51 protein-coding genes (2 of these 51 cut by a window edge) are annotated in these 57,671 nt (G+C 37.5%); 16 read left to right on the top strand and 35 right to left on the bottom strand.

The features are described from left to right. The 19 genes from dnaB to WG904_RS03560 form a co-directional block, all read right to left on the bottom strand. Positions 1-919, bottom strand: partial view of a replicative DNA helicase gene (gene dnaB, locus WG904_RS03470; RefSeq protein ID WP_339577892.1) — the 5' portion only. The gene continues 458 nt to the left of window position 1, outside the view; the window shows 919 of its 1,377 coding nt (coding positions 1-919); the start codon lies at positions 917-919; its stop codon lies beyond the left edge, outside the window. Then, positions 909-1,649 (bottom strand): LvrA C-terminal domain-related protein, encoded by a 741-nt coding sequence (locus tag WG904_RS03475; protein ID WP_339577893.1) that lies wholly within the window; start codon positions 1,647-1,649, stop codon positions 909-911. The genes dnaB and WG904_RS03475 overlap by 11 nt, the downstream gene beginning before the upstream one ends. A 225-nt stretch (positions 1,650-1,874) precedes the next feature. Next, positions 1,875-2,204 (bottom strand): hypothetical protein, encoded by a 330-nt coding sequence (locus WG904_RS03480; RefSeq protein WP_339577894.1) that lies wholly within the window; start codon positions 2,202-2,204, stop codon positions 1,875-1,877. A 55-nt stretch (positions 2,205-2,259) separates the two neighbouring features. After that, positions 2,260-3,105, bottom strand: coding sequence for a hypothetical protein (locus WG904_RS03485; protein ID WP_339577895.1), 846 nt, complete (start codon positions 3,103-3,105; stop codon positions 2,260-2,262). 9 nt (positions 3,106-3,114) lie between these two features. Beyond that, complete coding sequence (locus tag WG904_RS03490) at positions 3,115-4,377, bottom strand: tyrosine-type recombinase/integrase (RefSeq protein ID WP_339577896.1); 1,263 nt, start codon at positions 4,375-4,377, stop codon at positions 3,115-3,117. 227 nt (positions 4,378-4,604) lie between these two features. After that, complete coding sequence (gene sov / locus WG904_RS03495; RefSeq protein WP_339577897.1) at positions 4,605-11,768, bottom strand: T9SS outer membrane translocon Sov/SprA; 7,164 nt, start codon at positions 11,766-11,768, stop codon at positions 4,605-4,607. Between the two features lie 11 nt (positions 11,769-11,779). Next, the gene (gene ruvA, locus WG904_RS03500) at positions 11,780-12,364 is read right to left on the bottom strand and encodes a Holliday junction branch migration protein RuvA (RefSeq protein ID WP_339577898.1); all 585 of its coding nucleotides are present in this window, start codon (positions 12,362-12,364) and stop codon (positions 11,780-11,782) included. A 5-nt stretch (positions 12,365-12,369) separates the two neighbouring features. Further along, positions 12,370-14,688 (bottom strand): NADP-dependent malic enzyme, encoded by a 2,319-nt coding sequence (locus WG904_RS03505; RefSeq protein WP_339577899.1) that lies wholly within the window; start codon positions 14,686-14,688, stop codon positions 12,370-12,372. Positions 14,689-14,842: 154 nt separating this feature from the next. Next, positions 14,843-16,228, bottom strand: coding sequence for a lytic transglycosylase domain-containing protein (locus WG904_RS03510; RefSeq protein WP_339577900.1), 1,386 nt, complete (start codon positions 16,226-16,228; stop codon positions 14,843-14,845). Between the two features lie 43 nt (positions 16,229-16,271). Further along, positions 16,272-17,696 carry an Asp-tRNA(Asn)/Glu-tRNA(Gln) amidotransferase subunit GatA gene (gene gatA, locus WG904_RS03515; RefSeq protein WP_339577901.1) on the bottom strand — a complete coding sequence of 475 codons (1,425 nt, stop codon included), beginning with the start codon at positions 17,694-17,696 and terminating at the stop codon, positions 16,272-16,274. 30 nt (positions 17,697-17,726) lie between these two features. Beyond that, on the bottom strand, positions 17,727-17,927 hold the full coding sequence (locus WG904_RS03520; RefSeq protein ID WP_339577902.1) for a Sec-independent protein translocase subunit TatA/TatB: 201 nt from the start codon (positions 17,925-17,927) through the stop codon (positions 17,727-17,729). A gap of 20 nt (positions 17,928-17,947) precedes the next feature. Beyond that, a complete protein-coding gene (locus tag WG904_RS03525) occupies positions 17,948-18,316 on the bottom strand; it encodes a Sec-independent protein translocase subunit TatA/TatB (RefSeq protein ID WP_339577903.1) in 369 nt (122 codons plus the stop codon). 197 nt (positions 18,317-18,513) lie between these two features. Further along, positions 18,514-19,791, bottom strand: a complete 1,278-nt coding sequence (locus WG904_RS03530) for a murein hydrolase activator EnvC family protein (RefSeq protein ID WP_339577904.1) — start codon at positions 19,789-19,791, stop codon at positions 18,514-18,516. Positions 19,792-19,810: 19 nt separating this feature from the next. Continuing rightward, on the bottom strand, positions 19,811-20,605 hold the full coding sequence (gene lolB1, locus WG904_RS03535) for a lipoprotein insertase outer membrane protein LolB1 (protein ID WP_339577905.1): 795 nt from the start codon (positions 20,603-20,605) through the stop codon (positions 19,811-19,813). Further along, positions 20,583-22,292 (bottom strand): tetratricopeptide repeat protein, encoded by a 1,710-nt coding sequence (locus tag WG904_RS03540; protein WP_339577906.1) that lies wholly within the window; start codon positions 22,290-22,292, stop codon positions 20,583-20,585. The genes lolB1 and WG904_RS03540 overlap by 23 nt, the downstream gene beginning before the upstream one ends. A 10-nt stretch (positions 22,293-22,302) precedes the next feature. Beyond that, positions 22,303-23,787, bottom strand: coding sequence for a lipopolysaccharide biosynthesis protein (locus WG904_RS03545; protein ID WP_339577907.1), 1,485 nt, complete (start codon positions 23,785-23,787; stop codon positions 22,303-22,305). Positions 23,788-23,866: 79 nt separating this feature from the next. Next, positions 23,867-24,139: an acylphosphatase gene (locus WG904_RS03550; protein WP_339577908.1), complete on the bottom strand. Its 273-nt coding sequence runs from the start codon at positions 24,137-24,139 to the stop codon at positions 23,867-23,869. A gap of 318 nt (positions 24,140-24,457) precedes the next feature. After that, on the bottom strand, positions 24,458-25,408 hold the full coding sequence (locus WG904_RS03555) for an NAD(P)H-dependent flavin oxidoreductase (protein ID WP_339577909.1): 951 nt from the start codon (positions 25,406-25,408) through the stop codon (positions 24,458-24,460). Positions 25,409-25,413: 5 nt separating this feature from the next. Then, positions 25,414-26,574, bottom strand: coding sequence for an amidohydrolase family protein (locus WG904_RS03560; protein WP_339577910.1), 1,161 nt, complete (start codon positions 26,572-26,574; stop codon positions 25,414-25,416). A gap of 163 nt (positions 26,575-26,737) precedes the next feature. Between WG904_RS03560 and WG904_RS03565 the strand changes: the two genes are divergently transcribed. The 4 genes from WG904_RS03565 to rlmN all read left to right on the top strand — a co-directional run bounded on the left by WG904_RS03565 (position 26,738) and on the right by rlmN (position 30,335). After that, positions 26,738-27,427 carry a helix-turn-helix transcriptional regulator gene (locus WG904_RS03565; RefSeq protein ID WP_339577911.1) on the top strand — a complete coding sequence of 230 codons (690 nt, stop codon included), beginning with the start codon at positions 26,738-26,740 and terminating at the stop codon, positions 27,425-27,427. Positions 27,428-27,486: 59 nt separating this feature from the next. Then, positions 27,487-27,984 (top strand): DinB family protein, encoded by a 498-nt coding sequence (locus tag WG904_RS03570; protein WP_339577912.1) that lies wholly within the window; start codon positions 27,487-27,489, stop codon positions 27,982-27,984. 113 nt (positions 27,985-28,097) lie between these two features. After that, positions 28,098-29,090 (top strand): 23S rRNA pseudouridine(2604) synthase RluF, encoded by a 993-nt coding sequence (rluF, locus tag WG904_RS03575; protein WP_339577913.1) that lies wholly within the window; start codon positions 28,098-28,100, stop codon positions 29,088-29,090. A gap of 201 nt (positions 29,091-29,291) precedes the next feature. After that, complete coding sequence (rlmN, locus tag WG904_RS03580; protein ID WP_339577914.1) at positions 29,292-30,335, top strand: dual-specificity RNA methyltransferase RlmN; 1,044 nt, start codon at positions 29,292-29,294, stop codon at positions 30,333-30,335. Positions 30,336-30,343: 8 nt separating this feature from the next. On the opposite strand, the gene WG904_RS03585 is transcribed toward rlmN, so the two are convergent. The 4 genes from WG904_RS03585 to WG904_RS03600 form a co-directional block, all read right to left on the bottom strand. After that, positions 30,344-30,877, bottom strand: coding sequence for an NADPH-dependent FMN reductase (locus WG904_RS03585; protein WP_339577915.1), 534 nt, complete (start codon positions 30,875-30,877; stop codon positions 30,344-30,346). A gap of 3 nt (positions 30,878-30,880) precedes the next feature. Next, positions 30,881-31,783: an alpha/beta hydrolase gene (locus tag WG904_RS03590; protein WP_339577916.1), complete on the bottom strand. Its 903-nt coding sequence runs from the start codon at positions 31,781-31,783 to the stop codon at positions 30,881-30,883. A gap of 12 nt (positions 31,784-31,795) precedes the next feature. Then, a protein-coding gene (gene prfB / locus WG904_RS03595; RefSeq protein WP_339577917.1) for a peptide chain release factor 2 occupies positions 31,796-32,870 on the bottom strand; the annotation gives its coding sequence in 2 pieces (ribosomal slippage) (positions 31,796-32,809 and positions 32,811-32,870; 1,074 coding nt in all). A 180-nt stretch (positions 32,871-33,050) separates the two neighbouring features. Next, positions 33,051-34,355, bottom strand: coding sequence for an amidohydrolase (locus tag WG904_RS03600; RefSeq protein WP_339577918.1), 1,305 nt, complete (start codon positions 34,353-34,355; stop codon positions 33,051-33,053). Between the two features lie 74 nt (positions 34,356-34,429). On the opposite strand from WG904_RS03600, the gene pgi reads away from it, so the two are divergent. From pgi to WG904_RS03635, 7 genes are all read left to right on the top strand, one after another. Further along, complete coding sequence (gene pgi, locus WG904_RS03605; RefSeq protein WP_339577919.1) at positions 34,430-36,076, top strand: glucose-6-phosphate isomerase; 1,647 nt, start codon at positions 34,430-34,432, stop codon at positions 36,074-36,076. Positions 36,077-36,213: 137 nt separating this feature from the next. Continuing rightward, on the top strand, positions 36,214-36,765 hold the full coding sequence (locus WG904_RS03610) for an RNA polymerase sigma factor (RefSeq protein WP_339577920.1): 552 nt from the start codon (positions 36,214-36,216) through the stop codon (positions 36,763-36,765). A gap of 2 nt (positions 36,766-36,767) precedes the next feature. Next, entirely contained in the window at positions 36,768-37,916 is a 1,149-nt protein-coding gene (locus tag WG904_RS03615) for an outer membrane beta-barrel protein (RefSeq protein ID WP_339577921.1), read from the top strand. Continuing rightward, entirely contained in the window at positions 37,894-38,454 is a 561-nt protein-coding gene (locus tag WG904_RS03620; protein WP_339577922.1) for a YceI family protein, read from the top strand. The genes WG904_RS03615 and WG904_RS03620 overlap by 23 nt, the downstream gene beginning before the upstream one ends. A gap of 6 nt (positions 38,455-38,460) precedes the next feature. After that, on the top strand, positions 38,461-39,399 hold the full coding sequence (locus WG904_RS03625; RefSeq protein ID WP_339577923.1) for a DUF5777 family beta-barrel protein: 939 nt from the start codon (positions 38,461-38,463) through the stop codon (positions 39,397-39,399). Positions 39,400-39,409: 10 nt separating this feature from the next. After that, the gene (locus WG904_RS03630) at positions 39,410-39,871 is read left to right on the top strand and encodes a QcrA and Rieske domain-containing protein (RefSeq protein ID WP_339577924.1); all 462 of its coding nucleotides are present in this window, start codon (positions 39,410-39,412) and stop codon (positions 39,869-39,871) included. A 48-nt stretch (positions 39,872-39,919) separates the two neighbouring features. Next, entirely contained in the window at positions 39,920-40,447 is a 528-nt protein-coding gene (locus WG904_RS03635; protein WP_339577925.1) for a DUF4251 domain-containing protein, read from the top strand. A gap of 32 nt (positions 40,448-40,479) precedes the next feature. On the opposite strand, the gene WG904_RS03640 is transcribed toward WG904_RS03635, so the two are convergent. The 10 genes from WG904_RS03640 to WG904_RS03685 form a co-directional block, all read right to left on the bottom strand. Beyond that, positions 40,480-41,562 (bottom strand): glutaminyl-peptide cyclotransferase, encoded by a 1,083-nt coding sequence (locus WG904_RS03640; protein ID WP_339577926.1) that lies wholly within the window; start codon positions 41,560-41,562, stop codon positions 40,480-40,482. Continuing rightward, positions 41,546-41,902: a YraN family protein gene (locus tag WG904_RS03645; RefSeq protein ID WP_339577927.1), complete on the bottom strand. Its 357-nt coding sequence runs from the start codon at positions 41,900-41,902 to the stop codon at positions 41,546-41,548. Before WG904_RS03645 ends, WG904_RS03640 begins: the two co-directional genes overlap by 17 nt. Positions 41,903-41,939: 37 nt before the next feature. Next, the gene (dnaG, locus tag WG904_RS03650) at positions 41,940-43,874 is read right to left on the bottom strand and encodes a DNA primase (protein WP_339577928.1); all 1,935 of its coding nucleotides are present in this window, start codon (positions 43,872-43,874) and stop codon (positions 41,940-41,942) included. 223 nt (positions 43,875-44,097) lie between these two features. Continuing rightward, entirely contained in the window at positions 44,098-44,763 is a 666-nt protein-coding gene (locus tag WG904_RS03655; RefSeq protein WP_339577929.1) for an SGNH/GDSL hydrolase family protein, read from the bottom strand. Positions 44,764-44,774: 11 nt separating this feature from the next. Then, on the bottom strand, positions 44,775-46,343 hold the full coding sequence (locus WG904_RS03660) for a serine hydrolase (RefSeq protein WP_339577930.1): 1,569 nt from the start codon (positions 46,341-46,343) through the stop codon (positions 44,775-44,777). Between the two features lie 46 nt (positions 46,344-46,389). Then, a complete protein-coding gene (locus WG904_RS03665) occupies positions 46,390-47,337 on the bottom strand; it encodes a hypothetical protein (protein ID WP_339577931.1) in 948 nt (315 codons plus the stop codon). 79 nt (positions 47,338-47,416) lie between these two features. Continuing rightward, on the bottom strand, positions 47,417-48,598 hold the full coding sequence (locus WG904_RS03670) for a M20 metallopeptidase family protein (protein ID WP_339577932.1): 1,182 nt from the start codon (positions 48,596-48,598) through the stop codon (positions 47,417-47,419). 52 nt (positions 48,599-48,650) lie between these two features. Further along, the gene (locus WG904_RS03675) at positions 48,651-49,049 is read right to left on the bottom strand and encodes an SPOR domain-containing protein (RefSeq protein WP_339577933.1); all 399 of its coding nucleotides are present in this window, start codon (positions 49,047-49,049) and stop codon (positions 48,651-48,653) included. Positions 49,050-49,169: 120 nt separating this feature from the next. Beyond that, positions 49,170-52,475 carry a preprotein translocase subunit SecA gene (gene secA / locus WG904_RS03680; protein ID WP_339577934.1) on the bottom strand — a complete coding sequence of 1,102 codons (3,306 nt, stop codon included), beginning with the start codon at positions 52,473-52,475 and terminating at the stop codon, positions 49,170-49,172. 140 nt (positions 52,476-52,615) lie between these two features. After that, entirely contained in the window at positions 52,616-52,918 is a 303-nt protein-coding gene (locus WG904_RS03685; RefSeq protein ID WP_339577935.1) for a hypothetical protein, read from the bottom strand. A 302-nt stretch (positions 52,919-53,220) separates the two neighbouring features. On the opposite strand from WG904_RS03685, the gene WG904_RS03690 reads away from it, so the two are divergent. From WG904_RS03690 to WG904_RS03700, 3 genes are read left to right on the top strand one after another with little or no spacing between them, the layout of a single operon-like run. Continuing rightward, on the top strand, positions 53,221-53,775 hold the full coding sequence (locus tag WG904_RS03690; protein ID WP_339577936.1) for an NUDIX domain-containing protein: 555 nt from the start codon (positions 53,221-53,223) through the stop codon (positions 53,773-53,775). Position 53,776: 1 nt separating this feature from the next. Next, complete coding sequence (locus WG904_RS03695) at positions 53,777-54,520, top strand: lysophospholipid acyltransferase family protein (protein WP_339577937.1); 744 nt, start codon at positions 53,777-53,779, stop codon at positions 54,518-54,520. Beyond that, complete coding sequence (locus WG904_RS03700) at positions 54,517-55,392, top strand: TraB/GumN family protein (RefSeq protein ID WP_339577938.1); 876 nt, start codon at positions 54,517-54,519, stop codon at positions 55,390-55,392. Before WG904_RS03695 ends, WG904_RS03700 begins: the two co-directional genes overlap by 4 nt. A gap of 24 nt (positions 55,393-55,416) precedes the next feature. Here WG904_RS03700 and WG904_RS03705 read toward each other — a convergent pair whose 3' ends face one another. Both WG904_RS03705 and WG904_RS03710 read right to left on the bottom strand, forming a co-directional pair. Further along, positions 55,417-56,163 carry a LytR/AlgR family response regulator transcription factor gene (locus WG904_RS03705; RefSeq protein WP_339577939.1) on the bottom strand — a complete coding sequence of 249 codons (747 nt, stop codon included), beginning with the start codon at positions 56,161-56,163 and terminating at the stop codon, positions 55,417-55,419. After that, entirely contained in the window at positions 56,160-57,197 is a 1,038-nt protein-coding gene (locus WG904_RS03710) for a sensor histidine kinase (RefSeq protein WP_339577940.1), read from the bottom strand. The genes WG904_RS03705 and WG904_RS03710 overlap by 4 nt, the downstream gene beginning before the upstream one ends. 253 nt (positions 57,198-57,450) lie before the next feature. Here WG904_RS03710 and WG904_RS03715 point away from each other — a divergent pair, with 253 nt between their 5' ends. After that, the gene (locus WG904_RS03715; RefSeq protein WP_339577941.1) at positions 57,451-57,627 is read left to right on the top strand and encodes a hypothetical protein; all 177 of its coding nucleotides are present in this window, start codon (positions 57,451-57,453) and stop codon (positions 57,625-57,627) included. A gap of 1 nt (position 57,628) precedes the next feature. Further along, positions 57,629-57,671, top strand: partial view of an ABC transporter ATP-binding protein gene (locus WG904_RS03720; RefSeq protein WP_339577942.1) — the beginning only. It continues 863 nt past the right edge of the window; only the first 43 of its 906 coding nucleotides appear in the window; the start codon lies at positions 57,629-57,631; its stop codon lies beyond the right edge, outside the window.

The following is a 57,671-nucleotide window of genomic DNA, read 5'->3' on the forward strand; positions in this document are numbered from 1 at the left end:
TTGTAAGAGATCCACTATCGTCAATATATATTGAAGAGTTAATTAAATCGTGGGTTGTAATAATTCTCTTTTTATCGAAATCAGTCAATTGCCGATTGGTAATTTTATTTAAATAAATTTCCGTTTCAGCGGCCACCATTCTGTCAACTAACTGCTCCTTACTCATTTCAAGGGAAAATATCAGAGTGGGCTTATCGCATTCGAGGGCTGCGTTTCTAGCTAGGTTTAAAGCAAAAGCTGTTTTCCCCATTCCTGGGCGAGCCGCTAGAATTATTAAGTTCGTATTTTGCCACCCACCAGTAATTTTGTCAATGCAATTAAATCCAGAGCTTAACCCAGATAAGCCCAATTCAGTTGGCAAGTCATAAACCTTAACCCTTTGCGAAATTATATCCCCTATAATTGAGGCTGTCTTTCCCATGGCTGAATTACCGTTCAGCAACAACTGCGACCCTAAGTAGTCATAAAGGTCAAATATGTCGGTCGTGTCGTCATAGGCGTTGGTGATCCCTTCACTACAAATCTTAATCAATTCTCTTTGTAGAAATTTTTGCTGCAATACAAAGCAATGATATTCTATATTCGCTGCGGATGCTACACGATTCGTTAAGTTCGTAATGTAAAAAGGGCCACCTACCAATTCTAAAGTTCCCAACTGGCGCATTTCGGCCGTTACCGTCATGATATCAATAGGATGTGACCTATTGTACAATCGTTGGATAGCTTCAAATATTTTTTTGTTGGATTCTTGATAAAAAGCATCGGGCTTTAAAAGACTAGCAATATTAACCATGGCATCCTTTTCAAGCATCAATGCTCCGAGAATTGCTTCTTCAAAATCGATTGCTTGAGGGGGTATCTTTCCCATTGTATTTAAATTAGTTCTTTTTGCTGTGAGGGTTTTGGTTTCATTTTCCATGTTGTACTGCTCCTATTGGTTTAGCTCCGGCTGTGTAGCCGGAATGTTGAGTTGAATTGTTAGGCTTTCTTTGTTCATCCTCCCATCGAGCTTCCTTGAAGTATTTACTTGGGTTCGGATGATTATAGGTGTCAAATGGCTTATAGGCAATGAAATGCGGTAAGGTTTCCATTATTTTAGTCCGTTCCTTGTCAGTTAAGGATTTCCACTTTTTTTCGGATTCCTTTCTCCCAACTCTCACTGGATATAATTTCCAAAAAACTTCAAACTCAATATTTAGTGATTTCTTTTCATTTACTTTACTTTCCTTTATAGTATTACGGTCGAATTCAAAACGTAATTCGTTCGTATCTAAATTTGGTACGTTCGTATCATTCTCTTTTTTTTCGCCCCACCTACTATTGACTGAGGCCTTGGCTTTCTCAGATTTTTCTTTTCGAATTGATAATCTTTTGAGGACGCTATCAGACCAGAAACTAATACCATCAGTACCGAATAGGTCGAAATCTTTAATTAATGAATCGATTAATTTTGAATCAGTTCTTAAGGTAAAAGAATAGGAGTCAATTTCAGACAGAATCAAATATCCATCCTGTTCATAAAGCATTTCTACCAAATCCCAAAATACCCCTTTGCCTTGCTGGCCATGCCGCATTAAAACTTTTTGCATTTTAGGATCATTTCTGGCACTATAGTCGTGTGAGAAATAAAATGTGTTATTCTTCCCCATCTTAAATCCATCTATTAGCATGAGTAGACGAATGGACTAGCCAGCGTAAATGGGAGATATCTACGCCAAACTGTTGGGCCAATTCTGTTAATCGACTATCAGTCAAATAACTGAGGGAAACCTTTTTTAATGATTTAAGTATCTGATAATCACAATAAGGTTTCTTTTTTGTATCTTTACTCTCGCTGGCAAGCAAATTAAAAGATTTAAAAGAAGGAGTGGTCATTATTTGATTGCTCCTTTCATTTTTAAATCTCCAGCCAACCAGTTCTCTAGATATTCTCTTTCAAAGTAATTTCGACTACCTTTTTTAATAGCTTTTAAATTTCCTAATGAGATTTGAACTCTTAGAGCATTTGGAGTTTTACTGGTAATTGCTGCGGCGCCGTTAATGTCAACGTATTTTGGCAATTCTGATTTATTTACTTGCGGACTGGCAAGCATAGATTTTAGGCCTTCTATTTCGGCTAAAATTTTACCAATAAATATTGGCATTGTCTCAAAACTTACTGCATTTGGAGCGGCTGTTTTGGGATTAATAGTTTGTGTTTCCATGTGCTATAAATAATTATAACACGATGATAAATAGGGATTTTTGTGGGGATTTTCCCTATTGTTCCCCGATTAATCCCTTTGTTATTAAATATCTTTTAGTTTTCGGCCAATCGATTGAAAGCTTTTCTACTGCTTCGATCCATCGCTTTGACACAGATTGAATGAATTCCTTCTTATCTGTTAAATTAGACATTTGTTTAACTGCTCTATAAAATGTATCAGGAGCTTCAAAACCTTTTTTTTTTCCAACTTCCAAGATAGCCTTTTTGTCAAAGCTCCCCTCTACTATATTGATTGGTATCCTTTCATTATTAGCATACAAGTCAAAAATGTAAGCTAAAGCACGTTCATTCGCGTTATATTTCTTGATTGGTAATTTTGGTAGAACTGGAATCGAACGTTGCAATTCCACTACAAAAGCCTTCAAAACTTCAATTAAGGCTGGTAAGCTCTCTAATATTCTGTTTGAAATGTAGCCATCAATGAAGCGTGATAGTTGTTCATGAGAAATATCATTTTTATGTTGACATGTTAACTCTTTAAATATTTCCAAATAATCTGTATCAAAAAATAGCTTTGATCGGTTCAACTCTTTCACAACGCTTTCTGCTTCAGCTAATGCAATTAGATACTTTAAAAATTGTATTGTCGAAGCTTCCGGTGCAAACTGAAATAAGTCAGAGAATTTGTCAGTTAATTGATTTCTCAACACATCATAATCATCATTAAGGTGTCTCGATAAATACTTGAATACCGAAGGTTTTGGATCATTAGTCGAATACCATTCCCAAAATTTACTACTTAAGAAATATGGCGATATAATATTCCGTAAAAGTCGTTCACAATCTTGTTGTAATTCATTCTTAAGATTTCCTCTGTTAATCGCTGCTTTTAAATCCATTATTTGCAATTATGCTTTCTTTAATAAATTCGCCTCGAATGCCTCTTCTTTTTCTTTAGAGAATTGGCTCAAATATTTTTCAGTTGTACTAAGGTCCGAATGTCCTAATCTTTTGCTGATATAAATTGTTGGCGCGCCTGTTTCCATCAAAATAGTAGCATAACTGTGCCTAGCAAAGTAAGTACTGATAGAGCTAGGTAAACCAATCTTTTTAGCAATTTCTTTTAGCGACCTATTTATTAAACCAATCGCCACATCCTTAGCTTTATATTTTTGCTCATCGGTCATGTTATCATTATAGACTTTGAAAATATAATCAGAATTAATAACGTGTACTTTATGGCTATCTATTATTTGTTGGATCTCAGGAGTAATGTTGATCGATAAAGTTTTAAGCTTTCCTTTGCCTTTAGTTTTTTGGCGAATAAAAGTTATTTTACCATTGTTGATGTCCGAATTTCTAAGTTTAAAAATATCGGCCATATTCATACCGCTACACAAATAACTAAACATGAACATTGATTTTGCAAAGTCTTGTACCTTTGTCGTCGGCACATAATTAACCAAAAGCATTATTTCGTCAACCGTTAAAGGACGTTTATTATTTATGGACTGTGGAATTTGGAATAGTTTGGCACCGAAAGGATAAAGGGATTTTTTCAACTCTCCAGTAGCTAATAGGTTGTTTAAAATTTTTTGCACCCTAACTAAGTACATACTGATAGTGGTAACGCTATAGGCTTTCTTCATCACAACACCATTTTTATCTAGTATCTTCTTTTCTGCCCACTCTTGGAACGAAGATAGTTCGTTGGGCGTAACTTGGCTAACTTTAAAAATATCAGATTTGAATTTGAAATTTGCGTACTGTTTAAACATATCGGCCGCATAACCATAAATGTTAGCATTTGAGAATTTACCCGCAGCCTTTAGTGTCTCTGATTGCTGACTCAACAATGTGATTAAATCGGAACGATTGCCTTTCTGCTCAAAATGGTTCTTAAAATCTTCAAAAGTAAAAACTGATAAGTTGTCAATAACCTCTTTGGCTTTATCCTCTATTTCCTGTATTCCTTTTTTGGCCCTCAATAACTCTTCGTTATTATTCATGTTCTTGCCCGCAACAATTTTTTTAGTGTAGGTATCTTCATCAAAGGAGTACTTTGTATTTAGATAGATTGATTTTCTTTCGTGGGTAACACGAATGCGAACTTTAAATGTACCGTCTGATAATTTAAATCTCTTATCTAAGAACTTGCTTGCATTTGCCATACCTAAAGGTACAGACTTGCACACACATTTGCAAACTACTTGCACACATTCATCAATAACTATTAATACTCGCACATACGTACATGACGCAAAAACAGGGTATTTAATAGCGATAAAGAGATTTTGAATGTTTGTTGATTAACCAAATTTCCCTTCTGATGGAAAATTCATACGTATGTATTGTGTTTGTTTTGTGATGCAAATTTACGATTATTTTTTGAAATAACTCAATTCAACGTTACCCTCAAACTAAACCCGAAATTGCTAAACGAGGTATTAAATGATTGCGAAGTATAGGGCTTCGTCATATTCGAATCGTAAAACAGCCTTAAATTAAAACGTTGGTTCAGTACATAATCTACAGTTGGTCGGAGGGTGATATTTTTTTGTCCCGAAGAAACTTCTGCTTCTGCAATATCAGCCCTATAAATCACCGTTTTACCATCCCTTACCGAAACCTCTAAATTAAAGTCCATATTATTATCTAACCGCAATCCGCTAAACCAGCCAAATGGAAACCTGAATTTCGCCGTTCGATAACCTATTTTAAAAGCCAAATTGTTTTCAGAAAGCTGTGCGAGCTGACTATTCGCTAAACTTAAGGCCAGTAATCGAGTTCTGTTTAATTCGATGCTTGCATTCATGTTATTCTTTAATCGGGCATCTACTCCAATTAGTGGCGCAAAACGCTCAGAAATACTTACCTGCGCAAATTGATATTGTGGAAGAAAATTATTATTAACATCTTTACTACTTACATAACCATTGGTTTCTTTATACTTTAACAAGCTGTTAAACCCATTTACACTGTACAACGAGTAGTAGTTATGCTTTACACTAAATGACGAAAAACGATCGGCGATATATGGAAACTTCGTTAACCCCTCGTAGGTAATCTGCCAGTTGGGCAATGGGATTTTAGGCAAGCTCCTTAAGCTCGATGAACTTGCATCTTTACCAACATAAGCTGCAATGAACGAAGAGATAATCACATCTTGTGCATCTTTATTGTAGCCCTCGGCATAACCATTAATTATTCCATTAGAATTCGGGTTTAACGCACCCAAGCGATTAGAAATCGTTTGTCGATTACTCATAAACCGATTAAAAAGATTAGATACTGTGCTGCCGTTCTTATCGCTAAAGGCCGTGCGAAGGGTAATAAAAGAAACGCTATAATCGCCAGTAGTGGTTGGACTTAAATTCCTGAAATTACTAATACTGTTATCGTATTTAAAATTGGTCGAGTAATTTAAGTTTCTATTCTTTGCCGCGCTTAAGGTTATTCGAAGGTCGCTAATGGGCTCAATGGTACTCGTAATTTGTAACTCTTCTCGTAACGTATTAATGTACAACTGCGTTTGCAATTCATCATGCGTTAGCCAACCATTTGCTAATGCTCTTTCCCTAATATCGCTTTGATCGCCGAATACAAAGCCAAACCCAGGTGCCCCAGTAATGCCATCTATACCGAGGTACGTAGTTTTAGGGAGGTAACCTGGCAAAAATGTTCCCTTATTTTGCAAAAATGAAACCTTCATGTTTTTAACACTGGTTAAAAGACCAATTAGCACACCTCCAGCTCCACGTACCGAATCGGGAGAATTTAAGCTTCTTCTAACAAACCCAAGTTTGTTATAAAGACCAGTTAAATTTAGCACAGGATTAACTTGTATAATTCTAGAATTCTGAATGGTATTCCCCAAGTTAATATTCGGATCGCGAAGTGTAGAAAGCGGCTCCGTTTGCCAGTTAAATGTAGAGCCGTAAGTGGTTGATACAGCAACCCAATCTAATCCTGGAATTTTATCAATTGGCAGTTTATAGGTTATGTTCACATTGTGGCTGTAATCGGTATTGCGCCCTAATCGTTTTAAATTTTGCCATACAGTATCACGCTTTAAACCTTCAATGCGCCCTTCGGGCTCGTCAATGATCGAATAATTGGTAGCATCGAAATCCAGACTCAACGAGTTCGTTAAATTCCAACCTATTCCGTATACTCGCGACACTAAGAAATTCTTGTTGAATGTTGTGTTAATTGGCAAGAAATTATTTGGGTCGTTATCACGCAGCCTGTTTTCCGAATAATAACGATCGAGGTCTAATCTAAAGTTAATCGAACTTGGCAACAAGCTAAAGTTAAAATCCTTAAGTAGTTTAAGTACGTTCGATTTTATGAGCTTATTAAATGGTTGATAATTTTTTGGCGTTCCACTATAGGTATAGCCTAGCGATCCTCTATACGTTGATTGAAGGCTGTTTTCGTTTACAAAATCGCGGTGCGCATATTTGGTTTGTGCGTACGAAAAGTTAAAATTCTCGATATCCCAAAGATTAAACTTGGTATCGGTTGTGGCTCTTTCCTTACGTACATTCGTAAAATTGATGCTGCTACGGGTAGTATAATCTTGCGCAAAGTTTAAAATCGAATCGCGTTGTGCTTTTGTAGATTGATCTAAAGCTTGCTTTAATTCTACATCTGGAGTACGAGGATCGTACTGAGGCGTAAATACCTGCGTAGAATAACTTACGTACATCGGAATTTTAATCCCCGATTTTTGAGGCAAGAATTTACCTAATTCAAAACTCGACGATACGTCGAAAAATAGATTATCAGCTCGATTACGTTCGCTCACTTTTTTCTCCAAAGAGCCAAAGCCTATGGTCGATTTGCTTCCAGAAACATTAACATCGGCAAAATCAGCTAATTTTGCATTCATTCTCGCTGTTGCTGCCCATCCGCCTCTTTCATCAAACTCTGTTAAACGCAATTCGTTGAACCAAACCTCTGCTCTTTTTTCTTGGCCATCGTCGCCAGCCGGTGAGGCGGGATTACGTAAAGGATTTTTTAACCCTAACATATATACCCTTACTTTACTCATATCGGGTTGCCCCTTTACAGTTATTGTATTTTTACCATCGCTATAATTAAACGGAATATTAATAGGCCAAGGTTGTCCGCCACTCGTACGTGCATTATTTCTTGCAATTTTAGCTTTTTGGAACAACGCTAGTTCGATGTCCATTTTATTAGCGTCAGGCCAGATGGCATAGGGATCCGAAGTGCCACCAACAGTTACTTTTAAGGGCATATTGTACTCATAATAATTATCCTGATTATCGGTACCTATCCTTAAAAAGGCAGCCAATTCTCCATCATTCAAATCATCGCCACCAATGCTTTCTAGATGCACGTACATTTCGAGATGTTTATACGATCTAAAATCATTAATGGCTGTTTTGAAGGCTGCTCTACCGTATCCATCCCTCAAATTTCTAACGATTACCGATAACGACTGCTCGTTTTGTCGTGTATCTCCACGATAATTGCTAAAATCGCGCTCTCTAACTATACCTGGAGGCACCACGTATGGAATAGGTGCTCTTTTTCCGTTTTCTTCGATGTTCACAGTAGCCACCTCGATGGTAGAATTGTCGGCATTTGCAGGCAACAATAGAGGGTCTACAATAATCTGGTTGCTTTCATTTTTGGCGTTATATCTACGCCATTCGCCTTTTACCAATTGTATTTTAGCAAATCGCAAAATTGCGGTATCGGCAAAATTGGTCATGAACATCCTAAAAAAACGGATAGATTTAAAATCCTGAATGCTGCCAATTTTTTGTTGGTATTGTGCTAAAGGGATACGGATTTGGTACCAAGTTGCGCTTTGTGTTTGCCCATTGGCCAACTTTACTTGAGATACTACTTTATCCGTTATAAAATTTTGGCCAACCCTGAGGTCTCCAGGTCGCATCGATATTTTGTATTGAAAATACTCGTCAGATTGGGTCATATTATTATCCCTATTCACGTCTTCTCCATCTGGCTGAGAAGTGGATGCCGAATTTTCCAAGCCGAGTTCATCGAGCGATTGTTGCGAAGTTTTAGCGTTACCTTCTGGACCATTATAATTTTGATACCTCTTTAAAATGCCGGCGTTTTGCTGATCCAAGTCTCCACCTCTAAAATAGGAGTAGTCATCAGACGAAGGGTCGCTCTCAAACGCTTGGGCTGCTTCTGGGTTAAGTTGGGCTTTAATCTGATTAATCAATGCCGCAAACTTTATTTTCTCATTAGCATTCGATAATCCATCTAAGCCCACATCTTGTGCTTTACGAACCACGGGGTCATTATCAAATGCCTGAATAACGGGCTGTAACTTTGCCACTCTTCCCCAATTGGTTTCATCGTATTTTGTAGGATCGTCGTTCGCTGGCAAAGCATTCTCGAGCGATTTCCTGCCATCTTTTAAAATATCTTCAGATAGGTTTCCAAGATTAAAATATAAATCACCACCTGTTGAAGTCGTTTTATACATAAATGGATCCATTACCCAAAGCTCAAGATACTCTATATTTTGCGATTCGAAATCATTAACGTCAATTTTACGCATCAAACCACCCCAACGTGTTCTGGGATTTTGTAAGGTCCCATTCGGATTAAATCCATTTGGTGTGTAGTTATATGGGCCACGAATATTCGGATAAAAGGCAACATCTAACGTAGGCAATAACACCGACTGTCCCACACTCGTTTCTTTATAAGGAAATACCTCTTGCTCAACAATTTCCCTTACATAATGATTAGATTGTTCGTTCTTATTGTTTCTAATGCTAGCTGGGAGGTTGGATGTCCCGGTTCGATTATAAAACGAAGGATCGATATTATAAAAAGCAATTTTCGCGCGACCATAGCCATAAGTTAAATTATCGACCAACTGAGACTCTGAAAATAGTTGTGGTGTGCTCGACAATTGCCAAGGCATTACACTTTTTAAGTCGATGAGCTGACGTGAAGCCTCAAAATCATCAAGGTAACTCGAGCCACCTTTCTCGCCTGTAGCATTAATGGCATTCGGATGCCCTGGCATCAGCTTTGCATATTCTCCGGAAAAGGTAAGGGTTGATGGGGCTTTGGTAGAAATGAATGGGATTTTATCGACGAGTTTAGTTAAGTATCTAGATGGAGAACTATAATTTAAATCGAAGCCCAATATGGTGTTGGAGATGGGCTCTTCCATGTAATTTACTTTCTGCGTTAATGGTTTTTCGGAGAGGTTCATAAATGTACCTCCCAAATTAAACTTACTATTTAATCGATAATCCAATCGCGCTCCAAACAGCGAGCGCTGTTGTAAACCAAACATTTCAGTATTTTCTGTAGTAATTCGAATGGGTTGTCCTGAAGTTAACAATGCTTGATTAATTATGTTAACCGTACCTCCTTGATAATCAACGGTAAAATCGACACCTTCTTGCAAAGGAATAGTTCCAGCAAAAACCTTCACTGAGCCTTCGGTTACATTAATGGCATTTAGAGGGAAAGAAGATGAAATATCTGATTGATAATTTCCCTTAATGCGATACAAATCTTTATTGCTAAACAGTTGCTGAGCTACCAATTTCACTGAATCGTACAATTGAGGATAACCATATTTATCGGCCAATACCTGTTCAGATGGTAAATTAAATCGCTCTTGCAGGTCTTTACCAAAAGGTTCTACCACTGGAAAAATCAATTTTCCATTCAAGGCATCAATGGTGACATAGCCGTTATTGGTGTTGTTTACCAAATTACTTAAACCAGCACCACTTGTATTCTGAAAAGAAGATGGATTGGCATTAGGAGTATTATTTGCCACAAAAGGCTTATTCTCTGCTTCAAAATCGAAAACCCCATCGGGTTTGCGTTCTTTTTGTTGATTAAGTTGATCGAGATTAGTTAGTGCTATATATTGCTTTCCGATGGTATTTACACCCTCCCTAATTAATGGCATTTCGACCCCGGTTTTATCATCGATTCTAAAAATGTCTAACTTAAAGTTTTGTGGACTAATTTGAAATCCATTAATGGAATAGATATTTTTCATCATCAAATCCCAAGTTGGCAAATTGGTTTTGATGGTTTCATTTTTTAGCAATTTTGCAAATAATACTTTTGGAGTGGCCTGATCAAAAGGCACATCGGTAGTAAGTTCACCCACTTGGTACTCTACTCCATTGTAGGTATAACGGTAAGACACTGCCAAAACCTCATCGGCATTTAAAGGATTATTTAAAGAAATATAGCCCAATTGAGGTTGATAATTATACTCTCGTTCACTCAATTTTCGGGCGTAGGTAAGCTTAGCAAAATTATCAGTACCGCCATTGGCCTGAAAATAGTTGATAACGTCGTTCGAATTGGTTAATCTCGCATTTGCTGGAAGATTTGCTAATAAGTTATTAGAGGCCTGAGGGAAAGTTGGATTGGTAAAAGCCGATGGCAACACCGAACCTCCCCCCGTTATTTGTGCGGTATTATAAGGTGCATTCTCGCCCAAATCTAAAAAGCCAAGTACATCTCGCGAATCGTCCTTACTTCCAGTTTTATTGGTAATCCAAACCTCTATCTTCGTAATCAAAATACCAGAGAGTACGGTAGGGGGATTGCTTAATGCCCTGTTGTAATTATCCCTAAAATATTTCGCTAAAAAATAATGCTTATTTACCTCATATTCTGAACCACTAATCGAAAATTCGTTTTGCTGTGCTCCGTTATTAATTTGTAGTTCTTTGGATTGAGATTTCTGCTGACTAAAAACTGTGGCAACATCGAGTTTACCAAATTGCAGCTGCGTTTTAACCCCAAATAGCGATTGTGTGCCATTAATTAGGGTTCCATTTAGCGGTAAACTTACATTTCCAGCCTCTATTTTCTTTATAATATCATCGACTCCTCCCGTATAATCGAGCTTAACTTGGTTCTCGAAATCAAACTGTGCTTCGGTATTGTAGTTCATCTTGATTTTCATCTTGGTACCAATGTTGCCCAAAACATCCATCTGTATACGCTGATTAAAATCGAAATTGCTCTGCACGCGTTGGCGCTCATTAAAAAGTGGATTTTCGTTTTTATTTATCCTCCCTAAAAAGGTAAGTTCGGCTTCGCCACGTGGTTGAATATCGATAGTAGTGCCACCAAACATTTTTTCGAATACACGACTGTTTATTTTTACTGGCGGAATAACTCCCGTTTTTCTAACCTCCGCAATTTCGGCATTAGAAAGGATACGCCAGTTTTCGCGCTTAATTTCGCTATTTACTAAACGCAAGTATTGCTCTACGGTTAAAATCTGCGGAATGGAATACAATTGCCCACCAATTTTTTCAGTGATGATATAGCGCTGATTTTTTGCATCGTATTCAACTTCCCTCTTTATATTTTGGGGCAAGGGCAAAAATGGATTGGCAAAATTTCGAAAGCCAAGTTGTTTCTTTTCCCGTAAGTTAAACGAATTTTTGAGCGTATCACTAGCCTGTTTTACTGGTGTTACTTGCGAAAAAGCAGATTTACCAATAAAAATTAAGAGTAAAAAAACAAAGAGAGTAATTTTATTTCTCAAAAGGCAATCGTTTATAAATTTTTTAGGGCAACTTTAATCATTTGCTCAACGGTTAATGTTTCAATTGCATTTTTAATGGCATTATCAACTGCCTTTTCCGCCACTTGTTTCCCAAAGCCAAGCATAATTAAAGCAGATAACGCTTCGTCTCTCGTGGTATTGTGTAAGGGCATTGATATTAGTGAATCAGGGCCTTCTTTTTTCAATTTATCTTGCAGTTCGAGCACAATACGCTGCGCCGATTTTGCACCAATTCCCTTTATTTGTTGGATTAAACCAACATCGGCCTTAATGATGGCAGTTTGTATTTCAACGGGTGTAATTGATGACAACATCATTCTACAGGTAGTTGGCCCGATGCCAGAAACCGATATTAAATGCAAAAAAAGCCGACGTTCGCCCTCATCTGCAAAACCGTATAAGGTATGCGCATCCTCTTTAACATGCAGCCAGGTATAAATTTTACATCTTTCAGTATTTGCGAGTGCAGAATAGGTACTCAGTGATATATTAATATGATAACCTACACCACCAGCTTCGACCACTACGTAAGTAGGGCACTTAAATGTTAGTTTCCCATCAATATATGCAAACATATCTATTATTTTTTAGCTATTCTTTTTAAAATGCTTACTCTTTTAGTAGGAGAAGCCGCTTCTTCCTTTGCTTGAACATCTAATACGGCAATCGTAACCATGTTTACGATTTCTCGTACCGAACTTCCTAATTGAACAATATGGACAGGTTTATTCAATCCCAATAAGATTGGCCCAACTGCTTCAGCACCGCCTAGTTCTTGCAAAAGCTTATACGCAATGTTACCTGATTCTAAATTTGGGAACACAAGCGTGTTTGCGGGGGCATCGACCAATCTACTAAACGGAAAATTTTCTTTTAGTAGACCATTATTGATCGCAAAATTACCTTGCATATCGCCATCAACAACAATATTTGGATGCTGTTTGTGTAAAATACTAACCGCTTCCCTCACTTTTTCAGGAACGATTCCTTCATTAGAGCCAAAGTTAGAGTACGATAATAAGGCTATTCGAGGCTGAATATTAAATTTCCGCACCGATTTTTCTAACAATAAAGTTAAATCTACCAGTTCTTGAGCGGTTGGATCTACATTAACAGTGGTATCGCCAAAAAATACCGGGCCCTTTTGGGTCATCATCATGTACATACCCGCCACACGATTTACACCTTCTTCGGTACCAATTACCTGTAAGGCTGGCTTAATAGTAGACACGTAGTTTTTTGTTAATCCAGAAATCATGGCATCAGCTTCACCAAACTCAACCATCGATGCACCAAAATAATTTCGATCTCTCAATAATTTAGTCGCTTCAAACAAGGTATTTCCTCTTCTTTGTCTTTTCTTAAATAACGATTCGGAATACCTTTTCATGCGTTCGGGCTCCAAAGCAGGCTCAATAATTTGAACGCCTTCTAGTTCCAATGCATTTTCTTGAATAAGCTGCTGGATCATTTCTTTATTTCCTAATAAAATTGGGATGGCGATGTTATCATCCTTAACGATCTGTGCAGCTTTTAAGATTTTGTAATTATCTGCCTCAGCAAATACTACACGTTTTGGTGAAGATTTCGCTCTGTTGGTGATGGCACGCATAATGGAATCGTCCATACCTAAACGACGCTTTAATTCTTCTGCATATGCATCCCAATCGGTAATGGCTTTACGTGCTACACCCGAATCGATTGCGGCCTGCGCCACGGCCATCGATACATTCGTCATTAAGCGAAAATCCATTGGTTTCGGAATGATATACTCTTTTCCAAATTTAATGTTTCGCTCGTTGTAAGCCATATTTACGGCCTCAGGAACCGTTTTTCTAGCCAAGTCGGCAATGGCACGAACAGCAGCGATTTTCATTGCCTCGTTAATACTCGTTGCTCGAACATCTAATGCACCTCTAAAAATATAAGGGAAGCCCAGAACGTTGTTCACTTGATTAGGGTAATCTGACCGACCAGTTGCCATAATCAAATCCTTACGAGAGCTAATGGCTAAATCGTATGCAATTTCTGGATTTGGGTTAGCCATTGCAAAAACGATTGGGTTTTTGGCCATCGATTTTAGCATATCCTCCGTTACACAATCTGCCGATGAAAGTCCGATAAACACATCCGAATCCTTCATGGCCTCTACCAGGGTATTTAAATTTCTTGTGGTTGCAAATTCTTTCTTTATTGCATCTAAATTTTCGCGATCACTACGAATTACACCGCTTCTATCGCACATTACAATGTTCTCTTTTTTTGCTCCTAACGAAACATATAAACGAGAACAAGAAATTGCCGCTGCGCCTGCGCCATTTACCACAATTTTAACTTTATCGATTTTCTTCTTTTGTAAATCGCATGCGTTTAAAAGTGCGGCAGCAGAGATAATGGCAGTACCATGCTGATCATCGTGCATTACAGGAATATTCATTTCCTCTTTTAAACGACGCTCAATTTCGAAGCACTCTGGTGCTTTAATATCTTCTAAGTTAACACCTCCAAAAGTTGGTTCTAAGGCTTTAACAATTTTTACAAAGTCGTCAACATTTTTAGTGTCGAGTTCAAGGTCGAACACATCAATATCTGCAAATATCTTAAATAATAAGCCTTTGCCTTCCATTACCGGCTTTCCAGCTTCTGGGCCAATATCACCCAACCCTAAAACCGCTGTACCATTGCTAATTACGGCAACTAGATTGCCCTTAGCGGTATATTTATAGACATCATCTTTATTTTCTGCAATTTTTAAGCAGGGTTCTGCTACGCCTGGTGAATACGCTAGCGTTAAATCTCGCTGCGAAGAATAGGGTTTGGTAGGTACAACCTGAATTTTACCAGGTCGTCCCTGCGAATGGTAATCTAACGCGTCTTGTTTCCTATTTATTTTACTCATAAAATGCTTATTGGTAACGGGCAAAGTTACAACTATTGTTTATTAGTTCAATTGTTATTAGTGTTATAATAACTAAAACCACATAGAAACATAGGGTACAGAGTTAACATACATGAAACGATGTGTTGTAGGTGCCTATGTGGCAGAAAAATGCCTAAAGCGAAACAATTTTAAGCAACATACCAGGCTGGATATTTACTTTTTTAAGGCCATTTGCTTTTTTGATGTTAGCTACCGTGGCGCCATCGAATTTTTCGGCAATGCCTGATAAGGTATCACCAGGTTTAACTTTATAGGTGATGTAAATAGATTTTGATTTCGTCTCGCTAACTTTTGGTGCTGAACCGGATTTGTAGATTTTAAGTTTTTGTCCCGGAATAATGATATTATCTTTTAATGAATTCCACACTTTTAAATCTTGTACTTCGATACCGTATTTTTCGGCAATAGCGCCTAAATTTTGTCCAGACATAACCTTGTGATAGCTGACCTTCGGTGCTATTTTAGCCGGTAGTTTTTTCGTCAACTCTCTCACGTCGTCTGTAGAGGCAAGAATTACCTCTTGCGCAACTTCTACATCAGTATTTAATACATCATATAATTTTGCGTATTTATTTTGATCTACGTTTGGCAAAATAATACGCTTTGGTGAAAGGACTGTACCATTTACGATTTTCTTTTTATAGGATGGGTTCAGGCTTAGCAATACCGCTTCGTCTAAATTTAGCACCGTCGAAATATCGGCTAAGGCCACAAAATGATTAACCTGAATGGTATCTGTTTTCTGATGAAGAATTGAAGTTTGAAACTTTATATCATGCTTTTCGGCATAATTCATTACATACAACGCCGCAATAAATGCAGGAACATAATCTCTCGTTTCTTTAGGTAAAAATTGTCTAATTTCCCAGAAATCTCTCGATTCTGCTTTGTCGATGGCTCGTGTTACATTTCCCTTTCCGCAGTTGTAGGCGGCAATAGCGAGTAACCAATCGCCCAATTCATCATAAGCATCTCTAAAATAAGCTGCGGCCGCATAACTGGCCTGTATAGGGTCTTTGCGCTCGTCAACAAAATTATCCATATTTAAGCCGTAGGCTTTCGCAGTGCCGAACATGAACTGCCATAAGCCCGTAGCTCCTACTCGCGAAATGGCATGTGGGTTCATCGAAGATTCGATAATGGGAAGGTATTTTATTTCGGTAGGGATATTGTAAGCAATTAATGCCTTTTCGAAAATCGGAAAGTAATAGTTAGATAATCCCAACATCTTACCCATCCTATCTTTCTGTTTGCTATAAATTGCAATGAAATCCTGAACATATTCATTGTAGCTAAGTGGGATCGTTTTTTGAATGGAATCCAATCTATTTTTATAGGTAAAATTGTAGTTATAAAAGCCAGTGGGGTTAATTATCGGAACTGCGATAGTATCCTTATTCGTAAGTAAAGAATCTACACCTTTGTTTATAATTTGCGCTTGTAGTGAAGCAACAAAAAATACTGAAAAACAACATAGTGAAAGCATTAATTTCTTCATAGGCAAAACACGTTGACAAACTTTAAAAGCTTGTCAAGGTAATTTAAGACTCGTTTAAAAAACTATACGATAAAGCTAATAATTCTTGCTCGCTAAAGTGTTTGGTCATTATCTGCATACTTAACGGTAAGCCTGCAGCATTATTGCCCAATGGTAAGGCTACTGCCGGAATCCCAGCCAATGATGCCAAAACCGTATAAATATCGGCCATATACATCACCAATGGATCTTGCATATTTTCGTCTATCTTAAAGGCTGGAGTAGGTGTTACTGGACTAATTAACATATCGTAATTTTGAAGTAAGTCTTCAATTTTCTCTCTAATTAATCGGCGAACTTTTTGTGCCTTTTGGTAATAGGCATCGTAATAGCCTGCACTTAATACAAAAGTACCTAGTAGAATTCTGCGTTTAACTTCTTCGCCAAAACCTTCGGCTCTCGAAAGTTTATACAAATTGGTTAAATTTTTTGCGTCTTTGTTTCGATAACCGAAATGTACGCCATCGTAGCGCGAGAGATTAGACGAGGCTTCGGCCGTAGTTAATACGTAATACGCAGGAACGAGATAATCCAATAAATCGAACGATACATATTCGATGGTATGACCTTGGTTCTTTAATCTGTCTATCGCTGCTAAAATTGCCTGTTTAATTTCTGGATCTAGTGCCTTGTTGTTGAGGGCTTCTTCTAACACCGCTATCTTCATTTTTCCGCCTTGCGTGAGGAATTTGCTGTAGTTAGGCACGGGTAATGTTGAAACAGTGCTATCATCATCATCAACCCCAGCTAGAACTTCCATTAAAATTGCCGCATCGCTTACAGATGAAGTTAAGGTGCCAACTTGATCGAATGATGATGCATAGGCGATAATACCGTATCTCGAAATTCGTCCGTAGGTGGGCTTAAAGCCAATGCAACCACAAAAAGCGGCTGGCTGACGTACAGAACCACCTGTATCGGTACCCAAAGCTGCTAAGCACATATCAGCCTGTACGGCCACTGCTGATCCTCCAGACGAGCCTCCAGAAACACGTTCTTCGTTAGCAGCATTTTTAACTGGACCATAGTAAGAGGTTTCGTTTGATCCGCCCATGGCAAATTCGTCGCAATTTAGTCGCCCAATAATTACAGCATCTTCTGCTAATAATCGTTTAACAACGGTTGATGAATAAGGGGCTATAAATCCATCTAGCATTTTTGAAGAAGCAGAAACGTGATGATCTTGATAGCAAATATTATCTTTAATACCAATTACCATGCCTGCTAGTTTCCCTGCAGTACCCTCCTCTATCTTTTCTTGAATGCTATTTGCCTGTAAAGTGGCAGAATCAAAAAACACCTCATTAAAAGCATTGAGGTGTTTTTTGTTTTCTATCTGCTCAAAGTAGTACGCAAGTACGTCTTGTAATTTGAGCTGTCTTTGCGTAAGTTTTCCTTGTATCTCTTTTAAAGAGGTATATTTCTTCAAAACTTAATGTTAAAAAGGTTAAAAGCTTATTTAAAGCGGTTTTCTATCGTTTGTAGTTGTTGTGGTATCACCATCAACTCCATCTTTACCTTCCTTAAATTCTTTTACTCCCTTGCCTAATCCACGCATTAATTCTGGAATTTTTTTACCTCCAAATAATAATAATAATGCTAAAACGATTAAAATTATTTCTGGAGTACCTAGTCCGGCTAAAATTATTGGTTGTGTCATAATATTTTTAATTAAAATCTTTATTCAATATGTGATTCTTTTCCTTTTGCAGGAATTTGTTCGTCTAAATGCGGCTGTGATCCTTCTGGGTGATTATAATCAACATCAGCGGTAGATTGTAACTGTTGGTCTTCCGTTGGATGATGATAATCGCTATGGTTCAATTCTTCTTTCTGTTCTTCTATCTCAGTAGTTACGGAATTTATGTTACGATGGATTTCTCTCTTCACCCCTTCTGATGCATCTTTAAATTCGCGGATTCCTTTTCCGAGGCCTCTTGCCAATTCAGGCAATTTTTTACCTCCAAATAACAAAAGTACGGCGATACCGATGAGCATAATCTCACCTCCGCCCATATTTAAAAACTCTAATAGTGCTCCCTGATACATTTTAATAGATTTTATACAAACTTAGTTATTTACTTTTACATGCAATATATTTAGTTTAGCATATGAAAGTAATTATTCATACGCAATTATATCCGCTAAGGTTTTCACGAATGCCAAAGCCGTTTATCGTTTTTCCCCCATTTATTGAAAATATATTTATACAGAAAGAAATATAGACAATTTACCTGCCTAATGGTTTATTTTGCAAGCCAACTTTCTGGATTTTGGAAAGAAGCACCTCCCTTATTGATCTGAAAACCAACTTCAGCAACACCATCATTTAGCCCTGCTATACCAATTGTTTGTTTGGTGGTAACCTTTTGGCCTTCTGATACACTAACGCTCTTTAAATTCTGATAAATCGTAAAATATTCACCATGTCGAATTAGTATATTATATTTTCCCATGATGGGTAATATATTCGTAACCGTACCATTAAATACTGATCTTACCCCCGCCCCTTCGCTTGTTTGATAGGTAACCCCATCATTAGTTGCAGAAGCTTGATCCACCATATATTTTCCGAAATGGACGGTAATGTATCCATTAGCTACTGGCGCAGGTAAACTCCCTCTATTACTTTCAAAGGCTTCAGAAAGCCTAGCCGCCTCAGGTGTAGCCCTTAGTAACTCTGAATTGGTTTTAGTCTTCGCAACTGGAGCAACGGGAATGGGTCTGTTTTCAGCTTTTGCTTTAGCAACTGCAAGTCGTTGTTCTTCCTTTAATCTATCTTCTTCCTTCTTACGCTCTGCAGCAAGTATCCGTGCAAATTCAGCTTTAATTTTCCTATTAATTGCATCCTGCTCTCTTCTCTTCTTCTGAATATCTTGAGAAATTTGTCGCTCTTGATTACTTAGTTTTTTTAACACTACCGTTTGTTCACTTTTCTTTTTATCGAGCTTAACTTTCTCAGTTAATTGCTCTTTTAGCAGGTTATTTTTACTTTTTAAGTTTTTATCTAATACAACAATTTTATCGCTAAGTTCTTTCTCTGTACCCTGAATATATGCGGCTTGCTTTTTACGATATTGCCCAAATTGTTGTAAATATTTAATGCGTTTGTACGCCTGATTAAAATCGCTGGAGGCAAAAATAAACATCATTTTATCGTAAGCGTTTCGATTGCGTTGCGCAAAACGAATCATGCCAGCATATTCCTTTTTTAAATCGGCCAATCGCCCTTGTAAATTATGCACCTTCCCTGTATTTTCATGAATCTGATTATCCAAATTTTTCATTTCTGAATTGATAATCGAAATTTTTTGTTGGTACATTCGAACCTGACCCTTAATTGTATTAATTTGAGTAAGTGTTAATTTCTTACCGTTAACGGTTTTATTCAAATTCTTTTGTGCAAGTTCAAGTTGCCGATCTAATGCTTCCTTGTTCTTTTTCAATTGCTCCATAGACTGTGAAAAAGCTGTACTGCTTAGGGCGATAAATAGCAGGGAAAGAAATAGTTTGTTTAACCTCATTGCAACAAAAATATAAAAATTACTTGATTAGCTCATAACTTTTGGGAACAGTAAAGGGAAATTCGAGAGGAACATTAAGATCTATTTTGGTAAATTCTACTTCAACATCAATCTTTTTTAAACCCGACATTGAGTTTATTTTTAGGTTCGAAGGGAATAATGTCGAATTTAAAGGGGTATAACTTCCATATACAACTTTAAAGGCTTGAGCCGCTTTCGCATCATTTAAACTGGTTTCGCTCACTTTCAACAGGGTGTTAAACAAACTGCGGTAAGCTAAATCATTAGTTAAGCCACTTAATACCCAAACCCCATTTTCTTGCTCCAACGCTGAACTCACGTTCATTAAATCAGGAATGGTATTCCCTGCAAATACAGCTTGCAATAACTTAAAATTAATTTGTTTATTCGTAAAGCCATAAATGTAACTAAATGGCTTCCTAGCATAAGTTTTGTTCAGATTATCTCGCAAAAACAAGCTATCAGGCGTAATTACCGCACGTGCTACTTCTATTCCAACAACAGCAGTAACACTAACCCATATTTTCTTGTCCTTTTGTATTCTGATGAGCATAGTTACGTTATTCTCATTACCATTTACGTTTAAATTTGCTTTCCCTTTTAATGATAACGTATTAAACGAAAGATCCTTGCCTTTTAACATGGCTAAATTCTCTGATTTCTTATTGGGTGCTACCACATCTGGAACGGATCCAGCTACAGGTGGTGCCACAATTAACTTCTTAGGTTTACATGCAACTGCCAACAATACCAAAGCAAATAGCAAAAATCTATTTAATATATTTCTTCTCATTTAATTTCTTAATTAATTTTTCGGAATCATTCCCTTCATTTTTGGCCTTCTGCCATTGCAAAAGTGCCAACTCTTTCTCTCCTTTAAGGAAAAGAATGTCTCCATAATGTTCCAAGTAAACAGGATTTTTAGCTTCATTGTTTTGAAGTGCTCGTTCTATCCATGTTTTGGCCAGTGCGTATTTTTCTAGTTTAAAAAGTACAAATGCGTAGGTATCGGCAACTGATGCATTTTTTGGAAGCGCCATTGCTGCTTTCGCGGCCAGCGACTCTGCCTTAGGTAAATCGTGGTTCCTTAACGCTAAATAATAGGCATAATTGCTTAGGGTTAAATAGTTATCGGGGGCTAATGAAATCGATTTATCAAATGCCGCATCGGCTTCCTTTAATTTTTGCTGATCAATTAACACTTCGGCCTGCAAGGCGAAAATCATTGCCTTTAATTTTGTATCCTCTCCATCTAATACCAATGCCGACTTAATTTCAAGCCCTGCTTCTGCATTTTGACCATTTCTGTGCAACGCAAATGCACGGTAATAATACAAAATGGCTTGATTGGGATAAATTGTTAACGCATCTTCACCTGTTTTAATGGCTTCCGCATATTGTCCCATTACAGTTTGTATTGCAAGTAGCTTTTCCCAAGCTGGATACACCTGTTCCGAAATTTTTAATACGGCTTGATATTGTTCCTTTGCAGCTATCAAATTACCCTGCTGATACAATACATCCCCATATAAAATCATCAATTTCGAATCGTTAGGATGTATCTTTACGGCAATTTGAACAAGTTCTGTAGCATCTTTAACAACCAATGCATTGCTAAAACGCGGCAACATCAGGCTTACAATTTTTATCTTATGTTCAACTGGCATCGCTGGATGGGCAAAAGCAGTCTTGAGTGGCACAATGGCCAGTTCATTTTTATGTTGAGATTGATAAATATCGGCGATGGCCAGATCAATCTCAAAATTCTCGGGTTCTATTCGCTTTGCCTTTTGAAGCAAGGCGAGCGCTTCGTCCTTCTTGCCTTTTTCTAAAAGCACTCCACTTAAATACAAATGATTTTTTACATCAGTAGGTTCTTCAGCAATCAGCTTTTCAATTGCGCTGTCTGAAGGTGCTTCTGTATTTTGCATTTTAATGCGCTGAATTGCTGTAGTTAGTGCGGTAGAACTTCCAAATTTCTGTTCAATTTCTGCATAAGCTTTAAGTGCTTCCTCGGGCTTGCCAGACAAAAAAAGTGCATTGGCACGATCGAAGTAAAGATCATCATTCTCTGGCAGCATTTCAATTAATTTATTGAAAACAGGCACCAAAGCATCCATATTCCCATTGCGCTTATAAATCTCTGATTGCAGTTTGTAATACCAGCTATTTTGAGGATTAATGGCAATTGCTTTTTTGATGGCAATTTCTGATTCTAGGAGCTTATTCTGGCGGAAGTTTACCGTTGCCAATTCGAAAAAGGCAGCGTCGTTTTTACTGTCCAATTCAATAATCTTATTGAAATTTGCACTCGCATTTACATAATTTTCGAGCATCTTTTCTTTAAGGCCAGCAAAAAAAAGCTCCTTTACGATGTTACTGTCCCTTGCCTTAGATTGTAGGGGGTTTTGTGCATATACGAAGGTTTGGCATAGTAGTAGGATTAACCATGCAACCATTTTCCATCTTACATTTTCCATCTTACATTCTCTAGCTTCGCTTCAAAATCTTCATCAAATCTTCTTTCTCAAGGTAAAAAATACAGGCTAAAAAAACAATTAACAATGCATTCCCAATATAGATATTTCGATCAAAAAGAAAGAATGAAGTAAATGCAATTCCTGTTGAAACAACCAAATAAACAAAAATTCTCTTTAGATTATAAGGAATAGGGTAATATTTTTGTCCTAATACATAAGATAACACCATCATTACAAAATAAGCAATCATACTTACCCATGCCGAGCCCATGTAACTGTATCTCGGAATAAGCAAAATATTTAATATTATGGTAATTATTGCTCCCACTAGCGAAATATATAATCCGAATCGCGTTTGATCTGATAAACGATACCAAACCGAAAGATTCATGTAAATACCTAGGCAAACATAGCCCAATAGTAAAAATGGAACGGCAGGTAAACCCACCCAATACTCCTCTCTTCTAATAAAGTATTTTAAGATCTCAATATTGGCAATTAAGCCCACAAAAATTAAAACAAGTGCAATTACAAAATAATGTAGAATGGTAGCATATGTTTTTTTGGCATTTTCGTTTTTAGCATGACTAAAAAAGAAAGGTTCTGCACCTAGCCTGAAAGCCGTAATAAAGATGCTCAAGAAAATGGCGATTTTACAAACTGCACCATATATTCCCACTTCACCATCAGCATTATCTGCAGGCAATAAATGCTTCAATGCAATTTTATCCAGGTTCTCGTTTACAATAAAAGAGAGATTGGCGATTAATATTGGCCAACTATACGAAAACATAGTTCTAAAAAGAGAGCCTTCGAACTTAAGTTGAAGTTTTAAAAATTCAGGCAATAGAAATACAAATGTAACTATGCTGGCAATTAAGTTCGACAAAAATACATACCCAATCCATTGATGGCGGTACCAAGAAGAAAACCAGTCTGCTCCTATCCAATGGTGTTTAATAATGGATGGCAATGCAAAAATAAAAATGAGGTTAAACCCTACAAAAACACCAATATTTAAGAATTTAGCAAGGCTATATTTCATAGCCTTATCGTCAGCCCGTAACTTTGCAAATGGAATTACACAAATGGCATCTACAAACAAAACCCATAAGAAAAGAGCAACATATTGCTTATAATCGGCTATTTCTGCAACATTAGATGATAAGTAAGAAGCAATGGAGCTCGAAAAAATTAATCCAGTAATTAGAAATAATGTCGAGATAAAGGCAATACATAAAAAGGAATTGTTGTAAACTGCTTGCTTTTTATCTTCATGCTTATTGAGGTAGCGGAAATAGGTGCTCTCCATCCCAAATTGTAAAACAGCATTAATAATAGAGGCATTGGCGTACATATTGGTAAATATGCCATATACACCTTTTGCGTAAACCTCAGTATAAATTGGGGTTAAAATAAAATTAAACAATCTCGAAAAAACGGTACTGATGCCGTAAATTGCGGTTTGTCCTAGAAATTTTTTAAGTACGCTCATAGTATAAAGACAAAAGTATCAAGTATAAAGATCAATTAGCCTAGACAATTAAACCTTGCTTCTCGATGCTCAGTACTTGCTACTTTTTTACAACCTCAAAGTTGCGATAATTTTTTACATCTCCATCTTCTACAACAACATTTTCTACCACAGACTTTTCTGGCCCTTCATGGCACCACTCTAAAAACATAGCTAATGTAATTTCATCTCCCTCTGCCTCAATATACACCGAACCATCCTTTTCGTTCCTTACAAGGCCTTTAATGCCCATTTGATCGGCTACCGCTTTTGTACTTGCTCTAAAAAATACGCCTTGTACTTTGCCTTTTACTTTTATATTGATCTGTTTCATTTTGTTGCTCTACTGTTTAAATGTTGAACCTCCAAACGCCACTTTTCCGAAACACAATGCAAATATTGAATATCCTGCTAAAGGTATAATCATCATTTTCATATCTGCATGTGCGAGAAAAAATTTCAAAAGCGCCAAACTACTTACCATAAAATGCATAAAATTGCCAATAGCTATGAATTACTGTAATCTCATTTGGTATAAAGGGGTAAACTAACCCCAAAATACCCATTACCATTGCACTATTTATAATTAACATTTTTTATTCATCTGTTTATTTCATTTTTTCTATGGTCAAATGGAGCTTACCATGATTAGTTAACTATCGGTGCCAAACTTTGCCAATTTCTCTTTGGCTGTCACAAACTCTTCCCAAATTTCTTTTAAAATCTGTGCGGCAGGCTTTATTTTATCCAGCATAGCTGAAACTTGACCGATTTCTAATTCGCCTTGTTCCATATCGCCCTCGAACATCCCTTGCTTTGCTCTTGCTCGGCCTAAAAGTTCGGTCAATTGTGCTATATTCGCTCCTTCAGCCTCTGCTTGCGCTACTTTATCGGCAAATTCATTTTTTAGCAAGCGAACGGGAACCAATTTTTTCATTCTTAATTTGGTATCACCTTCTTCAGCATTTAAAATTCTATTTTTAAAATTCTCATGTGCTGACGATTCTTCAGCCACTGCAAAAGCCGAACCCACTTGAACCCCATCTGCACCTAAAGCAATGGCCGCCAACATGGCTCTTCCACTTGCAATACCACCGGCTGCAATAACCGGAATCTTAACAACTGCCTTTATCATCGGAATTAAACATAAGGTGGTGGTTTCTTCTCTTCCATTATGTCCACCCGCTTCAAATCCCTCTGCTACAATTGCATCTGCCCCACAAGCTTCGGCCTTTAATGCAAATTTCGTATTCGCAATTACATGAACTACTATTATTCCATGTTCTTTTAAAAAACTAGTCCAATTTGCTGGATTACCAGCTGAGGTAAACACAATTTTCACTTCTTCCTCGACCAAAATTTCCATAATCTCCTTCACATTGGGATAAAGCAGTGGAACATTTACCGCAAAGGGCTTATTTGTTGCAATTTTACATTTTTGAATGTGGGTCCTCAACACATCTGGATACATTGATCCTGCACCAATAATTCCCAATCCGCCTCCGTTAGAAACTGCAGCAGCCAATTTCCACCCACTGCACCATACCATTCCAGCTTGAATAATGGGGAATTTAATGCTGAATAGTTTACAAATTGGACTCATAATTTTCACACTATTTTTTTAATTTTTATATCTTCAATTTTCTGATCAGCGCCCAACTGGATAAGATTTATTCCCGGCTTTTTTCCAACACTTAAACTTCCAAATTGCGAGTCAATCTTCAAAAATTCCGCTCCGTTTAATGTTGCCCAAGCTAACGATTCTTCAAATGAAATACCCTTATCATTTTGCAAGGTTTGCATCTCCGCCAAAATATTTAATTGGTGATTACTTGCTAAACTATCCGTTCCAAGGGTGATTTTCACCGCTTCGTTTTTTAATAGCTCAATAGCTGGCAATGTATTTTCGATATAAAGATTGGCATTCGGACATAAACACCAAAACAGATTTTCATGAATTGTCTTCGCATATTCGACATCAGATTTGCAGGTAAATGTATTGTGCACCAGTAAAGTATTTACATTTTTTGCGAGTTGGGGCAAATGATAATGTAAGGAATTTTCTCCGGAGTTATGCACATTGCTTTGAGCAATACCTAATTCGGCAAAGAAATCAGCAAACTTTCCACCACCCTTTTCAAATAGCTCATTTTCGCCAATAGTTTCCTGGTTATGAATAGATAAAATATCGTTTGTTGTAGTTATTGCCCTAATTGCCTCAAAAAGCTCGCTCGACACCGAATAGGGTGCATGTGGAACAATGGAAGATGTTAAAGGTAAAAATTCATTTTTTAAGCTCATCCCTTCAGCAATAATGGGTGCTGAGGGTCTATTAAATCCAAATACCTCAATAAAAGTATGATAATAAATTTTGCTTTTCAGTTTAACACCTCTTGAAAGTAGCACATTCGAAATATCGCCTACCGCAACAATCCCATTTGCATACATTTGTTCATCCGCCTTATGCATGGCATTGATAATTAGCTCATCAGGCTGCTGCCTTAATGATAATATCGATTTTATGAACGTAGTTAACCCTGCTTTTTCCTCGATTTTATCAAACAAGTGCGATAACTCTAAGTGGCAGTGGGTATTTATAAAACCCGGCACCAAAACCCCATTATAGTGTTTTATTCCCGTAATATTTTGGGCTTGTTCTTGGTTCAAAAGCGAATGTATACTGCCATCCTTATTCAAGCCAATCACACCATTTTTTAATGGAGGCTCACTTACCGGATATACTATGTTCGAAGAGATGTAGGTAACCATGATGCAAATTACGTGATAATTTGTTAATTTGTGGATGTGCTAATTTGAGAATGTGTTGGCTAATTAAGTTGAGAAAGTATTCCTTCGCATACGTAATAGGTCACTTTTGTAAAGAATTAGCTAATTTGCGAATTAACTAATTATCCCATTTTCGAATCACGTAATGAACCGCATCGACCGGCTTTTTGGAATTTTAATCTTATTGCAATCTAAAAAATACACGTCTGCAGAGCGAATTGCGGCACAATATGGCATTAGTATTAGAACGGTTTATCGCGATATAAAAGCGCTGGGCGAACAAGGAATTCCGCTAAGTTTTGAGCCAAATAAAGGCTATTTCATTGTACAAGGCTATTTTCTTCCACCCGTTTCCTTCAATTCTGATGAGGCTAATGCATTGCTATTGATGGAACGATTTTTAGAAGGCTTTGCCGATAAATCAATCCTTACTCATTATACTTCAGCCCTAAATAAGGTGAAAAACGTACTTAGAACGGTACAGAAAGAAAAATTGGAAACCTTAAACGAACACATCAAACTTCAATTACCAGAACGTTTAAAAAACGATTTCGAATATCTGTCGTTACTTCAAAATGCCATTTCTTCGAAATGTATTATCGAAATCAATTATAAAAATAACAAACAAGAAGTTAGCAAACGTGAAGTGGAACCAATAGGCCTTATTTTCTATGCGTTTAGTTGGCATCTTATTGGCTGGTGCTATCTTCGAAAAGAATACCGCGATTTTAAACTCAATAACATCCTTAAAGTAAGATGTACCGAAATCCCCTTTCAAAAAACAGAACATATGCAAATAAGTGAGTACATGAAAATGTTGCCTGTAAATTTTTAGCGGCTGACATAGGGTTGTCACTAACCCCTTATTTCTTTGTGTTATTAAAACAAAGAAATATGAAAATCATCGAATTATTATTGACCGAATTGGAGCGTGAAGCTCAAGTTACCCGTAAAATGTTAGCCTTAGTACCTGCTAATAAATTTGATTGGGCACCTCACGAAAAAAGCATGAAAATGAAAGCTTTGGCCACCCATATCGCCGAATTACCAAGTTGGGTAACGTTGGGCCTAACTACAGAGGAATTAGATTTTGCAACTGCTCCTTATGAACCCGCTCCTGTCGAAGCAACAGCAGACATTTTAGCTTTATTCGAAAAAAGTTATGAAGATGGCAAGGGAAGTTTAACACAAGCTAAAGAAGAAGATTTAACAGGCAAGTGGGTATTGCGAAATGCTGATCAAATTTATGCAACGATGACCAAATATGAAATTATTCGTCACGCTTATAGTCAAACCACCCACCATAGGGCACAATTAGGCGTGTATTTGCGACTATTGAATATTCCAATTCCAGGAAGCTATGGACCAAGCGCTGATGATCAGAGTTTTTAAACAATGAGTAAGGAACAAAGAATAAAGACCTTACGTACCATCGGTGCTCTTTACTCCTTGTTCCTTGTTCCTTTTTGAGTAACTTTGTAAATTCAAATTACTAATTCTACTCAATGTCTGATTCTACAACACGGTTAAATAAATACATAAGTGAAAGCGGTTTATGCTCTAGAAGAGCAGCAGATCGGTACATTGAGCTAGGCCAAGTTTTAATAAACGGCCGTAAAGCAAAAGTTGGGGATAAGGTGTTTTTTGGGGATGTAGTAACCGTAAATGGGAATACCATTGAACCCGCACAGGCAGAAAATACCATTCTTTTAGCGTACAACAAACCTGTTGGAATTACCAGTACCACCGAAGCTAATGTTAAAGGTAATATTGTAGACCATGTGAACCATAGCGAGCGGGTTTTCCCGATTGGAAGATTGGATAAAGATTCGCAAGGATTAATTTTCTTAACTAATAATGGCGACTTAGTTAATAAAATATTAAGAGCAGGCAATAATCACGAAAAAGAATATATAGTTACAGTTAATAAGCCCATCACCGATCAATTTATTGCTGGGATGAGCAAAGGGGTCCCCGTTCTGGGCATCATGACAAAAAAGTGTAAGGTTACCAAAGAAAGTCCTTTCGTTTTTAAGATTACATTAATACAGGGATTAAATCGACAAATCCGAAGAATGTGCGAACATTTCGATTATGAAGTAACCAAACTAGAGCGTGTTCGAATTATGAACATTAGTGTTAAGGGGCTTCCTGTGGGGGATTGGCGTGAATTAACTGCACAGGAGCAGGAAGAGATTTTTAAAATGGTTGCGAAATCGAGTTCCGAAAAACCGGCCACTCCAAAGCAAGTTACTAAAAAATCTACAAGGGAAAAGGAAGAGCGACCAGCGCAGCGGTTTGCAAAAGATAAAGGACCAAGAACAAAAGAGCAAGGGACAGCTAGAGGCGAAAAATCGGCAAGTAGACCAGTAAGCAAATCGAATTCCGCTACAAACGACTGGTTTAAATCAAACGGCCCAAGTAAACGTCCGAGTAGACCATCTAACGGAAAACAAGGCGCCCCTGGAGCGAAAACACGCAGTCCGAAACGGAAATAAAACAGCTTGTTATCAATCGGTCAAGCTTTCAGAGAATTGAATAAATAGGCATGCGCTCTCCTAATTAACCTAAATCCATGCTCCCTCTTTTACCAATGCCAGTATATTTTAATGGAGCATACCCTCATTTCCCACTCATCATAAGAGCATTAACAAGTAATGCTTCGTGTGGTCACTCCTTTTCATTATCTTTGCATCCAAATGGTGAGCTCAAAAAAAATCGATATTCGTTCCCTAGACCTGCCTCAGCTGCAACAACATTTCACTGAAATGAAAGAGCCCGCTTATCGCGCAAAGCAAGTATATCAATGGCTATGGGAAAAATCTGCCCGTAGCTTTGAAGAAATGAGCAACGTCTCTAAAGATCTTCGCAAAAAATTAGAAAACAACTATTCCATCAACGTTGTTGAAATAAATAATGCCCAATTTAGTAATGATCACACCATCAAAAATGCTTTCCGGTTATACGATGGTAACATTGTGGAGGGGGTTTTAATTCCTACAGAAGAACGAATGACAGCTTGTGTAAGTTCTCAAGTAGGGTGTAGCTTAACCTGTAAATTTTGTGCAACAGGCTACATGGATCGAAAACGAAATTTAAATGCCGACGAAATTTACGACCAGGTTGTTTTAATCGACCAACAGGCTAAAAAGAACTACAACATCCCACTTACCAACATTGTGTACATGGGAATGGGCGAGCCCTTATTAAATTATGCAAATGTACTAAAGTCGATCGAACGCATCACTGCTCCTGATGGATTAAATATGTCATACAAACGCATAACTGTTTCTACCGCAGGCATAGCAAAAATGATTAAAAAACTAGGAGATGATGGCGTTAAATTTAATTTAGCATTATCGCTACATGCAGCCAACGACGTAAAAAGGCACGAAATTATGCCAATAACAGAACATAATTCATTAAAAGCATTAGCTGAAGCTTTAAAATATTATTTCCAGAAAACCAAAAATCCGGTTACCTACGAGTATATCGTTTTTAATAATTTTAACGACGAAATTCAAGATGCTATGGAATTGGCAAAATTCTGCAAACACGTACCTTGCAAGGTTAACCTCATCGAATATAACCCTATCCAATTCGCCGATTTTATTAATGCAGATGGCGATAAAATCGATGCTTTTGCCAATTATTTAAGAAGTCAAGGTGTAAACACCAATATTCGCCGAAGCAGAGGAAAAGATATTGATGCCGCTTGTGGACAGTTGGCGGTAAAGTCGTAAGTGCTAGTTTAAAAATCTACCAAATCATTAAGGGCTGCTAAAAAATTTATAAGGCTATTTGCTGTTTCAATATCTGAAATTTCTCCAGCTGCATTTATTTTCCCTTTTATTCCCTGAATCAGTAAAATAGTTTCATCCGTAAATTTAGCTTCCAAAGTTTGCATCACTAATTTAAGTTCTTCTAACGCGTTAAGACCAGAAGCGGCCGCTACAAGTAAGCCCGTTGGTTTATTTGAAAGAATAGTAGTAGACACGCACCATTCTATTGCATTTTTTAGGCTGCCAGGCAGACTAAATACATACTCTGGCGTACAAATAAGTAATCCATCTGCTTCAATGAGCTGTTGTCTGAATTGAATAACTATACTAGGAGTTTCAGCCCCATCTAAATCTGGATTAAAGTGTGGGAGTTTATCAATACCATCAAAAGTCGCCACCTCAAAAAATGGACCCGATAAAGACGTGATATAATTTAATAGCCGTTTATTTGCAGAATGAGTGCTAGTGCTCCCTAAAATGGCGAGGAGTTGTTTTTTAGACATTCTTTACAGCAACTTATTTGCTCCCATCCAATCCTTCATCATTTCGAACCAAGTTCCTTTTAGGCCAAATCCATGCCCGCCAGACTGGTAAACATGCATTTCGGCTGGCACTTTATATTTTACCAAAGCTTCGTTAAATAAGATGCTATTTTTTACGGGTACAGCCGTATCGTTATTTGCATGCACCAAAAAAGTAGGTGGCGTTGTTGCATTCACATAATTTTGTGTCGAAAAATAATTACGCTGCGTTTGAGTAGGTGAATCTCCCAATAAATTTTTAACAGAACCTGCATGTGTAACCGTCCCAAAACTAATTACCGGATAAATTAATATGGAAAAATCTGGTCTTAAACTAATGCCTTCTAGATTTTGGATTTTCATGTCGTTGTAATGAACAGTGAGACAGGCGGCTAAATGACCACCAGCCGAAAAACCCATTACTCCAACCTTATTTACATTAACTCCCCAAACGCTGGCATTTTTGCGGACCAGATAAATGGCTTGCAAAGCATCTTGCAAAGGGCCCATTGATTTATCTTCCATAATAAAATCGCTTGGTAAGCGATATTTGAGTACAAAAGCAGTTACACCCATCTGGGCAAATTTCTCGGCTACCTTTGTGCCTTCTTTGTCGAATGCTAAAATGCCATAACCACCTCCGGGACAAATAATCACCCCGGTACCATTAGATTTTCCCTTTGCAGGCGAGTAAACTGTTAAGGTTGGGTCAGTAACTTTACTCACACGCGATACGCCATCCGTACCTGAAACTACCATTTCTTTATAATCTGCAGGGGGAGTTTTTGAACCTGGAATTTTAGAACCATATAACGGAATAACTTCCTGAGAATTTGCTTGATTAATCAAAACTGAAAGAAAAAACAAAAAAATGAATAACTGTTTCATAATTTAAACTTACTAAAATTCCATTAAATAAGCTTTTAAAAATTCATTAATATCTCCATCAAGCACCGCTTGAGGATTAGATGTTTGATAATTCGTTCGGTGATCTTTAACCCTCCTATCGTCTAGCACATAGCTTCTAATTTGCGAACCCCATTCAATCTTCTTTTTTGCTCCCTCTACTTCGGCAAAAGCTTCTGCTCTTTTCCGTTGTTCAATTTCATACAATTGTGATTTAAGCAGCCGTAGGGCATTCTCTTTATTCTGCAATTGCGATCTCGACTCTTGGTTTTTAATAATAATGCCTGAGGGTTTATGATATAACCGAACGGCTGTTTCTACTTTATTTACATTTTGTCCGCCAGCACCCCCGGCCCTAAATGTCTCAAATTCTACATCAGCAGGATTAATATCAATTTGTATGGTATCATCCACTAATGGATAAACATACACTGAAGCAAAAGAAGTATGTCTACGCGCATTCGAATCGAAGGGAGAAATACGCACCAAACGATGTACTCCATTCTCTCCTTTCAAATAGCCGTAGGCAAATTCGCCCGCAATTTGGATGGTTACCGATTTAATTCCAGCAACCTCACCTTCTGCATAATCTTGTTCAGTTACTTTATAGCCATTCTTTTCGGCCCACATTAGGTACATCCGCATCAACATATACGCCCAATCACAGCTTTCGGTACCACCAGCGCCAGCCGTAATTTGCATTACTGCATTTAATTGATCCTCCTTGCTATTCAGCATATTCTTGAGCTCAAGGTCTTCCACAATTTTTAAGGCAATTTCATATTGCTCATCTACCTCCTCCTCTGACGCATCTCCACTCTGAAAAAAATCAAACAACACAAAAGTATCATCAACCGCAGCCTGTGCAGTTAAAAAACCCGCTGTCCATTTCTTCTTTGTACTGATATTGGCCAAAATGCCCTCGGCCTTTTTAGGATCATCCCAGAAATTAGGATTTAATGTTATTTTTTCTTCTTCACCAATCTGGTAAATTAACTCATCGACGTCAAAGATACCTCCTCAGCGACGTTACCCTGTCCCTTAAATCATCTAAATTTTCTTTAGTCATATAGCAAATATAAGGAAATTTTCGGCATCAAAAGCGAGTATTCCTCTTGTTGTAATGTTGAAAAGTTGTAATGTTGAAATGGCTATGTGTATAAATTTACAACGACAAAATCACGATTTTACTTCATGTTATACATCCAGAGCCTTCCAACCATTAACGTTTCAACCTTTAAACAATTTATTACTTCTTCATGGCCATATAATCTAATGTTAAATTAATAAGCGATTTTACCCCTAAGTTAAAACTGCTTTCGTCAATGAAAAAATCGGGCGTATGATGGGATGGCGTTTTTAAGGGGTCGTTTCCTTTAGGCATTGCACCTAAAAAGAAAAATAATCCGGGTACTTTTTCTTGGTAAAACGAGAAATCTTCAGCACCCGTTACCGGTGGTTTTAATTTTACATTTCCTGCTCCAGCGGTTGATTGTAAAGTAGGCAACATCTTTTCGGTTAAAGCAATATCGTTAAAGGTTACAGGATAATGTGCACTATAAGGGATTAACACTTCTGCCTTTGCACCTGCCCCTTCTCCGGTTTTTGTAACAATGGCTTTAATCCGTTCGATAAACATTTTCTCATCAGCTGCACTGAAATTACGCACCGTCCCTAGCATCTCTACTTTTTCAGGAATGATATTAGACCTTACCCCGCCTTGTATAGCCCCAATGGTTACTACACCGGGATTCTCCGTAATATTTAAATTTCTGCTTACAATAGTTTGTAAACTGGTTATAATTTGGGCGGCAACCACCACAGGATCTACACTACTCCAAGGGTAAGCGCCATGCGCCTGTTTACCAGTAATGGTAATTTTCATGTCGTTAACCGCAGCCATTGTGCCCCCGGGGCGATAGGTAAGATCGCCGACAGGCGTTTGCGAGTTAATATGTAAACCAAAAATAACATCCACTTTTGGATTCTCCAAAACCCCTTCTTTAACCATCAGTTCTGCACCACCTTGTTCTCCAACTGGCACACCTTCTTCAGCGGGCTGAAAAATAAATTTCACAGTACCCGCTAGGTCTTTCTTCATTCCAGCCAACACTTCGGCAACCCCCATTAACATCGCTACATGCGAATCGTGCCCACATGCATGCATTACTCCTACCTCCTGGCCATTGTACATCGTTTTAACTTTCGAAGCAAAAGGTAAAGGCACCCGCTCTGTTACTGGCAATCCATCCATATCGGCACGCAAAGCCACTACTGGACCGGGTTTCCCACCAACTAAAACACCTACCACTCCAGTTTTGGCCACGCCTGTTTTTACCTCAATCCCCAAACTTTTTAAATGCGCAGCCACTATGCCAGCTGTACGGGTTTCTAAATTTCCAAGTTCAGGATGTTCATGAAAATCTCTACGCCAAGCAATTACTTTTCCCGTTACGGCATCAGCACGTTTCGCAGCTTCTGTTTTTAAAGTTGGCTTTTGAGCCGCTAAAAATAAGGGTGCGATTAAAAGCACAGCTAAGGAAAGTTTTTTCATGGATGCAAGTTTAGTTAAAGCAAGATAATGAAATTTAGTGCTAATTTTCCTATTTTTACCCTAAATCACTCCTTATGCTTCCTAAAATAGATTTTACTAAAACAGCCGCTTACAAATACTTAGCCGATCATTTCATCACTATTAATGAAAACGATCTCAAACAACTATTTAAAGAAGATGCCGAACGATTTGAGAAATTCTCTATCCTTTTTGAAGATATAATATTCGATTTTTCTAAAAACAGAATAAATTCTACCACGTTGGCGCTTCTTATTCAACTCGCTAAAGAATGCAAATTGGATGAAGCAATTACCGCCATGTTTAGGGGCGATAAAATCAATCAAACGGAAGGAAGACCTGTTTTGCACGTCGCCCTTCGCAACCAAAGTAACTGGCCAATTTTAGTTGAAGGAAAAGATGTAATGCCAGAGGTAAATGCGGTTTTGGCCAAGATGGAAAAATTTAGCAATTCCATTATTTCGGGCGAATGGAAAGGTTATACGGGAAAGCCCATCACTGATGTTGTGAATATTGGCATTGGAGGTTCTGATTTAGGCCCAGTTATGGTAACAGAAGGCCTTAAAGCTTACAAAACACATTTAAATTTACATTTCGTTTCAAACATAGATGGCACACATCTAGCAGAAGCTTTAAAAATTGTTAATCCCGAAACTACCTTATTTTTAGTGGCTTCGAAAACATTTACTACCCAAGAAACCATGACCAATGCACATAGTGCAAGAGCCTGGTTTTTAGAAAGTGGTGCTAAAACAGAAGATATTGCCAAACATTTTGCCGCCCTATCTACAAATGCCAAAGATGTATCTACATTCGGGATTGATACCGAAAATATGTTCGAATTTTGGGATTGGGTTGGTGGCCGCTATTCGCTATGGAGCGCCATTGGTTTATCCATATCTTTAGGCATTGGATTTGATAATTTTAAACAACTGTTAGCGGGTGCGCATGCTGCGGATCAACATTTTGAAAAAACGCCTTTCGAAGAGAATATTCCGGTTATTTTAGGCCTTTTGGGTATTTGGTACATTAACTTTTTTAATGCAGAAACACAAGCCATTTTACCATACGATCAATATTTACATCGTTTTGCAGCCTATTTTCAGCAAGGCGATATGGAAAGTAATGGTAAGCACGTCGATCGCAATGGAAAGGCGGTTGATTACGAAACCGGGCCAATTATTTGGGGCGAACCAGGCACCAATGGTCAACATGCCTTTTATCAATTAATTCACCAAGGTACCCGCTTAATTCCATGCGATTTTATTGCTCCGGCACAGAGCTTAAATCCCTTGGGTAATCACCACTCTATTTTATTGTCGAACTTTTTTGCACAAACCGAAGCATTAATGAACGGAAAAAGCGAAGAAGAAGTAGTAAAAGAATTAAAAGCCGCAGGAAAAACCGAAAGTCAGATTGCGGAATTAGCCCCTTTTAAAGTGTTTGATGGAAATAGACCAACCAATTCTATTCTGCTAAAAAAAGTTACGCCTTATAGTTTAGGTAGCTTAATAGCGATGTACGAGCATAAAATATTTGTGCAAGGCATCATCTGGAACATCTTTAGCTTTGATCAATGGGGGGTTGAACTAGGTAAACAGCTAGCTCAAAAAATACAGCCTGAACTCACTACAGACGAAACTATACTTTCTCATGATTCGTCGACCAACGGGTTGATAAATCTATATAAGAAGTGGCGCTAAATCTTGGCAAAGAATTCTCGGTAATTATTCGTACTTCCACAGTATTTTAAAAATTTTGAGTAAATTTCTTAAGGTACAAGCAACCGTGCTTGTTTATTTGACGTACCTATATAAAAAACTAAACTCATTTTTAAATTTTGCTAACTCCTAAATTAATAGAAGGTTGTGTAAAAAAGGATCGAAAGAGCCAAAAAGAGCTGTATAAGCTTTATTATGGCTATGCGCTTCGTATCTGCCTACGCTATGCAAAAAATAAAGATGAAGCTGTTGAAGTAGTTAATGATGGTTTCATGAAAGTGTTCACACATATCGCACGTTACCACACTAACCAATCATTTAACAGTTGGTTGAGTACAATTATGATCAACACTGCAATTGATAACTATAGAAAACGCATTAAACAACTAGAAATGGAAGAGTTAAATGAACAACATCCGGTTGAAGATAGAGAGAATATACTTTCCAATTTAAATTATGAAGACTTAATTAACTTGGTACAAAAACTTTCTTATGCCTACCGAACTGTATTTAACCTATTTGCAATAGATGGATACACACATGAAGAAATTGCCAGCTTATTACAAATCTCTGTAGGCTCTTCGAAATCGAATTTATTTAAGGCCAGAGAAAATTTAAAAAAAATGTTAATCGAGAATAAAATGGCGGTTAACCATGATATTAATCCTTAAAAATGGAAGAGCTGAATGATAAAGATTTTGATCAGATTTTCAAAAACAGGATAAAAGACGGATATCTTGAGTTTGAAGAGGATTCGTGGCTTAAAATGGAGAAAAAGCTACGTGCTAGAAATCGATATGTTTTTCTACGAAATGCGAGTATTATTCTACTTTTCCTATCTTTTGGCATTGGAATTTATAAGATGAGTAGCGAAACAGCTATTAAGGACGTTAAGATTACAAAAAATAGTAAAGCAACACCAAAATCGAATATTGAGGTTTTAGAGAAAAACAATGAAATTTTTGCTGAAAAGCTTCATAAAACCACATTATTCACATCGAAGAACAAAAAAATAAGGGATTTAGCTTCAAAAAACAACCTATTTGCTACAAAACAAGAAATTGTAGAAACACCGACAATTTCAATGGCTATTGAAAATGTAACGATAGACAGTTCAATTACAATCGCAAAGGATCAAGTTCTTCCTCAAAATAATCCTATTTCAGATGTAAAGACAGACGTAAGAGTTCCTATCAATGAAACCACAACTCCTCATTTGAAACCAAAACGAGCAATTGCACTTTCTATTCTTCTAGGGCCAGATTTTAGCTCAACTGAAAATACAATTGGTGGGAAACACGGAATAGCCTTAGGCATTGGTCTAAGTGTTCCGATAGGCAAAAAGTTAAGCGTACAAACTGGCATAAATTATGGCTCAAAAAATTATGAAGCCAAGGGGTATGATTATTCATTTAACAATCCAAATGTAGTGAGTTTAATCTCCGCTATTGATGCTTCGTGTAAAGTACTTGAGATTCCTTTACGTGCTTCATATAACATAATGGATAACCAGAAAAACAGCATCGATTTAAGTGCTGGTCTTTCGAGTTATATGATGTTAAAGGAAAATTACAGATTTATTTATACGCAAGCTTCGGGTCGCAAAGATCGGTTTTTAGAAGAAAAAAATGCAAATCAGCATTACCTAAGTGTAATCGATTTATCGGCCACTTATAATGTTAGGTTAAAAAATAAAAAATTTGCATTAGGTGTTCAACCCTATGTTAAAATCCCGATAAGTGGGATTGGCGAAGGAAGCGTGCCTTTAAAATCAAGTGGCATTTCTTTAAAATTAAACTATGAACTCATCAAAAAGAAGTAAGTTACTTTTAGCCTTGCTCATCTGTTTTTCCTTTGTATCAAAGGCAAATGCACAAATCTATACGGGCAAGAATATAAAATTTAATATTTTTTCATCCACCCCGATCGAAGATATCAAGGCAGTAAGCTACACTGGGGTTGCTGTGCTGTCTACTCCAAAACAAGAACTTGCTATCCAAATAGCCATAAAAAGCCTTGAATTTGACAAAAAGCTAATGCAAGAGCATTTTAATGAAAATTATATGGAAAGCGATAAATATCCATTAGCTAAATTCAAAGGGGTTATTGAACCGAAGATCGATTGGGTAAAAGATGGCGAATATAATGTATCTGCAAAAGGAACATTAAACGTTCATGGTGTAAACCAGGTGCGTACGATAAATGGAAAAATTACGATAAAAAACAAAATCGCCAGCCTCAGTAGCGCATTTAATGTTAGCTGTGCCGACCATCAAATTAAGATACCCAGCCTTGTGTTTACCAAAATTGCAGAAGTAATACAAGTAAAAGTACAAGGAAGCCTAAACCAACTAAACTAAATCAAGATGAAAAAAACTAAACTTGTTATTTTCTTACTGCTCATTTTTGCCGTATTGGCCATGAGGGCAAGTGCTCAAGAGGTCGATTCTTTGTTGAATTCATTGAGTAAAGATCAAAAGTTTAACAAAGTGGAGTCAACATTTAAGGCTACGCACATTGTATTGTCACAATCTACAGAAACGCAAAAGAAAAGAGATCTCGATTTTAGAATTCGTCATCACTTTGGCGATATTGGAGGTGAATTTGGCAACGCACATACCTTATATGGTTTAGATGTAGCCACTGATCTTTATATTGGTTTCGATTATGGCATTAGTGATAAATTAACCATTGGAATTGGCAGAAGTAAACACGATGAATTGTTTAATTTTTTGATTAAACAAAAGTTATTTCAACAAAATACGGAAGGAATGCCACTAAATTTAACCCTTTTTGCACAAATGGGGATTATAGCGAGAGAATCCTTCGCCAATAGTGAATTCGATGGGGGTGGTAGATCAACATTTCTAATTCAACCCTTACTTTCACGCAAATTTTCACAGAGCCTCTCTTTTCAAGTAATGCCAGCTTTGTTGATTCGTTCAAAAACGCTAGGCGCTGCAGATCCCGAGAATTTGTTTAGCCTGGGCTTTGCAGGAAGAATAAAATTGAACAAGCGTTTATCATTCGTAGCCGAATATACTTTGGTAAATGAGTTGTCGAGGAATGATCTAGTGGCAGAATTATATAATCCACTGGGTATCGGTTTAGAAATCGAAACCGGGGGGCATATCTTCTCACTTAATTTTATGAATTCAGAGTATATAAACGAAAATAGTTTTATCCCTTCTACCAAAAAATCGTGGAAAGAAGGTTGTGTGCGTTTTGGTTTCACCATTTCTAGAAATTTTAGTCTTTTCAAATCAAAAAACAAAAATCCAGATACAAAATCAACCATCTATTAAAACCCAAATTATGGAACGTAACGAATTTATCAAATCATTAGGGCTGGGAGTGGCTTTAGTGTGTACAGGCAGCTGCTTATCTAGTTGTGGAGGAAAAAAATCTGACAATCCAACCCCAACTCCAAACCCAGGGGGAGGTGGACAGCCTTCAGGAATCACAGCGAGTATAGATATAAGTTCTGCACTTACAAGCGTAGGATCGTTTACAACGGTAAATGGTGTCCTATTTGTTCGCTTAGAAACTGGAAATGCCACCAGTTCTTTTACGGCTACACAAGCCACTTGCCCACATCAAGGTGGCGCACTGAATTGGATTGCAGCAAGCAACCTTATCCAATGTGCTTTACATAGTTCACAATATACGGCTTCTGGGAGTGTTGCAAGGCAACCAAATGATGGCGGAACCACAAGCCCACTAAAAGTTTATCCACTAACGCTAACAGGAACAACGTTAACGGCAACAGTAAAATAGCAAACTATTTCGTTATATTAGTGTTTACTAATTAAGCGTTTAGTAGGTATGAAAAATTTAATCTTAATATTATTTACACTTATCTCGTTAAGTGTATATGCACAAACCGATAAAGCAACTACCAAGAGAATTGTAGAAGCTAAAAATTTTACCTTCGTTGCTTCATCGGCTTTACCAATGAATAGTAATGAAATAAATACCATTTTTAGCAAAATGCCGGGTGCGAATGGTGGTGGAGGTAATATAAATTTAGTAGGGGACAATTATACTGTTCGAGTAACCTCAGACAGCATACTTGTTGACCTTCCTTATTATGGAAGAGCTTTTACTGCTCCAATAGCCAGAGATGATGCGGGTTATAAATTCACCTCAACCAAGTTTAGCTATCAGCCTACTGCAATGAAAAAGGGAGGTTGGCAAATCGCAATCAATCCCCAAGACTCTAAAGACAGTGTGCGCATGTATTTTACGATTTCTGCTAACGGCTACGCTTCCTTAACTGTAAGTAGTATCAATAAACAGTCGATTTCCTATAATGGATACATAAGCGAGCCAAAAAAGGAACTCAGCAAATAGTAAACCTATGCGGTTTTAAAAACTTCGTAGGTTTACTTCTTTAACTCAATTTGATAAATTTCTGGCCATTTCTTGCCAGTTACAAATAATCTTTTAGTGGCTTTATCATAAGCAATTCCATTCAAAACATTATTATTTTTTGCATATTCATCTTTAAAATAATTTAAAGGAAGTAAACCTAATAAATTAATTCTACCTTCTACAGCCCCTGTTTTTGGATTAATAATTACAATGGTATCTGTGGTATATACATTTGCATAAATTTTCCCTTCAATATATTCTAATTCATTTAGCTTATCGATAGGCCCCTTATTATCAAAAACCTGAATTGATCCAATCTTTTTATAAGTATTTTTATCTAAGAAAAAGATAGTGTTCGACCCATCTGTTTTTAAAATTCGTTCTCCATCGAAAGTTAAGCCCCAGCCTTCTTGTGTGCCCTCATTATAGGTAAATTCAGATAATTTCTTAAAGGTTTCTTTATTGTATACAAAACCAGTTTTTTCTTGCCAAGTTACTTGGATAATCTTATCGTCTACAACTGTCATTCCCTCTCCAAAATATTTTTTTTCCAAATTTGTTTTTTGAAGGATTTTACCTGTTGATGGATCTACTTTACGTAAACTCGATTGGCCATATTCGCCTGCACTTTCGTAGAAAAAACCATCGTGATATTCTAAACCTTCTACATAAGATGAGGTATCGTGAAGCAAGGTTTTAATCACTTTATAGGAGTATTGGATTGGAGACTGGGTTGGTAACACATTAATATTCGCCGTTAAATCATCTGATTTCCCCTCACCGAATATTTTTGCGACTAAAAGGTGACTGCCAAGTTTCAAACCCTTGGTTTTAAGATTGATAGCTAATGTATCTGTTCTCGATATCACTTTAACGCTATCAATTAGATATACTACCGAGTCTACTTTTTGCGCAGCGCCAAATTGTATTTTAACTTCAAAGTCATTTCCTGCAGAAACATTATCTCCTGCAATTGGAGAAAGAAAGTTGCGATAGGTAATCGTCGAATTGTTTTTACACGAACTCAGAAGAACAAGTGTAATTCCAACAAGTAGTAAATTTTTGATGGAGTTAATTTTAAGGCCAAAATGCATCTTCAATATGTTTAATAGTTTGGTTATTGGGGTTAAAAAGTACGGATACAATATCAAAACGAACCTCACCGTCGTGGTTCATTATTTCTAAATAAGCATCGGCAGCATTAGCCATATGTTGTTGCTTAACGATATTTACAAAATCTTCTGGTAAGCCAAAACCGGTTGAGCTGCGTGCCTTTACTTCTATAAAAACAATTACTTTATTTACGTATGCAATTAGATCAATCTCTGCCCGTTCGTACACCCAATTTTCGTCTAAGATTTCGTAACCTTTTTGGATAAGAAACTGCTTGGCAAGTTGCTCACCACGCTTCCCTAAATCGTTGTGTTGTGCCATATTTTGGTTGTGGGTTGTGGGTTGAACACATAACAACTCATTTAACAATTACAGAACCTAAAAATCTTGAAATCTCCTTCTCTACATTTTTAATAAAGGAATAACGTTGCATCAATATCTCTTGGTTTGACGCATCGCTTTCTGTTTTAATTTCCTTTAATAAATCCAACAAAATTCGATCTACTTTCCGCTTTTTGAGGTGATATAATCCTCCTAAAATAGTCGCCTTTAAATTTATAGTTTCATCTCTAACGTAAATATTATGTTTATTGTACCAATTTTCACTTAAAGTATAGGGCGAAGTTGAAAGGGTGATGGCTAAATCAGCAATAGCTCTATCTTCGCTTTTAATAAAATGATTTGCTGTTGGTAGCTGACCATTTTCTATTTCTGTTCGGTAATGGTCGATGATTTTCTTGCAAAGTGCGTTTTCGAAAGTTACATCGGTAAGGTTTTGCATAATAAATGAGCCGATATACATGTTATCGATCTTGTCCCAACTCACTAATTCGTGACCAAAAGCCAATAATAAACGTACAATTTCTTGTTCTTGTAATTCGTCATTTGCTGCTGATTCAATTGCGACTAAGGCATCGTCCGCAAATAAATTATCAGGAGGAAGATCTTGCTGTTGTTGCCGAGTAGAAACTGTATTACTTTTTTTCAGTTTTGCCGCACGGATGGTATTTAACTCCGATAATAGTATTCTTTCTTCAACTTCTAACAGTCTGCTACATTCGCGAATAAAAACAGAGGCTTTGATGTTATCTGGAATTTTAGCTATGCTCTCTACAATGTCTCTAATAATGCCTGCACGTTTAATAGGATCCGTACCTGCTTCGGCCAATAAGATATTAGCCTTATACAAAATAAAATCTTGGCGATTATCTTCAATATAGACCTTAAAGGCACCTGCCCCTACTTTATGCATATACGAATCAGGATCATCACCAATTGGAAAAGAAACAACCTTTACATTTAGTCCTTCCTCCAAAATCATATCTAAACCACGCAATGAAGCTTTTATACCAGCGGCATCGCCATCATATAAAATAGTTACATTTTGCGTGAATCGACCGATCAGTCTAATTTGCTCAATGGTTAGCGAAGTTCCAGAAGATGCCACTACATTTTCGATATGTGCTTGATGTACCGATAGCACATCTGCATACCCTTCAACCAGATAGCAATTATCCAAATCACGGATCGCCTTTTTCGCATGGAACAATCCATACAAAACATTCGATTTATGATAGATATCGCTTTCGGGCGAATTCACATATTTGGGAACATTTTTATCAGTTTTTAAGGTTCTACCCCCAAAACCAATTACTCGACCAGTAAAATTATGAATGGGGAACATCACTCGTCCTCTAAATCGATCGTACAGCTTATTTTTATCATTTCTGATAGCCAAACCCGTCTTCTCTAGATATTCTTCGGTATGTTTATGCTTAATCGCATCCTGAGTTAGGGCATCCCAAACATCAGGCGAATAGCCTAGGTTAAACTTCTTAACAATGTCTTCTCTAAATCCTCGCTCTTTAAAATAACTTAAACCAATTGCTTTACCCTCTGCACTATTCCAAAGTTGATCTTCAAAATAGTTTGATGCAAACTGCGATACGATGTACAGACTTTCCCTTGCATTTTGGGCTTCAACATCTTGAACCGTTTCTACGGTTTCTTCGACCTCAATATTATACTTTTGAGCCAGAAATTTAAGTGCCTCAGGGTATGAATATTTTTCGTGCTCCATTACAAAGCGAACAGAATCACCCCCCTTTCCGCAGCCAAAACATTTATAAATTCCTTTACTTACCGAAACGTGAAATGAAGGAGTTTTTTCACCATGGAAAGGACAATTTCCTATTAAACTCGCGCCGCGTTTTTTTAAATGCACAAAATCGCCAACCACCTCTTCAATCCGGGCAGTTTCCATTATTTTGTCTATCGTTTCGCGGTTTATCATTTACAAGTTGTGGGTTGTGGGTTGTGGGTTGTGGGTTGTGGGTTGTGGGTTGTGGGTTGTGGGTTGTGGGTTGTGGGTTGTGGGTTGTGGGTTGTGGGTTGTGGGTTGTGGGTTGTGGGTTGTGGGTTAGAATATCTTTGTCAAAAGGGTTTAAAACCTTCTTATTTTTTTGAGCATCCTATTTATGAATCCAGACCTGTAACACACAACACAACTCGCAACACTATTTAATAAAAGGCAACATCGTGTCTGCCACCAACTTATTTCCAACATCATTTAAGTGTACCTTATCGGTTGTCAATACTCCTTTTTCTTTATCTTCTGTATTATTCGCTGCTTCATAATCCACAAAGGCCTTTCTTAAATCGCACAGTGGGAGATTATTTTTTGCAGCCAATTCCCTTACTCCAGCTGCGTATTTATTAAGGTCGGCATCTACTTCATTTGCACCCTCTCTTTTCTCACCAATCACTGTAGGCGTACACAGTACAACCTTACTTCCATTTGCCTGTATCTTATTAATCAACGCTTGATAAAATTTTAGATATTTATCGTAGTCTGTCCCCGTTCTTGCTCCCAATTTATGCCAAACATCATTAATTCCAACATAAATGAACACCAAATCAGGTTTTTTATTCAAAACATCGTCTTCCATGCGTAGATAAAGGTCGTACACCTTATTACCCCCAATTCCAGCGCCAATTAATTCATATTTCGTACTATCTAAAGACTTTTTAAGCAAGCTAATGTAGCCATTTTTCCATACGCCCATTTGAGTAATCGAATCACCAAAGAAAATTACTTTTTTTGCCTTTTGCTGCATCGCCATACAAGAAATTAAAATTGATGCGGCAACTAAGAAGCTGCCTATTTTATTATAGCTTTTCATTTTTATTTAATTTATTTCTTATCCATTAATTTAAAATCGAGGTCTTGAAAGTCGAAGCTAAAATCAGTTAGCGGAGAAATAGCTGCCATTTTAAATCCATCTGCTTTCGCATCCCTATTTAAAGTAAAGTTAACAAAGGCATCGGCGTCTAAACTCCGATCGTACCATTTTACAATAAAAGTATTCCCTTTATAATATGTCATATCGCCCCTAAGTTTCGGCGCATTTTTAGCTTGAAAGTGCATTTTCCCATTTACTTCGCTAACCGTAACTTCGCCAAACCATGGATCGTTAAACGTGCCAAAATAATTTTTAGGATCTGGCTTAGAAGTCGTCAATTTTTGCGTAGCGCTAATGTCTGCCCAAACCTTTGCCACCATTTCATCGGCGTGCTTTTCTCTTGCCAATCGGGAATCATTATAGGCTTTAATCCTATTTAGACCTTTAATTCCTAAATAACCATCTTTAATGGAATTAGTAATGGCATTAAATGCAGCCCCAGATTGTTGATTAGTTAACACAATAATACCCAATTTCATATCGGGCAAAATGGTTACTTGCGTTACAATCCCAGATAATCCGCCTGTATGTGTAGCTTGAAAATTACCGTTTACATTGCTCAAGAACCATCCCAAGCCATAACTACTAAAGCTTGCTGGATTTCCACCGCTAATAATGGTTTGAGGAGTCCATAATTCTCGGTGTACAGCAGGGCTGAATAATTTTTGCTCCAATTTATCACCATATTTACCTGTATTCATCATGGCAATTACCCATTTACTCATATCCGTAATGCTCGAATATATACCACCAGCTGCATTTGCAACCTCGCCAAAGCTTAATCCTACCGGAAGCAATTTGCCTTGATAGGGTGCGTGACCATCAATTACATTCGATTTATCCTTTAGGCGATACCAAGAAGCTGCTGTTTTATTCATCCCCAATGGCTTAATAATTTTTGTTTCGATAAACTCTTCATAAGATATGCCAGATACTCTTGCCACTACCTCACCTGCAACAATATACATCAAATTATCATAGTCGTACTTTGTACGAAAAGATGAAACGGGCTTTAAATATCTTAAATTATGAATTAATTGTTTTTTATCAACGGTTGATGAATCTGGCCATATCATTAAATCGCCCGCACCCAAGCCTAAGCCACTACGGTGTGTGAGCAAATCTCTAATGGTAAATTCGCTCGTTACATAGGGATCATACATTTTAAACTCGGGGATAACATCGATAACCTTGGTATCCCAAGTTAGTTTTTGCGCATCAACCAACATACCAAGCGCTGCAGCGGTAAATGCTTTTGTATTGGATGCTACCCCAAATAGCGTGTTTTCATCAACTTTTTGATTGGTTTTAATAGAACGCACACCATATCCTTTAGCGTGAATTACTTTTCCGTCTTTAATTACTGCAACCGCTACTCCGGGCACATCAAAGGTGCGAAGGGTTTGCTCTGCAACACTATCGATTTGTTTAGATGTTAATACTTGTGCGTTTAATTTTAGACCGGAAATAAGTACCGTCGCCAATAAAATTGAGAGCGTAATGTGAAAATTTAACTTCATTGCTACTATTTTAGAATTGAGTATCTAAGATACTAAAAATCACAAACTACTTGCCTTTTCCGAGCCTATAATCTTTGTGGACAACTAAAAAACTGGCGCGCTCTTCTTTCTTAAACGGATAATCCCAATTGCCTTGATAGGTTATCTTTGTAGGCAATTTATCTTCGCCAAAATAACTCATTTCGATGTTCATTTGCACATCAAAATCGAATAGCATATTGCTATATTTCATATCTACATAACGACCTAGGATTTCGAAGTTCCTCTTATCAAAAATGGTGACCAATTCTTTAATCATCAAACCATCCTTTGTCCAATTGCTTAAATCTGGCTTTACAGCAACTTTAAAACGATATACAGGAATTGAATCTAAATAGGTTGCACTATAAAACGAATAATCGTAATACTGGCGCATATTTGAAGTAAAAATTTGCGTTTTATTGCCGATAAATGGGAGGCCTTTTATTGGTCGCCCAGGATTAAAAATTAAGGTTTTTAATTTATCCTTATAGCTTTCATTTGCACCACCGCCTTTACCATTACTTTGCGGAGCATTTGGAACAAAATCAGTATTGTAGGCATTCATGAAAATATAATCGAACATCTCTACGGTGTACAATTGATATTTTCCGTTCTTTTTATAGACTTTCCCATTATCTTCTTTTACCAAGTATTCCATCTTATATGGTCCATCGTTATTATGCTTTATTTTACGATACACCTTTCCATCAACCCTATTATTTTTATCGTAGGTAAAAATCCGGTTTTCAGCGATAAAGGTATAACGCTTCATGTTCCTGAATGCTTGATAAAAGCTAGTATCGTTAATAATGGCTTGTATAAAAGTTTCTATTCCAAACTTTTTACCTTTAATGCTCACCGCAGAATCTAATCGAATGGTTTTAATCGTATCTGGATTAAATCGAGGTATTTCCTGACTTTTGACGGTAAAGAAATACATAGCGAAAGCTAGAAGTAAGAAAATTTTCTTCATATGAGTGTATAACAATAATAATGCCTTTTTATTTCAACCTCGCAGGTTTAATATGCACCTTGCTAATAAACCTGCGAGGTTAGTTCCCTAGTTGTTTCAAGGCCAAATAAGCCATTAAACCAGTAGAGGTTTTTAGCGCATCCTCATCAATATCAAAATTAGGGGTATGTACCGAATAAGTAGTTCCTTTAGCAGTATTCCCGGTTCCCAGTCTGTAAAAACAAGCATCAGTAACTTGCGAATAATACGCAAAATCTTCTGCAGCCATCCAAATATCTAAATCGATTACATTCTCTTTGCCCAGGTAATCTTGAGCAAAAGAAATTGCGTTTGCCGTTAACTTTTCTTCGTTAATTAAGAATGGATAGCCGCGCATAATGTTAAAATCGCACGAGCCCCCCATGCTTTCGGCAATACCCTCAGCCATTTTCTTCATTAAACGATGTGCTTCATTACGCCATTCTTCGTTCAACGTTCTAAAAGTCCCCTCCAATTTAACCTCGTTGGGAATAATGTTGGTTGCGCCATTTGCATTTACTTTTCCGAACGAAAGTACCGAAGGTAGGCGTGGGTCGGCATTTCTACTCACAATCTGCTGTAAAGCAACAATAATATGTGCTGTAATTAAAACGGGATCAATATTTTGATGAGGTTGGGCACCATGACCGCCTTTGCCATGCACGGTTACATACAATTCGTCGGTAGAGGCCATATAAATACCCGATCTAAAACCTACTTTTCCAGTTTCGATTAACGGCATTACGTGTTGTCCCAACATGGCATGCGGTTTTGGGTTCTCTAATACGCCTTCCTTAATCATAATACTGGCACCCCCGGGCAGAAGTTCTTCTGCCGGTTGAAAAACAAGTTTAATCGTTCCGCCGAATTCTGCTTTCAATTCGTTTAAAATAAAAGCGGTTCCTAACAGTGATGAACTATGCACATCGTGGCCACAGGCATGCATAACGCCTTCATTTTTCGATCTATATGGTTTATCATTTGCTTCATGAATAGGTAAAGCATCCATATCAGCGCGCAGGGCTATGATTTGATCAGAAGGCAATTTGCCTTTAATGAGGGCCACCACACCTGTATTTGCCATTTCTTTAAATTCGATACCCCAGGCCGTTAACTTTTCCTTGATGAATAATGAAGTTTGAAATTCTTTGAAAGACAACTCAGGATTAGCATGGATGTGCTGACGATAGCCAACTACATCATTGTAAATTTTAGCAGATAATTCTTGTATTTTTTGCTTCATTGTTTTTGGATGGTTGGTTTTGGTTAGTTGGCCAGTTCGATAACCAATTGCATTAATTATTGCCCGAATCTAAGATGGGGGCATTAATTTTTTCTCTAAAGATAAATAATGTAGGGAAATTTGGTCTTAATTCGTTAAGTAGGTTTTGCGCTTCTAAACGTGTTCTAAAATCGCCTACTTTTAAATAATAATTGGGCTCTTTGTAGGTAATATAAGTGTTTAATCGAGGGTAAAGTGCTTTAAATCTCGCTTGTTCACTAAAGGTTTCGCGACGATCTAAGCCATAAAAGATTTGAACTCGATAACCCATTTGGGAAACAAGTACCGTACTAGTAGGATTTGTACTCGTTGGCTTCTTGGTATTTAACTCAATCCGCTTTGCAATTAAACTGTCAATTAATGGATCTTTTATGATGGTTACCGTGCCTTTTGTTTGTGCAAAGCTTGCCATAGATAGGCAAAGAATCAAAATAAAGAAGGATAGCTTTCTCATTACAGGCAAAAATCGACATAATTGATGGGGAATACAAATAAAAAGATAGAGGCAACACGGTGTGTTGCCTCTATATCATTACCCATTCGCTCCGTGGCAGTTTTTAAACTTTTTGCCACTGCCACACGGGCAGGGTTCATTTCTTCCAACGGTTACCTCTTTTCTGATAGGTTGTTGTGGAACAAATTCTCTCGTATCTTCCATCACCGCAGCATTGCTTGTATCGCCGTATTCTGCCTTGGAAGTACGCAACTTGGTTTGCTCACGCTTAGGTGCTCTTGCCTCTCTCACCTCATCTGGTTCTTGATGAACAGGAATCCCACCTTTATACAAAAAGCCTACAACTTCCTTGTTTATCACATTCAACATACTTTTAAATAGATTGAATGCCTCCATTTTATAAATAATTAATGGGTCTTTTTGCTCATAAACCGCATTTTGAACCGATTGCTTCAACTCATCCATTTCACGTAAATGCTCTTTCCAGCTATCATCAATTAACGCTAAAATAATCGTTTTTTCAAAGGCTTTAGTTACCTCACGACCATTATTTGCAATGGCTTTTCTCAAATCAACTGGCACATTAATCTGACGAATTCCATCTGTAAATGGAACAATAACTTGCTCAATCTGCTCTCCACGCTCTTCGAAAACTTGTTTCAATACATGCATCGATTGGTTCATGATGCCTTCAGATTTGCGCGCATAAAAATCAGTAACCTCTTCAAATAACTGATCTGTTAAACTATGGATGTTTTTTGAGTTAAACTCCGCTTCAGTAATGCTTGTATCTGATGAGAAATTTCGAATAACTTCAAGTTTAAATCCTTCGTAATTCGATAACTCTTTATACTCAGTTACTATATCTTCTACAACATCGAACACCATATTGTTCATGTCTACATCCAAACGATCGCCAAACAATGCATTCCTGCGTTTAGCATAAATAACCGTACGCTGCGAATTCATCACATCATCATACTCTAACAAACGTTTACGTACGCCAAAGTTGTTCTCTTCCACTTTTTTCTGTGCCCGTTCGATGGAGTTCGTAATCATCGAATGTTGGATAACTTCACCATCCTCAATTCCCATCTTTACCATGATGTTAGAAATACGCTCCGATCCAAATAATCGCATCAAATTATCTTCCAACGAAACAAAAAACTGTGAAGTACCTGGATCACCTTGTCGTCCTGCGCGACCGCGTAACTGTCTATCTACACGACGAGATTCGTGACGTTCGGTACCAATAATCGCCAAGCCCCCAGCCTCTTTAACACCCTCACCTAATTTAATATCCGTACCACGACCAGCCATGTTTGTGGCAATGGTAACCGTTCCTGCTTTACCCGCCTCAGCAACAATATCCGCCTCCTTCTGGTGCATTTTTGCATTTAAAACGTTGTGTTTAATGCCACGTAGTTTAAGCATGCGACTCAACAATTCCGAAATCTCTACCGATGTAGTTCCCACCAATACTGGCCTACCCGCCTGGGTTAGTTTTCCAATTTCTTCAGCAACGGCATTGTATTTTTCGCGAATGGTGCGATATACATAATCTTGCTCATCTTTTCTCGCCATTACTCTGTTGGTTGGTATTTCTACTACATCCAATTTGTAAATCGACCAGAACTCGCCCGCCTCTGTAGTTGCAGTACCCGTCATACCACAAAGTTTGTGATACATTCTAAAGAAATTCTGCAAAGTAACCGTTGCGTAGGTTTGTGAAGCATCTTCAACCTTTACATTTTCCTTTGCCTCAATTGCCTGGTGTAAGCCATCAGAATACCGACGGCCATCCATAATACGACCCGTTTGCTCGTCAACAATCTTAATTTTACCCTCATCAATAATGTATTCAACATCAATTTCGAACAAGGTATAGGCTTTTAACAACTGGTTTACCGAGTGGATCCGTTCTGCTTTAACAGAATAATCGCGCATTAAGCTATCCTTTTTAGCAACTTTTTCTTCACCACTTAATGATGATTTTTCAATCTCTGCAATTTCAGTACCCACATCTGGCAATACAAAGAAACTGGCATCTTCACCCTGTTGGGTAATTAATTCAATCCCTTTTTCTGTTAATTCTACCTGATTATTTTTCTCATCAATATAAAAGAACAATTCAGAATCTACCTTCGGCATATTCTTAGATTGATCGGCCATATAATGATTTTCTGTTTTAAGCAAGGTTTGTCTAACGCCACTCTCACTTAAAAACTTAATTAAGGCTTTATTTTTAGGTAAACCACGGTGTGCACGTAAAAGTGCTAAGCCACCTTCGCCTTCTTCAGTTCCTGTTTTACCCTCGTTAATTAACTTTTTAGCTTCATTTAACGCTTGCGTAACATAGGTTCGTTGTGCATTTACCAAGCGCTCGATACGAGGCTTTAACTCATGAAATTCGTGTTGATCGCCAAAAGGAACAGGTCCTGAAATAATCAATGGCGTACGGGCATCATCAATCAATACCGAATCGACCTCATCAACCATTGCAAAATGAAGTTTACGCTGCACTAACTCGTTAGGGGTTTGCGACATATTGTCGCGCAAGTAATCGAAGCCAAATTCATTATTGGTTCCATAGGTAATATCTGCCAAATACGCATTTCTACGCTCTTGAGAATTGGGCATATGCTTATCGATACAATCAACCCTTAACCCATGGAATTCGAATAGCGGGCCATTCCATTCCGAATCGCGTCGTGCCAAGTAATCGTTTACCGTTACAATGTGTACGCCTTGCCCGCCAAGTGCATTTAGATACGCCGGAAGGGTACTCACTAAGGTTTTACCCTCTCCAGTAGCCATCTCGGCGATTTTACCACCATGTAAAACCATACCTCCGATTAACTGTACATCGTAATGCACCATGTTCCACGAAACCTCTGTTCCAGCAGCTTCCCATTTATTAGCCCAGTACGCTTTATCGCCCACAATTTTAACATTGCTTTTGCGAGCCGCATAATCTCTATCGTAGGCACTTGCCGTAACTTCGAGTGTCTCGTTTTCGCTCAATCTGCGCGATGTTTCTTTGATTACCGCAAATGCTTGAGGTAAAATTTGCTGCAGTACCTTTTCAAGCTCAACATCACGTTCTTTTGCCAAGGCATCAACCTCATCGTATAAAGCAGTTTTTTCTGCTAATGATAAACTTGCGTTTTCTGCTTTTTGCTTTGTATCGGCAATTTTAGCATCTGTATCGGCCAATGCCGTAGCAATGGTTTCTTTAAATTCTATCGTTTTATGGCGGAGTTCGTCGTTACTGATCGACGATAATTTTGCATATTCTTCATTAATTTGGAGAACCAATGGTTGCAACACTTTAATGTCGCGTTCCGATTTACTTCCAAATATCTTGGTTAAAAATCCTAACATGGGTATTTTGTAATTAGTAGTTAAAAATTCAAAAATGATCAATTCACAACAACCAAGCCATTAACATTTTAAGTCAACTTGGCAGTCGAATGGGGGGCATTAAAGCATAGATTACGCTAAAAAATGGCGCAGGCTTTAGGTTAAGGGCTATTATTATTGGGTTTGCCAACTACGATTAAATCGCTCACATTTTGATCTTGCAAGCTGTATTTTGTAGTTTGTGCTTCAGAAAGCGCACCGATTAAGGCAAGTTCGCTTGACGATAAAAAATAGGTACTCAGCTCATCGTTTAAGGGATTAGCATTCTGAGTATATTTCTGAACAGAAACCTGTTGTTGGTTGCAATAGCCTTCAGTTAAAAGCCTAAGCCCTTCAGCTCTATCGGCTTTCGCAAGCTGAGTTAAGCTAAAAAATACTAATGATATGGCAACAAAGTGGTTCATTCTAGCGGCAAAGCTACTTTTAATCTTTTACATTTTGAAATATAATTCTAGGTTCCTTTTTTGCATGGAGTAACGATGCCGTGATTTAACGTTGACGATGGCTTGACGAATAACCAACCGCAGAGGTCGCAAAGAACGCAAAGGTATAGGTTGTTTTTTACTTAGCTTTTTAGCGTACAAACCATTTTCCATCTTACCTATTACGTTTTACATTTGAACACAGAACCGCTGTGCTCCTTCAAACCATCTTTGCGCGCTTCGCGATCTTTGTGGTTAAAAAAAATAATTCCTTATCTTGCACCATGAGCGCACACAACCCTTGGAAGGTTTTAGAAAGTAACCAAATTTATGATAATGCGTGGATTAAATTAACTGAACATCAGGTTATTAATCCAGCAGGCGGAAAGGGAATTTATGGCGAAGTTCATTTTAAAAATTTAGCTCTTGGCATTGTTGTACTCGATATTCACCACAACACCTGGTTGGTTGGGCAATATCGTTTTCCTCTAAAGGCCTACAGTTGGGAAATTCCAGAGGGTGGAGGAGCTTTAGACGCCGATCCCATCATAAGCGCCAAAAGGGAATTAAAAGAAGAGACCGGAATACAAGCATCTACCTTTACCGAAATTCAACGTATGCATCTCTCTAACTCAGTGAGTGATGAATATGCGATTATTTATATCGCACAAGACTTGCAAATGGGGCAATCCTCGCCAGAAGAAACAGAAGAGCTAATGGTACGTAAAGTGCCTTTTGAGGAGGCTTATCAAATGGTGATAAATGGCGAAATTACCGACAGCATGAGCGTTGCGGGCATTTTAAAAACAAAACTATTAATAGATCAAGGAAAAGTTTAACATGGAGAAGATTTTCGGCTATATTTTTGGCATATTATTTCATTTTTTTTTCTTTTTATTCCTTTGTATTTTTCATCCAATACAATGGATTTGCTATCGATTATTCGGCTACAAAGCGCATAAAGTCTCGGTAGATATTTTGAATTTCTTTTTAACCTATTGCAATGGCATTCTTTTAAACTCCGTAACGTTTTTCAATAACCAGAACCTGCCCATCAACCACCCCATTATCTTTGTGGCCAACCATCAAAGCATGTACGATATCCCGGGATTGATTTGGAATTTACGGAAATACCACCCTAAATTTATCTCTAAAATCGAACTCACAAAGGGCATTCCTTCTATCTCTTTTAATTTAAAATATGGAGGTGGGGCAAATATCGACCGAAAAGACAGCAAACAATCGGTTGCTGAGCTCATAAAGCTAGGGAGAAGAATGAAAGAAAACAATTGGGGTGCCGTAATTTTTGCCGAAGGCACACGTGCAAAAGATGGGATGGTAAAATCGTTTCATGTTGGAGGAATTGCCACCTTATTAAAAGTTGTCCCTAATGCCCTAGTGGTGCCAGTGGCCATTGAAAATTCGTGGAAAATTGTACGTTATGGGCAGCTTCCACTTGGAATAGGCAATGCTATTCGGTGGACAGTTTTAAAACCAATAGACAAGACCAACAAGAACCCTGAAGAAATTACTCTCGAAGCTGAAAATGCCATAAAAGCGAAATTAAATCAAGTCCAAACATGATAAAGTACCTTTTAATTGGCTTCTTAAGCCTTGCACTCAACAGCAAAGCCCAGCAAAAAAAGAATGAAAATTCGTTGCTATGGGAGATCTCGGGCAACGGCTTACAAAAACCGTCTTATCTGTTTGGCACCTATCATTATGCTGGTAAAGATTTTATCGACACCATGAAAGTATTAAATGCAAAGCTAAATCAGGCCGATATCATAGTGGGAGAATTAATTATCGATAGTACGCTTACGAAACGATTGGTTCCCTTTATGATTATGACAGATAATTCTTTAGATAAATTATTAAGTCCAAAGGAATATCAAAATGTGTCCGATTATCTGAAAAAAGTTTCTGGTTACGAGCTCCAAACATTCAATATCATGAAACCTGTTACTGTTCAAATGACTATCTTACAGTTTACAGCGCCTAAAAGCACCATTACGCCAGCTAATCCAGCACTCGACCAGTACATACAAGATTATGGAAAAGCAAATCACAAAATTGTAGTCGGATTAGAAACTGCCGAAGATCAAGCAACAGTGCTATTTGGGAGTAGCTTACAAAGGCAAAAAGAGCTTTTGTTAAAGAGTATCGGCAACGAAAAAAAGAACAAAAAAGAAAGCCAAAAATTATACGACGATTATATTGCGCAAGACTTAATGAGCTTAGAAAAAACGTTTAAAAAAATAGAAGATTACACGCCAGCAGAATCTGAATCGCTATTAAAAACTCGAAATTTGAAATGGATGGCACAACTTCCAGACCTTATGCAAAACGGAAGTTTGTTTATTGCCGTTGGCGCTGGTCACTTGGTAGGCCAGGATGGGTTGATTAAAGCCCTGCAAAAGAAGGGATTTACGGTAAAGCCCTTGGCTACAAATTAATGTGATAATTTGTGAATTAGCTAATTAAATATTCTTCCCTTCAATTAATTTAAAAAATTCATCTCTATACGTATCACCTATTGGTATAATTTTACCAGTAATCGAAATACGGCTCCGCTCTATACTCTCCACCTTATCTAAAGAGATGATATACGATTTGTGCACACGGATAAACTCTCCTTTGGGCAAGGTTTCTTCCATTTTTTTCATGTTCTGCAAGGTAATTACCCTTTCACTCTTCGTGAAAATAGAAATGTAGTCTTTTAACCCTTCGATATACAAAATATCATCGAGCTGGATTTTCTGAATTTTATGTTCCGTTTTTACGAAAATAAAATCTTGAGCGGGTGCAGCGGCAGAAGATACCGCACTTGGTGTAGGCTCTACCACAACTGGCGCAACTACCTCCTCTTTCTGCATCTGGTTACGCACCTTTTCTACTGCCTTATAAAAGCGATCAAAAGCAATCGGTTTAAGCAGGTAATCGGATACATTCAAATCATAGCTTTCTAAAGCATACTGGGAATAAGCAGTTGTTAAGATATAATTAGACTTCCCACTTGCAATTTTCAGAAACTGAATTCCTGTTAAATCGGGCATTTGGATATCTAAAAACACAAGATCAATGCCTCCAGCCTGCACCAATTGCAAAGCTTCTATGGCATTTTCGGTCCGTTTAACCAATTCCAAAAATGGAACTTTCGAAATATAATCTTCAATAATATCGAGCGCTAGGGGCTCGTCATCTACAGCAATACATTTTAATATCATATATCTAACATCAATTCACTTGTGTAATGGGTAGCCGAATTTACAATATTTAATTTATATCGGTCGGGGTATAACAATTGTAATCTTCGCTCTACGTTGTTTAAGCCAACACCACCCATAGCATCTTTATTGGTTTTACTTTTTTTATTGGTGATGCTGAAGTGCAAAATTTTCTGGTTGGCAATAATATTAATCCGAATCGGATCTTCAGGATCGTTTGCCACACCATGTTTAAATGCATTTTCTACAAAAGAAATTAAAATCAACGGCACCACATGCTGGTTGTCGATTTCGCCGTTTAAGGTCAGCTCTACCGCCGCACCATCCTTAAACCTCAATTTTTGCAGTTCTATATAACTCTGCACATATTCCACTTCCTTGCTCAAAGCTACCCAGCTATCGTTACTCTCATAAATCATGTAGCGCATAATCTCCGAAAGTTTTAAAATGGCATCGGCCGTTTTCTCCGATTTTTGATAGGCAAGTGAATAGATATTATTTAAGGAGTTAAATAAAAAATGTGGATTTAACTGTGATTTCAGAAACTGTAACTCCATATCCTTTTTCTGACTTTCTAAATTACGTTGGATGCGCTCGTTAGAAAACCAATCGGTAGCAAATTTCAGTAGCGAACTCATCACCACAAAAAAGCCAGAAGTAAAAAAGGCCTCTACTAGGTAACTAGTATAACTTCCTGGAACCATTTTCCCTTCTTTGGGACTAAAATGACTCAAAATAATTTCTGGATACATCACCCCTATTCCTAGCTTAATCACCACCGTAACCACTATTAACCCCATGATTAAAAAAAGATACAGCCAAGATTTTTGACGCTTCTTAATAATGTCTGGAATTAAAATCAGTGCATTAATAAAAAATAAGGAAACATTAATAATTCCATAATAGCCATATTCTACCCAGATCTCGAACCAATTCAATGGTTCTGTTCCTTTTATAAACCTTAAGCTTATCAAAGCACCAACAAGCAGCCAAAATAAAAGATTTACGATTAGTGCACCTTTGCTCTTTATCATTTTAAAAAAATTAATTAATGCCTCTATTTCACTCCAAAGTAAGTATTCTTCCTGTTCCTAAGCTTAACTTTCGACGAACGGGCATTTTTTTTCTACCAAATGGCTAAAAATGGCAACGAGTTATAAAACTAGTCATTTTACCCGTTTATCTATAATAAAATGCACTTGGTCTAAAACATTTTAGCATGTTTTAATTAATTATTCTATTTGTTCAACAAAACAAAACAACCCAGAACCGCAAAATAAAAAAGACATGAAAAAGTTATCAAACGTTTCGCCATTTATCCTTTTATTAGTTCCAGTATTTATGATGTTCGTATTGGCATTTGCCACTTCAACCATCAGTGCTAGCCAAACTGAAGAAGTAGTTGTAGTAAAAACTACCCCATCAAACAATTTAGTTAAAGCTACCACAGCAATCTTAAAATAAAATGAGTACACTAGCTATAGAAACCGTAGGATTAACCTATAACT

The sequence above is a fragment of the Pedobacter anseongensis genome, from assembly GCF_037482965.1.
GTDB classification, from domain to species: Bacteria; Bacteroidota; Bacteroidia; order Sphingobacteriales; family Sphingobacteriaceae; genus Pedobacter; species Pedobacter anseongensis.

Bases quoted from the DNA above. Each gene is read 5' to 3' on its own strand.
- WG904_RS03475 (WP_339577893.1), bottom strand. From the start codon at position 1,649: ATGGGGAAGAATAACACATTTTATTTCTCACACGACTATAGTGCCAGA.
- WG904_RS03480 (WP_339577894.1), bottom strand. From the start codon at position 2,204: ATGGAAACACAAACTATTAATCCCAAAACAGCCGCTCCAAATGCAGTA.
- WG904_RS03485 (WP_339577895.1), bottom strand. From the start codon at position 3,105: ATGGATTTAAAAGCAGCGATTAACAGAGGAAATCTTAAGAATGAATTA.
- WG904_RS03490 (WP_339577896.1), bottom strand. From the start codon at position 4,377: ATGGCAAATGCAAGCAAGTTCTTAGATAAGAGATTTAAATTATCAGAC.
- ruvA (WP_339577898.1), bottom strand. From the start codon at position 12,364: ATGTTTGCATATATTGATGGGAAACTAACATTTAAGTGCCCTACTTAC.
- WG904_RS03505 (WP_339577899.1), bottom strand. From the start codon at position 14,688: ATGAGTAAAATAAATAGGAAACAAGACGCGTTAGATTACCATTCGCAG.
- WG904_RS03510 (WP_339577900.1), bottom strand. From the start codon at position 16,228: ATGAAGAAATTAATGCTTTCACTATGTTGTTTTTCAGTATTTTTTGTT.
- WG904_RS03520 (WP_339577902.1), bottom strand. From the start codon at position 17,927: ATGACACAACCAATAATTTTAGCCGGACTAGGTACTCCAGAAATAATT.
- WG904_RS03525 (WP_339577903.1), bottom strand. From the start codon at position 18,316: ATGTATCAGGGAGCACTATTAGAGTTTTTAAATATGGGCGGAGGTGAG.
- WG904_RS03530 (WP_339577904.1), bottom strand. From the start codon at position 19,791: ATGAGGTTAAACAAACTATTTCTTTCCCTGCTATTTATCGCCCTAAGC.
- lolB1 (WP_339577905.1), bottom strand. From the start codon at position 20,605: ATGAGAAGAAATATATTAAATAGATTTTTGCTATTTGCTTTGGTATTG.
- WG904_RS03540 (WP_339577906.1), bottom strand. From the start codon at position 22,292: ATGGAAAATGTAAGATGGAAAATGGTTGCATGGTTAATCCTACTACTA.
- WG904_RS03545 (WP_339577907.1), bottom strand. From the start codon at position 23,787: ATGAGCGTACTTAAAAAATTTCTAGGACAAACCGCAATTTACGGCATC.
- WG904_RS03550 (WP_339577908.1), bottom strand. From the start codon at position 24,139: ATGAAACAGATCAATATAAAAGTAAAAGGCAAAGTACAAGGCGTATTT.
- WG904_RS03555 (WP_339577909.1), bottom strand. From the start codon at position 25,408: ATGAGTCCAATTTGTAAACTATTCAGCATTAAATTCCCCATTATTCAA.
- WG904_RS03560 (WP_339577910.1), bottom strand. From the start codon at position 26,574: ATGGTTACCTACATCTCTTCGAACATAGTATATCCGGTAAGTGAGCCT.
- WG904_RS03565 (WP_339577911.1), top strand. From the start codon at position 26,738: ATGAACCGCATCGACCGGCTTTTTGGAATTTTAATCTTATTGCAATCT.
- WG904_RS03570 (WP_339577912.1), top strand. From the start codon at position 27,487: ATGAAAATCATCGAATTATTATTGACCGAATTGGAGCGTGAAGCTCAA.
- rluF (WP_339577913.1), top strand. From the start codon at position 28,098: ATGTCTGATTCTACAACACGGTTAAATAAATACATAAGTGAAAGCGGT.
- rlmN (WP_339577914.1), top strand. From the start codon at position 29,292: ATGGTGAGCTCAAAAAAAATCGATATTCGTTCCCTAGACCTGCCTCAG.
- WG904_RS03585 (WP_339577915.1), bottom strand. From the start codon at position 30,877: ATGTCTAAAAAACAACTCCTCGCCATTTTAGGGAGCACTAGCACTCAT.
- WG904_RS03590 (WP_339577916.1), bottom strand. From the start codon at position 31,783: ATGAAACAGTTATTCATTTTTTTGTTTTTTCTTTCAGTTTTGATTAAT.
- WG904_RS03600 (WP_339577918.1), bottom strand. From the start codon at position 34,355: ATGAAAAAACTTTCCTTAGCTGTGCTTTTAATCGCACCCTTATTTTTA.
- pgi (WP_339577919.1), top strand. From the start codon at position 34,430: ATGCTTCCTAAAATAGATTTTACTAAAACAGCCGCTTACAAATACTTA.
- WG904_RS03615 (WP_339577921.1), top strand. From the start codon at position 36,768: ATGGAAGAGCTGAATGATAAAGATTTTGATCAGATTTTCAAAAACAGG.
- WG904_RS03620 (WP_339577922.1), top strand. From the start codon at position 37,894: ATGAACTCATCAAAAAGAAGTAAGTTACTTTTAGCCTTGCTCATCTGT.
- WG904_RS03625 (WP_339577923.1), top strand. From the start codon at position 38,461: ATGAAAAAAACTAAACTTGTTATTTTCTTACTGCTCATTTTTGCCGTA.
- WG904_RS03630 (WP_339577924.1), top strand. From the start codon at position 39,410: ATGGAACGTAACGAATTTATCAAATCATTAGGGCTGGGAGTGGCTTTA.
- WG904_RS03635 (WP_339577925.1), top strand. From the start codon at position 39,920: ATGAAAAATTTAATCTTAATATTATTTACACTTATCTCGTTAAGTGTA.
- WG904_RS03640 (WP_339577926.1), bottom strand. From the start codon at position 41,562: ATGCATTTTGGCCTTAAAATTAACTCCATCAAAAATTTACTACTTGTT.
- WG904_RS03645 (WP_339577927.1), bottom strand. From the start codon at position 41,902: ATGGCACAACACAACGATTTAGGGAAGCGTGGTGAGCAACTTGCCAAG.
- dnaG (WP_339577928.1), bottom strand. From the start codon at position 43,874: ATGATAAACCGCGAAACGATAGACAAAATAATGGAAACTGCCCGGATT.
- WG904_RS03655 (WP_339577929.1), bottom strand. From the start codon at position 44,763: ATGAAAAGCTATAATAAAATAGGCAGCTTCTTAGTTGCCGCATCAATT.
- WG904_RS03660 (WP_339577930.1), bottom strand. From the start codon at position 46,343: ATGAAGTTAAATTTTCACATTACGCTCTCAATTTTATTGGCGACGGTA.
- WG904_RS03665 (WP_339577931.1), bottom strand. From the start codon at position 47,337: ATGAAGAAAATTTTCTTACTTCTAGCTTTCGCTATGTATTTCTTTACC.
- WG904_RS03670 (WP_339577932.1), bottom strand. From the start codon at position 48,598: ATGAAGCAAAAAATACAAGAATTATCTGCTAAAATTTACAATGATGTA.
- WG904_RS03675 (WP_339577933.1), bottom strand. From the start codon at position 49,049: ATGGCAAGCTTTGCACAAACAAAAGGCACGGTAACCATCATAAAAGAT.
- secA (WP_339577934.1), bottom strand. From the start codon at position 52,475: ATGTTAGGATTTTTAACCAAGATATTTGGAAGTAAATCGGAACGCGAC.
- WG904_RS03685 (WP_339577935.1), bottom strand. From the start codon at position 52,918: ATGAACCACTTTGTTGCCATATCATTAGTATTTTTTAGCTTAACTCAG.
- WG904_RS03690 (WP_339577936.1), top strand. From the start codon at position 53,221: ATGAGCGCACACAACCCTTGGAAGGTTTTAGAAAGTAACCAAATTTAT.
- WG904_RS03695 (WP_339577937.1), top strand. From the start codon at position 53,777: ATGGAGAAGATTTTCGGCTATATTTTTGGCATATTATTTCATTTTTTT.
- WG904_RS03700 (WP_339577938.1), top strand. From the start codon at position 54,517: ATGATAAAGTACCTTTTAATTGGCTTCTTAAGCCTTGCACTCAACAGC.
- WG904_RS03705 (WP_339577939.1), bottom strand. From the start codon at position 56,163: ATGATATTAAAATGTATTGCTGTAGATGACGAGCCCCTAGCGCTCGAT.
- WG904_RS03710 (WP_339577940.1), bottom strand. From the start codon at position 57,197: ATGATAAAGAGCAAAGGTGCACTAATCGTAAATCTTTTATTTTGGCTG.
- WG904_RS03715 (WP_339577941.1), top strand. From the start codon at position 57,451: ATGAAAAAGTTATCAAACGTTTCGCCATTTATCCTTTTATTAGTTCCA.